The sequence below is a fragment of the Streptomyces lavendofoliae genome (assembly GCF_014649735.1).
Lineage (GTDB): Bacteria > Actinomycetota > Actinomycetes > Streptomycetales > Streptomycetaceae > Streptomyces > Streptomyces lavendofoliae.
Genome location: NZ_BMTP01000021.1, coordinates 1 through 57,671, shown reverse-complemented (window position 1 = coordinate 57,671; position 57,671 = coordinate 1). Strand labels below are relative to the sequence as shown.

45 protein-coding genes and 8 pseudogenes (1 of these 53 running past the window's edge) are annotated in these 57,671 nt (G+C 69.3%); 32 read left to right on the top strand and 21 right to left on the bottom strand.

Annotation, left to right across the window (positions count from 1 at the left end; translation table 11 throughout):
* From IE109_RS29600 to IE109_RS29590, 3 genes are all read right to left on the bottom strand, one after another.
* A protein-coding gene (locus IE109_RS29600) for an ALF repeat-containing protein (protein WP_229891715.1) crosses the window boundary here: on the bottom strand, positions 1–606 show its 5' portion. It extends 318 nt beyond the left edge of the window; only the first 606 of its 924 coding nucleotides appear in the window; its start codon is at positions 604–606; its stop codon lies beyond the left edge, outside the window.
* A 193-nt stretch (positions 607–799) separates the two neighbouring features.
* Positions 800–1,474, bottom strand: a complete 675-nt coding sequence (locus IE109_RS29595) for a hypothetical protein (protein WP_189554438.1) — start codon at positions 1,472–1,474, stop codon at positions 800–802.
* Between the two features lie 11 nt (positions 1,475–1,485).
* Entirely contained in the window at positions 1,486–3,540 is a 2,055-nt protein-coding gene (locus tag IE109_RS29590; protein WP_189554437.1) for a pre-toxin TG domain-containing protein, read from the bottom strand.
* A 477-nt stretch (positions 3,541–4,017) separates the two neighbouring features.
* Here IE109_RS29590 and IE109_RS33455 point away from each other — a divergent pair.
* A pseudogene (locus IE109_RS33455) lies at positions 4,018–4,517 on the top strand (GNAT family N-acetyltransferase); the annotation flags it as partial.
* A 552-nt stretch (positions 4,518–5,069) separates the two neighbouring features.
* On the opposite strand, the gene IE109_RS29585 reads toward IE109_RS33455, so the two are convergent.
* On the bottom strand, positions 5,070–5,474 hold the full coding sequence (locus tag IE109_RS29585) for a peptidase inhibitor (protein WP_189554436.1): 405 nt from the start codon (positions 5,472–5,474) through the stop codon (positions 5,070–5,072).
* Positions 5,475–5,727: 253 nt separating this feature from the next.
* Between IE109_RS29585 and IE109_RS29580 the strand changes: the two are divergent.
* Positions 5,728–6,188: pseudogene (locus IE109_RS29580) on the top strand (IS5 family transposase); the annotation flags it as partial.
* Between the two features lie 33 nt (positions 6,189–6,221).
* On the opposite strand, the gene IE109_RS29575 reads toward IE109_RS29580, so the two are convergent.
* Positions 6,222–7,043 carry an alpha/beta fold hydrolase gene (locus tag IE109_RS29575; RefSeq protein ID WP_189554435.1) on the bottom strand — a complete coding sequence of 274 codons (822 nt, stop codon included), beginning with the start codon at positions 7,041–7,043 and terminating at the stop codon, positions 6,222–6,224.
* Positions 7,044–7,240: 197 nt separating this feature from the next.
* Here IE109_RS29575 and IE109_RS29570 point away from each other — a divergent pair, with 197 nt between their 5' ends.
* From IE109_RS29570 to IE109_RS29560, 3 genes are read left to right on the top strand one after another with little or no spacing between them, the layout of a single operon-like run.
* Positions 7,241–8,293 carry a type III polyketide synthase gene (locus IE109_RS29570; RefSeq protein ID WP_189554434.1) on the top strand — a complete coding sequence of 351 codons (1,053 nt, stop codon included), beginning with the start codon at positions 7,241–7,243 and terminating at the stop codon, positions 8,291–8,293.
* 20 nt (positions 8,294–8,313) lie between these two features.
* On the top strand, positions 8,314–8,877 hold the full coding sequence (locus tag IE109_RS29565; RefSeq protein ID WP_189554433.1) for a cupin domain-containing protein: 564 nt from the start codon (positions 8,314–8,316) through the stop codon (positions 8,875–8,877).
* A complete protein-coding gene (locus IE109_RS29560) occupies positions 8,877–10,082 on the top strand; it encodes a cytochrome P450 (protein ID WP_189554432.1) in 1,206 nt (401 codons plus the stop codon). Before IE109_RS29565 ends, IE109_RS29560 begins: the two co-directional genes overlap by 1 nt.
* Before the next feature lie 630 nt (positions 10,083–10,712).
* On the opposite strand, the pseudogene IE109_RS29555 reads toward IE109_RS29560, so the two are convergent.
* A pseudogene (locus tag IE109_RS29555) lies at positions 10,713–11,017 on the bottom strand (transposase); the annotation flags it as partial.
* Between the two features lie 20 nt (positions 11,018–11,037).
* On the opposite strand from IE109_RS29555, the gene IE109_RS33800 reads away from it, so the two are divergent.
* Entirely contained in the window at positions 11,038–11,169 is a 132-nt protein-coding gene (locus IE109_RS33800; protein ID WP_268251494.1) for a hypothetical protein, read from the top strand.
* A 27-nt stretch (positions 11,170–11,196) separates the two neighbouring features.
* Here the strand turns inward: IE109_RS33800 and IE109_RS29550 are convergent, their stop codons facing one another.
* Positions 11,197–12,492, bottom strand: coding sequence for an SAM-dependent methyltransferase (locus IE109_RS29550; protein WP_229891704.1), 1,296 nt, complete (start codon positions 12,490–12,492; stop codon positions 11,197–11,199).
* Between the two features lie 991 nt (positions 12,493–13,483).
* On the opposite strand from IE109_RS29550, the gene IE109_RS29545 reads away from it, so the two are divergent.
* The 4 genes from IE109_RS29545 (at position 13,484) to IE109_RS29530 (ending at position 18,007) form a co-directional block, all read left to right on the top strand.
* Positions 13,484–14,245, top strand: a complete 762-nt coding sequence (locus IE109_RS29545; protein WP_189554431.1) for an HAD family hydrolase — start codon at positions 13,484–13,486, stop codon at positions 14,243–14,245.
* A 119-nt stretch (positions 14,246–14,364) separates the two neighbouring features.
* Positions 14,365–15,051 (top strand): lysophospholipid acyltransferase family protein, encoded by a 687-nt coding sequence (locus tag IE109_RS29540; RefSeq protein WP_308431411.1) that lies wholly within the window; start codon positions 14,365–14,367, stop codon positions 15,049–15,051.
* Positions 15,052–15,508: 457 nt separating this feature from the next.
* Complete coding sequence (locus IE109_RS29535) at positions 15,509–16,810, top strand: beta-ketoacyl-[acyl-carrier-protein] synthase family protein (RefSeq protein WP_189554429.1); 1,302 nt, start codon at positions 15,509–15,511, stop codon at positions 16,808–16,810.
* A 123-nt stretch (positions 16,811–16,933) separates the two neighbouring features.
* Positions 16,934–18,007 (top strand): fatty acid desaturase, encoded by a 1,074-nt coding sequence (locus tag IE109_RS29530; protein WP_189554428.1) that lies wholly within the window; start codon positions 16,934–16,936, stop codon positions 18,005–18,007.
* Positions 18,008–18,154: 147 nt separating this feature from the next.
* Here the strand turns inward: IE109_RS29530 and IE109_RS29525 are convergent, their stop codons facing one another.
* From IE109_RS29525 to IE109_RS29515, 3 genes are read right to left on the bottom strand one after another with little or no spacing between them, the layout of a single operon-like run.
* Positions 18,155–20,263 carry an MMPL family transporter gene (locus IE109_RS29525; protein WP_189554427.1) on the bottom strand — a complete coding sequence of 703 codons (2,109 nt, stop codon included), beginning with the start codon at positions 20,261–20,263 and terminating at the stop codon, positions 18,155–18,157.
* Positions 20,253–21,458 (bottom strand): glycosyltransferase family 4 protein, encoded by a 1,206-nt coding sequence (locus IE109_RS29520; RefSeq protein ID WP_189554426.1) that lies wholly within the window; start codon positions 21,456–21,458, stop codon positions 20,253–20,255. Before IE109_RS29520 ends, IE109_RS29525 begins: the two co-directional genes overlap by 11 nt.
* Positions 21,455–22,717: an NAD-dependent epimerase/dehydratase family protein gene (locus IE109_RS29515; RefSeq protein ID WP_189554425.1), complete on the bottom strand. Its 1,263-nt coding sequence runs from the start codon at positions 22,715–22,717 to the stop codon at positions 21,455–21,457. Before IE109_RS29515 ends, IE109_RS29520 begins: the two co-directional genes overlap by 4 nt.
* A gap of 316 nt (positions 22,718–23,033) precedes the next feature.
* Here IE109_RS29515 and IE109_RS29505 point away from each other — a divergent pair, with 316 nt between their 5' ends.
* The 5 genes from IE109_RS29505 to IE109_RS29485 all read left to right on the top strand — a co-directional run bounded on the left by IE109_RS29505 (position 23,034) and on the right by IE109_RS29485 (position 30,129).
* Positions 23,034–24,728, top strand: coding sequence for a class I SAM-dependent methyltransferase (locus tag IE109_RS29505; protein WP_229891701.1), 1,695 nt, complete (start codon positions 23,034–23,036; stop codon positions 24,726–24,728).
* Between the two features lie 1,152 nt (positions 24,729–25,880).
* Positions 25,881–26,273: a DUF2267 domain-containing protein gene (locus IE109_RS29500; protein WP_189554422.1), complete on the top strand. Its 393-nt coding sequence runs from the start codon at positions 25,881–25,883 to the stop codon at positions 26,271–26,273.
* A gap of 1,106 nt (positions 26,274–27,379) precedes the next feature.
* Complete coding sequence (locus IE109_RS29495; RefSeq protein WP_189554421.1) at positions 27,380–28,009, top strand: hypothetical protein; 630 nt, start codon at positions 27,380–27,382, stop codon at positions 28,007–28,009.
* 136 nt (positions 28,010–28,145) lie between these two features.
* Positions 28,146–28,430 (top strand): hypothetical protein, encoded by a 285-nt coding sequence (locus IE109_RS29490; RefSeq protein ID WP_189554420.1) that lies wholly within the window; start codon positions 28,146–28,148, stop codon positions 28,428–28,430.
* 709 nt (positions 28,431–29,139) lie between these two features.
* The gene (locus IE109_RS29485) at positions 29,140–30,129 is read left to right on the top strand and encodes a magnesium and cobalt transport protein CorA (protein WP_189554419.1); all 990 of its coding nucleotides are present in this window, start codon (positions 29,140–29,142) and stop codon (positions 30,127–30,129) included.
* Positions 30,130–30,142: 13 nt separating this feature from the next.
* On the opposite strand, the gene IE109_RS29480 is transcribed toward IE109_RS29485, so the two are convergent.
* Positions 30,143–30,490, bottom strand: coding sequence for a hypothetical protein (locus tag IE109_RS29480; RefSeq protein ID WP_189554418.1), 348 nt, complete (start codon positions 30,488–30,490; stop codon positions 30,143–30,145).
* A gap of 205 nt (positions 30,491–30,695) precedes the next feature.
* Between IE109_RS29480 and IE109_RS34150 the strand changes: the two genes are divergently transcribed.
* Positions 30,696–31,100: a four-helix bundle copper-binding protein gene (locus IE109_RS34150; protein ID WP_506417189.1), complete on the top strand. Its 405-nt coding sequence runs from the start codon at positions 30,696–30,698 to the stop codon at positions 31,098–31,100.
* A 23-nt stretch (positions 31,101–31,123) separates the two neighbouring features.
* Entirely contained in the window at positions 31,124–31,489 is a 366-nt protein-coding gene (locus IE109_RS29470; protein WP_229891699.1) for an STAS domain-containing protein, read from the top strand.
* A 393-nt stretch (positions 31,490–31,882) separates the two neighbouring features.
* On the opposite strand, the pseudogene IE109_RS29465 reads toward IE109_RS29470, so the two are convergent.
* Together IE109_RS29465 and IE109_RS29460 are read right to left on the bottom strand one after the other, a co-directional pair.
* A pseudogene (locus IE109_RS29465) lies at positions 31,883–32,984 on the bottom strand (cobalamin B12-binding domain-containing protein).
* A 75-nt stretch (positions 32,985–33,059) separates the two neighbouring features.
* Positions 33,060–34,550 carry a PP2C family protein-serine/threonine phosphatase gene (locus tag IE109_RS29460; protein ID WP_189554462.1) on the bottom strand — a complete coding sequence of 497 codons (1,491 nt, stop codon included), beginning with the start codon at positions 34,548–34,550 and terminating at the stop codon, positions 33,060–33,062.
* Positions 34,551–35,169: 619 nt separating this feature from the next.
* Between IE109_RS29460 and IE109_RS29455 the strand changes: the two genes are divergently transcribed.
* Both IE109_RS29455 and IE109_RS29450 read left to right on the top strand, forming a co-directional pair.
* Complete coding sequence (locus tag IE109_RS29455) at positions 35,170–35,556, top strand: STAS domain-containing protein (protein ID WP_189554417.1); 387 nt, start codon at positions 35,170–35,172, stop codon at positions 35,554–35,556.
* A 355-nt stretch (positions 35,557–35,911) separates the two neighbouring features.
* Positions 35,912–36,451, top strand: a complete 540-nt coding sequence (locus IE109_RS29450; protein WP_189554416.1) for a MarR family winged helix-turn-helix transcriptional regulator — start codon at positions 35,912–35,914, stop codon at positions 36,449–36,451.
* A gap of 473 nt (positions 36,452–36,924) precedes the next feature.
* Here the strand turns inward: IE109_RS29450 and IE109_RS33940 are convergent, their stop codons facing one another.
* On the bottom strand, positions 36,925–37,125 hold the full coding sequence (locus tag IE109_RS33940; RefSeq protein ID WP_308431409.1) for a PP2C family serine/threonine-protein phosphatase: 201 nt from the start codon (positions 37,123–37,125) through the stop codon (positions 36,925–36,927).
* A gap of 149 nt (positions 37,126–37,274) precedes the next feature.
* Here IE109_RS33940 and IE109_RS29440 point away from each other — a divergent pair, with 149 nt between their 5' ends.
* Positions 37,275–37,826 (top strand): hypothetical protein, encoded by a 552-nt coding sequence (locus IE109_RS29440; protein ID WP_189554415.1) that lies wholly within the window; start codon positions 37,275–37,277, stop codon positions 37,824–37,826.
* Between the two features lie 447 nt (positions 37,827–38,273).
* Here the strand turns inward: IE109_RS29440 and IE109_RS29435 are convergent.
* Positions 38,274–38,900, bottom strand: a pseudogene (locus IE109_RS29435) (hypothetical protein).
* Positions 38,901–39,076: 176 nt separating this feature from the next.
* On the opposite strand from IE109_RS29435, the gene IE109_RS33440 reads away from it, so the two are divergent.
* Entirely contained in the window at positions 39,077–39,517 is a 441-nt protein-coding gene (locus IE109_RS33440) for a hypothetical protein (protein WP_229891697.1), read from the top strand.
* Between the two features lie 239 nt (positions 39,518–39,756).
* Here IE109_RS33440 and IE109_RS29425 read toward each other — a convergent pair whose 3' ends face one another.
* Positions 39,757–40,983 carry a cytochrome P450 gene (locus IE109_RS29425; protein ID WP_189554414.1) on the bottom strand — a complete coding sequence of 409 codons (1,227 nt, stop codon included), beginning with the start codon at positions 40,981–40,983 and terminating at the stop codon, positions 39,757–39,759.
* Between the two features lie 271 nt (positions 40,984–41,254).
* Here IE109_RS29425 and IE109_RS29420 point away from each other — a divergent pair, with 271 nt between their 5' ends.
* Entirely contained in the window at positions 41,255–42,061 is an 807-nt protein-coding gene (locus IE109_RS29420) for a hypothetical protein (protein WP_189554413.1), read from the top strand.
* A gap of 1,842 nt (positions 42,062–43,903) precedes the next feature.
* Here the strand turns inward: IE109_RS29420 and IE109_RS29415 are convergent.
* Entirely contained in the window at positions 43,904–44,308 is a 405-nt protein-coding gene (locus IE109_RS29415; RefSeq protein ID WP_189554412.1) for a type II toxin-antitoxin system PemK/MazF family toxin, read from the bottom strand.
* A 168-nt stretch (positions 44,309–44,476) separates the two neighbouring features.
* On the opposite strand from IE109_RS29415, the pseudogene IE109_RS34145 reads away from it, so the two are divergent.
* Positions 44,477–44,695 (top strand): annotated as a pseudogene (locus tag IE109_RS34145) (IS701 family transposase); the annotation flags it as partial.
* A pseudogene (locus IE109_RS34210) lies at positions 44,695–44,978 on the top strand (IS701 family transposase); the annotation flags it as partial. The pseudogenes IE109_RS34145 and IE109_RS34210, both read left to right, overlap by 1 nt.
* A 797-nt stretch (positions 44,979–45,775) precedes the next feature.
* Here the strand turns inward: IE109_RS34210 and IE109_RS29410 are convergent.
* Positions 45,776–46,075, bottom strand: a complete 300-nt coding sequence (locus tag IE109_RS29410) for an EamA family transporter (protein ID WP_373297798.1) — start codon at positions 46,073–46,075, stop codon at positions 45,776–45,778.
* A gap of 110 nt (positions 46,076–46,185) precedes the next feature.
* On the opposite strand from IE109_RS29410, the gene IE109_RS29405 reads away from it, so the two are divergent.
* The 3 genes from IE109_RS29405 (at position 46,186) to IE109_RS29395 (ending at position 49,062) form a co-directional block, all read left to right on the top strand.
* Positions 46,186–46,731 carry an MOSC domain-containing protein gene (locus tag IE109_RS29405; protein ID WP_189554461.1) on the top strand — a complete coding sequence of 182 codons (546 nt, stop codon included), beginning with the start codon at positions 46,186–46,188 and terminating at the stop codon, positions 46,729–46,731.
* A 634-nt stretch (positions 46,732–47,365) separates the two neighbouring features.
* Positions 47,366–47,893, top strand: coding sequence for a hypothetical protein (locus tag IE109_RS29400; RefSeq protein WP_189554411.1), 528 nt, complete (start codon positions 47,366–47,368; stop codon positions 47,891–47,893).
* A gap of 728 nt (positions 47,894–48,621) precedes the next feature.
* Positions 48,622–49,062 carry a VOC family protein gene (locus IE109_RS29395; RefSeq protein WP_189554410.1) on the top strand — a complete coding sequence of 147 codons (441 nt, stop codon included), beginning with the start codon at positions 48,622–48,624 and terminating at the stop codon, positions 49,060–49,062.
* 257 nt (positions 49,063–49,319) lie between these two features.
* Here IE109_RS29395 and IE109_RS29390 read toward each other — a convergent pair whose 3' ends face one another.
* From IE109_RS29390 to IE109_RS29380, 3 genes and pseudogenes are all read right to left on the bottom strand, one after another.
* A complete protein-coding gene (locus IE109_RS29390) occupies positions 49,320–50,057 on the bottom strand; it encodes an alpha/beta fold hydrolase (protein WP_229891695.1) in 738 nt (245 codons plus the stop codon).
* A 96-nt stretch (positions 50,058–50,153) separates the two neighbouring features.
* Positions 50,154–51,476 (bottom strand): aldehyde dehydrogenase family protein, encoded by a 1,323-nt coding sequence (locus IE109_RS29385; protein ID WP_189554408.1) that lies wholly within the window; start codon positions 51,474–51,476, stop codon positions 50,154–50,156.
* A 430-nt stretch (positions 51,477–51,906) separates the two neighbouring features.
* Positions 51,907–52,466 (bottom strand): annotated as a pseudogene (locus tag IE109_RS29380) (cysteine hydrolase family protein).
* A 525-nt stretch (positions 52,467–52,991) separates the two neighbouring features.
* Between IE109_RS29380 and IE109_RS29375 the strand changes: the two are divergent.
* The 5 genes from IE109_RS29375 to IE109_RS29355 form a co-directional block, all read left to right on the top strand.
* A complete protein-coding gene (locus tag IE109_RS29375; protein WP_189554407.1) occupies positions 52,992–54,569 on the top strand; it encodes an AbfB domain-containing protein in 1,578 nt (525 codons plus the stop codon).
* Between the two features lie 87 nt (positions 54,570–54,656).
* Complete coding sequence (locus tag IE109_RS29370) at positions 54,657–55,289, top strand: RICIN domain-containing protein (RefSeq protein ID WP_189554406.1); 633 nt, start codon at positions 54,657–54,659, stop codon at positions 55,287–55,289.
* A gap of 33 nt (positions 55,290–55,322) precedes the next feature.
* Positions 55,323–55,952: an RICIN domain-containing protein gene (locus tag IE109_RS29365; protein ID WP_189554405.1), complete on the top strand. Its 630-nt coding sequence runs from the start codon at positions 55,323–55,325 to the stop codon at positions 55,950–55,952.
* Positions 55,953–56,100: 148 nt separating this feature from the next.
* Positions 56,101–57,219, top strand: coding sequence for a hypothetical protein (locus IE109_RS29360; RefSeq protein ID WP_189554404.1), 1,119 nt, complete (start codon positions 56,101–56,103; stop codon positions 57,217–57,219).
* A 148-nt stretch (positions 57,220–57,367) separates the two neighbouring features.
* A partial coding sequence (locus tag IE109_RS29355) for a hypothetical protein (protein ID WP_189554403.1) occupies positions 57,368–57,671 on the top strand: 304 nt, incomplete at its 3' end.

Here is a 57,671-nt window from a genome sequence, read left to right as displayed (position 1 = left end):
GCCCAGGCCGATGATCTGCGCGACGCGCACCCGGTCGTCCTGGAGACGCGCCGCGTACTGCCCGGTGTTCAGGAAGTACCGCACATCGGCCGCCGTGCCGTCCAGCGCCTTGCTGCCCGCCTCCTTCACGCCGCGGCCGCCCCGGTGCATGATCTGGGCGACGAGCACCCTGTCGTCCTCGTACTGCGCCCGGTACTGGCCGGACTCCAGGAAGTCGACGATGTCCTGCGGGGTGCCCTTCAGCGCCTTCTTGGCGGCTTCCTTCACCGCGGGGCCGCCCCTGCTGAAGATCTGCGACACCCTCACCTCGTCGTCGACGAGGCGCTCCTCGTACTGTCCGGACTCCAGGAACGTCCGCATCTCCTCGGGTGTGCCGTTCAGCGCCTTCTGCGCCGCCTCGCGCACACCCGGCCCGGTGTAGGGGTTGGCCAGCATCTTGAGGATCGCGGCGCGGTCCTTCTCGGCGGGGGTCGGCTCCGAGGGCGAGGAGGACGGCGCCGGAGCGGCCGGCGTCCCACCGTCGGCGGCGATCGCCGGGACGGCGAACAGGAGCGCGGGGGTGATGGCCACCGCCGCGACCATGGCCGGCACGCGGGTCAGCTTCATGTGCACCTACCAAATCTTGGAAATGATCTTCACATCATCTTCGAGTACGCGTTGATCTTGTGCGAATTCCGGTGCCGGGTCAAACGGGTTGTCAGGCCAGCGGCACCCGAGCATGCGCCGTACCGGCCGGAAGGCACCCGGCCGGGTACGGCCCGCATGGTCACCGACGGACGCCGACGGGGGCGACGGCCCGTCAGTCCACGAGGTGCCGCACGGCACCGACCACGTGCGGGCCGTGCCCGAACGCCGCGCTGAGGCGCTCCAGCCACTCGTACGCCGCCGGAGACAGGCGCGAGCAGAACGGACCGGTGGCGCAGAGCAGGAAGCGGAACGCCAGTTCCGGACACACCGTCTCGGCGCAGCGCACGAGCGCCTGCCGTGTCGGGACCAGCGGGGCGAAGCTCCACGGCTGCCGCTGGTCGAGCACGCCTACCATGTCGACGACCTCCGCCGTCATCCGCCGGTGCTCGACCGCAGCCGCGCTCGTTCCGTCCGGCACGCACGCGGGGTACGTCGCACAGGAGTCCGGTGAGGCGCCGCGGGACCGCGCGAGGGGGACGACGAAGGACAGCACCTCCTGGAGCCACTCCCGCTCCTTGCCCGGGGTCCCCGGAGCGCCGAGCGATATGTCCGTGGCGTACCACAGCAGGCCGATCTCCTCGCCGCTGAGGCCGGAATCCCTCAGTCGCAGGAGGTCCTCGATGAGCAGGAGGAGGGACGTCGGGTCGCCCTGCGTGCCGTACCGCTGGGCGATGTGGTCCAGCGCGCTGTCGGCGTAGTTGCTCCAGTCGCGGTGGAAGGACGTGCCCAGGTCGGTCGCTCCGAAGTCCGATGCCAGGTGGTCCCGTACGGCCAAGGGGTCGTGCATGGGTCGCTCCCTTACAGCGGGTAGGCGGTCAGGACGTAGAAGCCGCCGGGCTTGTGGCCCTTCTTGATGGCCAGCGTCACCTTGAAGCGGTTGCTGGTGGTGGAGCTGTAGTTGCCCAGGTGGTCCATGCTGTCACCCAGCGACCCGGTGCCGTACGTACCGGTGAGGGTGAGCTGCTGCTTCCCGTTGGGCTTGCCGGCTTCCGCGACCCACTTCCTGATCTCCTCCCCCTTGTCGGCGACGAGCTGGTTGACCGCCTTCTGCGCGAGGTCGGCGCTGGCCCAGCGGGAGTTCGGTGTGGGCCGGCCGACCTTCCGGGTCTTCTTGACGGCCAGGGCCTTCATCTGGTCCCGGGTGACGTTGACGTGCTCGTCCAGGGTGTGCGCGACGCCCGGGAACAGGCGCTCGGCGCGGGCCAGGTCGGTGCAGTTGTGGACGAGGACGTCCTCGCCGCCGACCCGGACGTAATAGCTGTCGATGCCGCTGACGTCGAGGTCGTACGTGTCGTGCCGCTCGCCGGAGCGGTCGATGGCGGTGACCGTCACGGACGTGCCCTCGGGGGTGCGCAGGCGGTCGCCGGGCCGCAGCTCGCCGGCCGGCACCCAGCTCGCGCGCTCGGGCAGCCAGTACCGGTGGTTCTCGGTGGAGGTGACGGTGCCCTGCCGGCGGGCGTCCCCCTCCCCTGCGGCCACGGTCAGGCGGACGAACACCTTGTCCGTGTACGAGGAGGTGAAGGGCACCGACTGCACCGGTCGCGGCAGGGTCAGCTCGGCGTCACCGCCCGGGTCGGTGGCCAGGACGAGGTCACCGGCGCGAACGTCCTCGATCGGCGTGTGCGAGCCGTCGGCCATCAGCACCGGCGTACCAGCCGGGAAGCTGTTGCACTCGAAGACCGCGTCACCCTTGCGTGCGCCCTTGATGTCGTCCGGGACGAGCTTGCCGCCGAGCTTGAGCCAGCGCAGCACGGCCAGGGAGCCGAGGCCCCGGTCGAACCCGCTCACGTGCTCGCCGGTCACCAGGTCCTTGCCGGTGACGGCCTCCACGATGCCCTTGCCGTCCCCGATGCCGGGCAGCAGGCCGAGCAGGATCGACATCCGGCGCTGCCGCTCCTCGTCGTCCAGGCCGGAGGAGCCGTCGCTCCAGGTCTTGCCCAGGTCGGAGAAGTCGAACTCGAAGGCGGGCACTTCGCGCAGGCCCTCGGCGGCCTTCTTGATGGCGGGGACGACCTTGTTCATGTCGTCGACGGCCGTGTTGGCCTCGCCGATGCCCTGGTTGAGCTGGTCCATGCCCTTGTTGGCCTTGGCGATGGACTTGTTCATGTCGTCGAGCGAGCGGTTGATGTCGTCAACGGCGTCATTCATCGTGTTCAGGCCGCGGTTCATCTGCGCGAAGCCGGCGTTGATGTCGTCGAGGGCCTTGTTGATGCCGTCGAGGCTGCCCTTGACGCTGTTGACGGCGGCCTGGAACTTCGGGTCGCCGACGATCTTCGCCAGCATCAGGACCAGCTGGATCAGCATCATCGTCAGCTGGATCATGACCAGGATGGTCTCGATCGTCTCCAACACGTCCCGGATCAGCTTGTCGATGTCGGCCTGCGCGCCCGCAGCGACCTCGCGGATCTGGTCCTCGACCTTCTTGCGGTACTCGGGGTCCGCGATGGTGGTCGGATCCTGCTTGAAGGCGTCCTTGAGCTTCTGGAGCCCGGCGACCTCCTTCTTCACCGTGCCGAAGTGGTCGACGGTGTCCTTGTGGAGGTAGTGGATGCCGTACGCGAACATGCCGATGCCCGCGCCGACCTTGACGGCCTTCCCGGCGAAGTCCCGGTAGCAGGCGGGCTTCTCCAGGAGCGGCAGCTTGCCGCAGCCGGAGACGGCGGCGGTGCCCTTGACGATGGAGGCGAGCCGGTCGCCGTCGAGCTCCGCCTCCGCGCGGGCGAGCTTCTGCTCGGCGGCGGCGACCTGGATGCTCTGTGCGGCGACCGCGCTCTCCTTGCCCATGCCGAGCGTCACGAAGAGGCTGAGCAGGAGCAGGAAGGAGACGGCCCTGATTCTCGAATGGTGGTACATGTACGTCCCGTGCCGGAGGGCGCGGCACCACCGGATGGTCGGTCCGGCGCGCCCGGCGCCCTGTGTTCCCCCAGGGGGACGGGACGCGTCGTGGACGCGGTGACCCCCCGATTACCGACGAGTAGCTTAATGCCTCGGCGACACCGCGTGATCACCCGGGGCGGACGTCCGGGCTCCACGCGAAAATGCCGCCGCGTCCGGGTGAGTGCGGCGGCGGTGCTCTCGGAAGCGCTGCGCGCGGTGCCCCTCGCTTTCGAGCCCTGGGAACAGCCAGGCCTCCCGACCGATGCCGGGGCCGAGTCTTCGACGGCCCCCACCGCGACGTGAGCGAAACGCTCGCCGAGCAGACCGAGAACGGGAGCCGGAGCGCCCCCCTGTGGGCATGGCGCCACAGCGCCCGAGTGCAACACGCTTTAGACGGCCGCGTCGCCGTACGCCCGGCGTTTCAGTGGCGTCGTCGACTGAAGACGACAAGCGGAGCCGGTGGAGGAGGCAGGTGTGAGGATGGAGGTGGTCGGTCGGGAGCAGACGCACGTGCGCGCCGCCGTGCATCGGGCGGCGTTCGACGGGTCGACGTTCGCGGACGAGCGCTGGCACGCGATGGCCGCCGGGTCGCCGTACGCCGAGCCCCGGAGTCTGGTCGCCCACGACCGCCGGGGCAGCGCGGAGGCGGCCGGTGACGGTGTGGTCAGCCGGCCCGGGGAAGCCGGGGTTGCTCGAACCGATGGGCGTGCACCGGGAACATCGGCGTCGCGGCTACGGCAGGGCGATCACCGTCAGCCGCTGCGACCGCGCTCCGGGAGCTGGGCTCGTCCTCTGCGATCGCCTGCACCCCGGGCTCGAATGCCGGTGCTGTCGCCGCCCACAGGTCGGCCGGCTTCGAGCAGCAGCCTGAGGCCCGGGACGTGTACCGGGACGCCCGAGGGGTGTCCCGCCGGCCGTCGTCACGAGCAGGGTCCACAGGCCCGAGGTCGTAGTCGACGACCCTCTACGGAGTGCCTCTCGAAGAACACCCGGACATGTGACTCCACAGCCTCCGCGGCCAGCCCCCCCCCCCCCGTCACTCACCGCGGATCATCCCCGACCGCGATCGGCAGCCCCCGACAGCTCACTCAGCGTCATGAGGCTGCCTGGCTGCGTCAGGTCCGCATACGCGGCACCCGCCCCGGCCCCCCTCGCTGCACCACGACGTCGCGCACCGGACACCCCAGACAGCTCACGCGGATTCCGCACCATCTACGCAAACGCGGGATCGCACTCACCATCCCCGAGAGACGACCAGCACGGCTGACCACCGGGCTTCGACCGCGACACCTACCGCCGCCGCGACACCGTCGACCATTGCGCGGCACCGCGACCAGGTATGAGAAGACCGCCACTTCCTACGAAGCAGCGGTCACTCTGGCGTCGCTCCTGCTCTGGGCAAGGTCGCTTTGCAGCGGGCCCTAAGGCAAGGAGCGCACCGGGCTCAGGGCCGGCTCGGCGTCGGTCAGCTGTACCGGACACTGTCCGGTGGTGACACCGCCGCCTCAGTGATTCGGCGACGCCGACCCAGTGCATACATAGTCCACCATGCTGAACGCGGAGGACGAACCGGTGGAGGTGCTGAAGCCGCCAGGACGGATGGTGGCGACGGCGTCGTAGTAGACCCGGTTCACCGGATTAGGCTTCCAGAGGCTGGCATTGACCGGCAGGTCGTTGACGTACGAGACGATCTGCCGGTTGTGAGCCGTCGAGTAGTTGGGCCAGTACCAGCATCCAGATACGGTGCCGGTGCGGAAGTCCATGTAGTTGAAGTTCACGCCCGCGTAGAGGCAGAGCTGGTTCACGGGGCATCCACCGAGCGCGGCGGCGGGTGCGGCGTTGACCAGGGCGCTGCTGGACACGAGGGCAAGGGCTGCTGCGAGGGTCGCACCCACGCGCTTGAGAGTCACGATGTGGTTCCTGAACAGTCGTCGTATGGAGTGACTTCTCAGCTAGTTGGCCTCCGTGGCTGCACCCGACTGTGGTGACACGCCACTCGTGCGACATCCCACTGTGAAGCTACTGCACCCCAGGGTTGGTCGTCATATTATCCGGACGCAGTCACGGCGGAGATCTGACCCTCCCCCACCCCACCACCACCACCACCACCAGCATTAGCGAGCCAAAGCGTCAGCGACCTCTTGCAGGAGGCCGGCCAGTGACGGCCTGACCTGCAAAATCCACCTTGCCGGTGAGGGCGGACGCCGCCCACTGGCGCTGCTGATCACCCCGGGCCAGTGGGGCGACGCCCCGCAGTTCATCCCGCTAATGGAACGCATCCGTGTCGCCCGCATGGACGGTGGGCGGCCCGGACTCGTCCCGACCATCTCGGCGGGGACCAAGCGTATTCCTCCCGCCGAAGCCGCCGCTACCTGCGACGACGCCAGATCAAGCACACCATCCCCGAACCGGAGAACCAACGGGCCAACCGCCAAGCCCGCGGCGGCAAGGGCGGCCGGCCCGCCAGCTTCGACAAGACAATCTACAAGCGCAGGAACGAAGTTGAGCGAACAATCAACGCGCTGAAGACCTCCCGGGCCGTGGCCACGAGATTCGACAAGCGCGCCTACATCTTTCACGGCACCGTCACCGTCGCCGCGGTCCGCCTGTGGCTCAGGTCGTGACGTGACCAGCTTGGCCCGCAGTCCTGAACGGTTTCAGGACCGAGGCAAGAAGCGAGCGATCTCCGCCGCCACGGCTTCCGGGACAACCGAGGGCGCGAAGTGCGTCTGGCCGGGGAACGTCGTGTAGGTGACGTGGGACAGTGCGGTCGCGAGCCGGTCGAGCGTCGCTGGCATCGGCTGCCAGGTGTCGGCGCCCCGCATCAGCAGTGTCGGGACGCTGACCGTGGACCAGCGCTCCACGTCCACCGAGTCGGCGGCCATCGACTCGAGGTCACGGCGCCAGCCGGGCGCGTCGTCGGGTTCGTTATCGGGGGGCTCGCCCGCATCCATGAGGTCCAGAAGCGCGGCCGGGATGCGGGCCACCTTCTCCGCCAGCAACCGATCGGCCTGCCGTCGGTCACCGTTCGCGGTCAGCGCCGAGAACTCGCCCAGGACGGGTGCCAGTTCTTCCCCGGCCGCGTACAGAGGTGGCTCCCACAGCACCAGCGAGCGAACCGGCAGTCCATTTGCCGTGGCGTGCAGGGCGACGGAGGCTCCATAGGACATACCGACCAGGTGCACGGGACTGCCGATCTTAGCAATCAGTGCCTCGAGATCCCCCACCTCGTCGGCAAAGCGCTTCGGCGACCGGCCCAGCCCGCTCGGGGCATACCCGCGCCGGGCGGGTATCCAAAGCTCGAACTGGTCGGCGAGGTGCTCGGCCACCGGCTGCCAGGAGTGCAACCCACCGCCGGAGCCGTGGACCATGACGACCGGTGGCCCCGAGCCGAGCTGTCGATAGCTGATGGCGGTGCCGTCGAAGGACTCCAGCGACGCGGCTCCGAAGGACTCTGGCAGGGTTATCTCGCTCGGCATGCCAGGAACGTTGCACACTACATCCAGGCCAGTCCACCGAATTGCCGCAGCTGAAGCAGCCGCTCTCAGCTCGGCTCCATGATCCGCCCGACAGGCCCTAGCCACGGCTACGGAGGGTGACCGGGGTGGGTGCTGATCGTTAACGATGCGTCCAGGTCAGCGAAGGCACTCTCGTGCCGGTGGGGTAAGGGTGTCCTATGGCGACCTTGTGTCGGCCAGCCGTCTCGGTTCCGCAATACGTCATCACCATGGAGGAGACACTCGCGCTCGCGCGGTCGCGGCATGCAGGCCATCCCCAGCTGGGCCTCGCGTTGCGCCTGATCGAGAACACCGGGGTGCGCACGCGCCGCCTCGTGCAGCCGATCGCCGCGACACTCGCGCACCCGGGCTTCGAGGAGCGCAACCGGTTGTACGCGACCGAGGCGAAGGCCCGTGTCCCGCTGGTCGTACGGCGTGCGCTGGAGGACAGCGAGCTGCGGGCCGCGGATATCGACATGATCGTTTATGTGTCCTGTACCGGGTTCATGATGCCCTCGCTCACCGCGTGGCTTATCAACACGATGGGATTCCGGGCCGATACGCGGCAGTTGCCGATCGCTCAGCTGGGCTGCGCGGCGGGCGGTGCGGCGATCAACCGGGCGCATGACTTCTGCACGGCGCACCCGGGGGCGAACGCGCTGATCGTGGCATGCGAATTTTGCTCGCTGTGCTATCAGCCCACCGACCTCGGCATCGGATCGCTGCTGTCCAACGGCCTGTTCGGCGACGGTGTGGCCGCCGCTGTCGTCCGCGGGACGGGGGGCCACGGGATCCGCCTGGAGCGCAACGGCTCGTACCTCATCCCGGGGACGGAGGACTGGATCGCGTACGACGTAAGCGCGACCGGCTTCCACTTCCTGCTGGACAAGCGTGTGCCGGGCACCATGGAGCCCTTGGCCCCCGCGCTGCGCGGCCTCGCCGACCATCACGGCTGGGATGCCGCGGACCTCGACTTCTACATCGTGCATGCCGGCGGGCCGCGGATCCTCGACGACCTGAGCACTTTCCTCCACGTCAAGCCGGAGGCGTTCCGTCACAGCCGCGCCACGCTGACCGAGTACGGGAACATCGCGAGCGCCGTCGTACTGGACGCGCTGCGCCGGCTGTTCGACGAAGGCGGTGCCGCCGATCAGGCACGCGGCCTGCTGGCCGGGTTCGGCCCCGGCATCACGGCCGAGATGGCGCTGGGCCACTGGAGCCGTACGCCGTGACTCTTCCAGCAGGAAACCCGATGACTGCCCACCCCGTGACCACGATGGCCCCGGGCAGCGGCCTGATCGTGCCACCCGGTGAGGGCCGTACCCTTCGTGCGGCCGCCCAGCATGTGACCTTCAAAGTGACCGGCGCACAGTCGCGCATCGCATCGAGCTTCGAGGTGCTCGTACCGCCGGGCTTCGACGTCGGCGCGCACGTCCACGCGCGCAGCGAGGAACTGTTCTACGTCCTCGAGGGCGAACTCGACGTTCTCGCCTTCGAGCCGCGGGTGCGTACCGCGGACGGCTGGCGGGGGTGGCGGTCGCCGAAGGGTGAGCGTGTGGTCCGTGCCACGCCCGGCACGGTCATCCTGGTCCCGCCCGGCTGCCCGCACGCCTTCGCCAACCCCACCGGCGTTCCGGCCCGGATGTTCTTCCAGTCATCCCCACCCCCGGACCATGAGCGCTATTTCGAGGAGCTCCTGGAGATCCTGTCCGCCGACGGCCCCGCGGACCACGACGCCATCGCCGCGCTGCGCCGCCGCTACGACATCGAGCAGCTCACACCGCTGCGCCATGACCAGCCAGCCAGGAGCCAGTAATGAAGGACGTAACCGCGCCCTTGTACGAGGTGTCGGACCTGGCTGCCCTCGACTTCGACCCCTTTCTCCGCGAGGCGCTGCGGGCCGAACCGGTCGTCCGGATCCGGCTGCCGCACGGAGCTCCCGGCGAGTGCTGGTTGGCGACACGGCACGACGCCGTCCGGTTCGTCACCTCTGATCCCCGGTTCAGCCGCGACATCGTCGGCCGGCCACTGCCCAGCATGAACAAATACCTCATCCCATTGGACCGTGCGGTCAGCTTCGTCGACCCGCCCGACCACACCCGCGTCCGCTCCGTGGTCTCCTCGACGTTCAACCGCTCCGGCATGGCAGCCCTGCACCCCCGCGCCCAAGCCGTACTCGACCGACTCGTCGACTCCATGGTCGCAGCCGGACCTCCCGCTGACCTCGTCGAGCACGTGACCTCCCCCTTCCCCATGCATGTCATCGGGGCTGTGCTGGGTGTGCCGGAAGCGCACCGGCCGCGCCTGCGCACATGGGCGGATGCCGTGCTGACCCGGGCGAAGGACGAAACGGAGGTCGAACGAGCACGGCAGGCCAAGGAAGAAGCCCGCGCCTTCTTCCTCGAACTGGTCCGCGAACGCCGGCTCCAGCCGCAGGCCGACCTCATCAGCGAACTCGGAGACGCTGTCGACAGCGGCAAGATCGAGGAAGAGGAACTCCTCGCCCTGGCCACGCTGATGGCCCTCAACGGCTGGCACGCGGTACGCAACCACACCTCCAACATGGTCTACCTCCTGCTCACCGACGACAGCCTGAAGAACCGACTGCGCTCCGACCCGCACGCCGTACCGGCGGCCGTGGAAGAACTGCTGCGCTGGATCCCCCACAAGCACGGCGTGGGACAAGCACGCATCGCCACCGAGGACGTCGAGGTGGGAGGCGTCCTGATCCGGCGTGGCGAAGCCGTCTACGTCTCCTACGTGGCCGCGAACTGGGACCAGCGGTGCTACCCCGAACCGCACCGGATCGACATCGACCGCAAAGGCCCGCCCCACCTGGCCTTCGGCTACGGCCCCCACCATTGCCTGGCACCACTGCTGGCCCGCATGGAAGCCGAACTGCTGTTGACCACCCTCCTCACACGCCTCCCCGACCTGCGGCTGGCCACCGACCCCGCAAACGTTCCCTGGCAGAAAGACGTACTCATCCGAGGACCGGAGGCACTACCGGTCACCTGGTAGACCCGACCCCGGCGGCACGATGACGCCGACGGAACCCACCACGCGAGCGACCCCGCGCCATCAGGCGGGGCCACGGCGTGCTGTCAGTGAAGATGACGTAGCCGACCTGGGGCAGGGCGCCGTTCTGCCGGACGCCGCCGACGAACGCGCCGTCCGGGACGAGGACACTGCCCGGCTCTCCCCGCAGGTGGGGCAGCAGCGTAGTGAGATCCCTGCGGACGCGTGCGGGCAGGACGGCCGGGTCGTTCGCGGTCCACTGGCGGGCCCCGTCGATCGCGTCGGCTGCCTTGGTCGGCGAGGAGTTCTTGCGGCGGCGGTTTATCGGAGTGCGTCGCGCAGGGTGGCGGGGTTCATGGGTTGGCTCGCGAGCGCTATCTGGAGTCGGACGGTGTCGTCGTACCTCCGGTGCCGCGCATCGTGGCCTACGTGGAAGCCCTCGTCGCGCGATACCCGGATGACGACCGCAGTGTCGTATGGCCGTAACCGCCGGTCTCGAGGAGGCGTCGGGGCCGATGGTGTACCTGCTCATGTCCTATGGCGAAGCTGAGGAAGTGTCCAAACACACCGCTGCCCTGGCTCGCGAGCACGGACTCTTCTGCTTCGACCCGCAGAAGGGATGCCTCCGGCCGTGAGCTGCCTGATACAGCGTTCGACGGTGTTGCGTCGCTTGTAGGCCTCGCGGTCGGATCCGGGCGGTCGACCGCCACCGCGGCCTCTGCGCTGCGGTGGGCCACGTGGTCGGCAGGTTGTGGGATCACGGCCCGTACTCCGCCTCGTCGCAGGTGGTCCCGGATAACCCTTGATGAGTACGCCTTGTCCGCCAACGCCACGAAGGGCCTGGTCCTGGGCCGGCCGACTCGACGCGGGATCCGGATGGCGGCCATGGCAGCCATCACCTGATCGAACGCCGGTACGTCTCCGGCCTGGCCGGGCGTGAACACCGTCAGGAGATGGCGTGACCGTGGTCCTGGCCATCCTGGTCCTGGGTGCTGCAGCTGACCGACCGTGCGAACTGGTGGTCATTCCTCTCCGTTGGGGTGACCACCAGTTCGCACGGCTTGCCGCCGAGACCGAGGGGGCGGCGTGAGGCGGGCGGTCGAGTCCCGCTTCGCCGTCAGACGGCCGGAACAGCGCCCGGCTCTGGCCGACGATACTCAATCGGCTGAGGTGCGAAGATGTGTCTGCCGACCGGGCGGGGGCGGGTGCAGACCAGGTGTTGCACGCTGGCCAGGCCTGCCTCGAAGGCCAGCAGGCCGACGGCGAAGAAGAGCCGCCAGATGGCCACCGTCTCCTCCCCGACCAGGGCCGTGGCGCGCTCGCGGTGCCGTTCCAGGTTGCCCAACCAAGCCTGGCATGTCGGCACGAAGTGATCGCGGAGATTCTCCACGTCGAGTAGTTCCAGGCCGGAGCGTTCGGCGAGCAGTGCGCTGCGGCCAACCGTACCGGGTTGGAGATCCGGATGGGGGTAGCGGAGCAGGAACGGACTGCGCATCAGTTTTCGCCCGCTCCTCAGTACACACAATTCGTGGCTGAGCACCCGGCCGCCGGGCGCCACCAGCCGGGCCAGAGCGGCCGCATGCTCGCGCTGTCCGGAGCGAGACAGGTGGTGGGTCATCTCGATGCTTGACACGGCGTCGAACGGGCCGTCCTGCACCGACCGGTAGTCCTGCAACCGGACCTGCAGCCGATCCGTCAGGCCCGCCTTCTCGATCCGCTGGGCGGCGAACCGGGCCTGGTTCCGGGCGAGAGTGACGCCCACCCCTTCGACCCCGTAGTGCTGAGCGGCGTGCAGCAGCAGGCTGCCCCAGCCGCAGCCGATGTCCAGCAGCCGCATGCCGGGCTGCAGGTCGAGTTTGCGGCAGATCAGGTCGAGCTTGGCCCGTTGCGCCTCCTCCAGGCTGTAGCCGGGTTGCTCACCGCGCTCCGGCCAGTAGGCGCAGGAGTAGACCATGGAGGGGCCCAGTACCAGCTGGTAGAACTCGTCACCCACGTCGTAATGGTGTCGGACGGCACGTGCTCCGCGGGAACGCCGGACCTCGGCCGAGGGTGCCGGGACGGGCAGGCCGAAGATCTTCCAGCTCAGTGCGGGCCGGAGGGCCGCCAGTCCGGCGCTCGCAAGCTCGGGCCACGGCACTCCCAACACGGAGCCCAACTGCCGTACCACGCCGACAAGATCACCTTCGATGTCGCAGTCGCCGGCCACGAACGCACGAGCGGCGCCGAGCTGCCCGGGGCGCCAAAGCATCCGGCTCACCGCGCGAGCGTCTCGCAGTACGAGCACCGACTCGGATCCGCCCTCAACAGCACTGCCGTCCCAGGCGCGCACGCCGAAATCGAGCGGTCCGCCCACCATCCGTTCGAGAAAGGCCGCGATCTCCTGGGCAGCCCCTGGCAGTTCTGGCTCGGTCACGGGTCCTCCGGTATCGCCAACTCGAATTCAACTGGTGCTCAGTAAACGGGCTTTGACTGAGAGAGTTATCGCAGCGCCATGCCTGAACGCCGGTCTCACCCAAACGGGCTATCTCATCGCCGTCGGCTGGGGCCTGTCTGTCGGCTCCACCATCGTCCGCGTCGACCGGCACGCTGCTGCAGCCGTGCGCCGGCCCGAGGTTGACGCAAGACGCCGGCATCGGCTGACGGACCCAGGCGCGGCACACCCATGGAGAGCCGCTGATGGCTGTACCGAAGGTCCTCAACGCCAGAAAACGAGCGGGAGCGCGTCACGCCAGCCTCACCCTCCAGGACCACGCGGCTCCCTTGCCCTCCTTCCGATCAGGACGGAAAGGGGGGCGGCTGCCGGAAGATCTTCGCCGACAGGACATACAGGACATCTGGCGAGAACGTGCTCCGCCCGGGGCTCAAGGCTTGCTCGACACAGGTGACACCCGTGTGGACCCTTCCACGCCGCCGCTACGCGACCCCACCCAAGATCATTTGAAGACACCACCTGGATCCGGATGCCGCGCGTGGTGCCGCACTGTCCGATCCGCATCAGCGGCCCGTCATTCTCGGCGGCTCCTACTCTGCATCGGCTGAAGCGGTCGGTGACATGGCCAGCGGTCGGCCCCAAACCGAAACACCCCGACCGCCGCCAAATTCATCCCTCAACTAACCCACAACACCTCCGAGCGACTTGTCTGCGGAAATGAATCCGGCAGACCTATATGATGGTCAGCTGGTTGACGATCTTTCGCATACTGCTGGTTCCGGCCAAACCATTCGCCGCCCCATGCCATGCGGGGATGACCTAAGAAAGGCTGCGTTCTACGCAAGTTTTGTTATGGTGCCCACATGCAGGCCCGATGACCCTGGCGCAGCAACGACAGCATGTTTTCGTGCGCGCGAGCGAAAAATATTAAGTTCTGACGAGTCGTCGGAAATTTGAATGATCGAGGTTTTCAGTGATCAACTCGCCGCAGCAAGCAGCACCACGGGACGCGCAGCCTCCGTCCACAGGAGCCGCCTTTTTCGACCTGGACCGTACAGTTATCGCGAGGTCCAGCACACTGGCCTTGGCGCCCGTCTTCTATCGAGAAGGCCTGATCCACCGGTCCGTCTTCATCCGAGCAGTAGTCGGGCAGATTCGCTTCCATGCGGCGGGGGGAGGTCAAAGGGAGGCGCAAAGTCTGCTTCTTGAGCTTCAAAAGCTCGGAAGCGGTTGGACAGTGGGGCAAGTGACGGAGATCGTAAGGGCCAGTCTGCCAACGGTGCTCCTCCCTCTTGTTTACCGCCAAGCTCAAAACCTCGTGGAACGCCATCGCGAAGCCGGACGTCCGCTAGTGCTTGTCACCGCAAGTAGTCACGTGGTCGCAGAACCCATCGCCGCAAGTCTCGGAATTGAGCACGTCATCGCCACCCGTCCTGAAGTCCGCGAGGGGCGCTTCACAGGTGGAGTCGAAAGCTACCCGTACGCCGAGGGCAAGGCGACCGCCATGCGCTCACTGGCTGAGAACAACGGGTGGAGCCTCGAAAGCAGCTACGCCTACAGCGATTCGTACACCGATATGCCGATGCTTATGGCGGTGGGAAACCCGTGTGTCGTCAATCCCGACCGGCGGTTGCGGAGGCATGCGACTTCGTCGGGATGGCCGATTCTGATCGCCAAGGAGAAGATGGGGAGGCCGGCTACCGGCCGGGACCCCGAGTTCGGCAGCAGCCGGTAGGCGAGGAGGCCGCCGAAAGGTCCTGCGGAAAATCCTACCGAGACTTTCTACTTGTTCGAAACATGCACCTCGCTGCGCACGTCCTGTAAGGCATCGCTCAACGCATGACGGAGGCTCCGTTGTCCCGGTATGGGCTCATCAAAGCTACGCTCGGGCCTGTTCTTTCGCTGGTATGCCGCCCCAAGATGCGCGGGAAGGAGCATATTCCCCCCACTGGACCAGTAATTCTGGCGGGAAACCATGTCGCCTTTCTTGACTCGCTGATCCTGCAATTGGTGTGTCAGAGAAGGGTCATTTTCATCGGAAAGGGCGAGTACATGACCGGGAAAGGCTTCAAAGGCAAGCTGCAGTCCTGGTTCTTCTCCAGCGGCGGCATGATTCCCGTGGACCGGGGCCACGTAGGTGCTGCTTCTGCTGCTCTGATGACCGGATGCAGACTGCTCAATGAAGGGCATGCGTTCGGTGTCTTTCCAGAGGGTACGCGGTCTCCTGACGGACGTCTCTACCGCGGCCGGACAGGAATTGCCCGGCTTGCCTTGATGACGGGTGCACCCATTGTTCCTTTCGCCGTGACCGGGACGGAAAAGGTGCAGCCGAGCGGAGCGGGCCTGCCCCGTCCAGCCCGCGTGAAGGTCAGCTTCGGCGCTCCGCTGGAGTTCTCTCGCTATGACGGTTTGGAGCGCGACCGCTACGTCCTTCGCGCCATCACGGATACGGTGATGAATGAAGTCAGGCAGCTGTCGGGCCAAGAGTACGTCGACGTCTACGCAACCAAGATCAAGACCTCCCAGGCAGTCAGAGGTTGAGTCTTGGGCGCAGAGGCCGGCACTGGTCTGCAACGGCTCTGACGGGGCACGACAATCGCAGGCGAGTCGTGAACCCCTGCCTGTAATGCATTTCGTCGGCCGGTCCATCGTCTAGGCCATACGGCTCACGGACCGACTCACCACTCCACTTGCGTCCATTTTTTCAGTAGGCTTGGCGAACCCAGGAACGACTCGCCTTGACGCAGCTGTTCCCGGGTGCCGGCCACGCCGCTGGCGAACAGACATAATGGCCAATAGCTTTGCCTGCCATCTTCAGCGCACTCGCTCCCACGCTGGCTGACCCTCGGTGCGATAAGTGCCAGCACAGCCATTCGGAGTCTGAGCGCGCCCGGTCCGCTGACCTCGCGCGAGCAGGGACCCGTCCTCCACCTCGAAAACCCTTGTTGACCTGCTGCCTTTCGCGCACGACCTCATCTCGTCGGGCTGCGACCCCCACATGCCCCCGCTCGCCCAGGTTGACGGTGAAGCAGCCGATCCCAGCGCGCGCTACAGAAAGGTTCGTCCATTGGGCAACAGAGACATCGCAGTGACGGGAATCGGCATGCTGTCGCCGGCGGGCATCGGGCTCGAAGAGAACTGGCACCGGCTGTGCCGGGGCCTCTCGCTGGCGGATCGTGATCCTCTTCTCGACGGCCTACGTGCAGACTTCTCGTGCGCGGTTCGTGGGTTCAACGCCGCCTCAGTGCTGGGACACAAGGTGGCCAGGCGGCTCGATACCTTCGCCCAGTTCGCGGTGGTGGCCGCCCGGCAAGCCGTCGCTGACGCCGGCCTCGACCCCGCGCAGTGGCAGTCGGAACGAGTGGGTGTCGTTCTCGGAGTCGGCAGCAACAGCCTGCACTCCTACGAGAAACCCTTCTCCCTGCTCGAGCAGGACAGGGCTGACTTCATGTCACCCTTCAACATCCCCCGCAGCCTGCCCAACATGGCGGCCGGAGAGATCGCCCTCGACCTTGGTGCACGGGGTGTCTGCTTCACCACCAGCAGCGCATGCGCCTCGGGCACCACAGCCCTGGGAACCGCCATGGACCTGCTTCGTTCGGGCCGGTGCGACATCGTGCTGGCCGGAGGAAGCGAATCAGGTCGTAGCCGAATGACCGCAGCCTCCTTCTGGCGCATGGGCGCACTGTCCTCCCGCAGAGACGACCCGGAAGCGGCTTCACGGCCCTTCGACACCGAACGCGATGGATTCGTGCTCGGTGAAGGCGCAGCCGTTCTGGTGCTGGAACGCGCCGGCGAAGCCCACCGTCGGCGGGCGCGGCTGCGCGGGTATCTAGCCGGCTACGGCGCTACCGCGGACGGGTACCACCCCACCGCTCCTGCCCCGACGGGCGAGTCGGCAGAGGCTGCCATCCGGGCGGCCCTGCTCGATGCCGGTTGCGGTGCGGACAGCATCGACCACATCAACGCCCATGGCACATCCACCCGGCTCAATGACGAAACCGAGGCGCTCGTACTGCGGAAGGTGTTTCCGGCTGGTCCGCCGATCACCGCGAACAAGAGCGTGCTGGGACACGCCCTGGGGGCGGCAGGGGCGCTCGAGGCCGCAGTCACGCTGCTCAGCCTGATGCACGCGAAGATTCCCCCGACCGCCAACCTCCAGTGCCAGGACGCCGCTCTGGAGCTGAACATCGTCACCAAGACGCCGCGAGAACGACGCATGAGGACCGCGGTCAGTACCTCATTCGGCTTCGGCGGGCACAACGCCGTCCTTGTCATGCGTGGCAGCCGACCCGACTGAACCGCCGACGCCACTCACTCCTCCCGCACGCCTCCGATACGAGGATTCGGCACCGGAACCGGCCGGCGCACTCCTCGAGCACTCCCGCACGCAATTCTTCACGCCGTCCAAGCAGGAGCCAGCATGACATCCGATGCCAGCACCGGAAACGCTCCCGGCCAAAGGGAGCCATGGCGCGACATCGTCGCTCGGTATCGAACGACCCACACACTCAAGAGCCTGGCTCAGGTGGCGAACACCTTCCCTCTGTACTTCGCCCTGCTCTACCTCATGTGCCTCGTGCTCTCCCACTCCTACTGGTGGACACTCGCCTTGTCCCCGATGGCAGCCGCGCTTCTCGTGCGCATCGCGGTGATCCTCCACGACTGTGGTCACGGCTCGTTCTTCCGCTCGAGGAGGGCCAATGACGCGTTGGGGACCTTCTGTGGGTTCCTCGCCTTCGTTCCGTACCACCAGTGGCGAAAGGCGCATGCGCTCCACCATGCCACTTCGGGCGATCTGGATCGCCGGGGGGTCGGCGACGTCCCCACTCTCACGGTGCGCGAATATCTCGGACGGTCCCGGTGGGGCCGTCTCCGGTACCGGATGTTCCGTAGCCCGGCCTTCTACTTGGGTGCCGGACCGACTCTGCTGCTCTTGGTGGGGCAACGGCTGGTGAACCCGTCCAGCGGGTCGACCGAACGTCGCTCGGTCCATTGCACGAACGCGGTGTTCGCCGGCGTCATCGCGCTCACGTGGTGGACGGGCACGCTGACGGCATTCCTCCTGGTGTATGGCCCGGTACTGCTGTTGAGCAGCACCGCCCTGGTGTACCTCTTCTATGTGCAACACCAGTTCGAGAACACCTATTGGGAGCGGCGAGAACGCTGGGACTACTTCACGGCTGCCGTACGAGGCAGTTCGTTTTTGCAGCTCCCTTCGCTGCTACGGTGGTGCACGGCCAACCTGGGCTACCACCATGTCCACCACCTGAGCTCGCGCATTCCGAACTATGCGCTGCGCAGGTGTCATGATGAGAACCCGATCTTTCATCAGGCGACCGTCATCACCTTGAGGTCAAGCCTGCGGTCGCTACGCCTGCGACTGTGGGACGAGGACCAGCAGCGGCTTGTCGACGTCAGCGCCGCGGGACCGGCGATGCGAGCCGCCCCGCACGGCAGTTCACCGCTGAAGGCCGGCGTGGACGGGCTGCCGTAGGCGCCCGGCGTACCGCACGGGGTCGCCTACCCCGGGGGCGGGGAAACGGCGGCCGAGCAGGGGCGCGGGCCGAGCGCTTGTGGGAGCCAGTCCCCCGTGAACCTTCTCGTGGTGTGGCGCGTATGGGGCTTTTGGCGCGACGGTCGGTCATCCGGTCACAGCGACCTCAGAGCGCGGTCTTTCCGGGTAAGCGGGTGGCCCGGTCGGCGGCCGGCCGGGCCACCAGAGGGCACCTTGGATCTCGTGGCTGACGGCCGGCAGCAGCAGCGAGCGCACGACCAGGGTGTCGAGGAGCACGCCGATGGCCACGGCGACTCCCAGCTGCATGAGGGACGTGAGGGGAAAGACGAGCAGGGCTGAGAAGGTGGCCGCAAGAATCATGCCGGCGGAGGTGATGACCCCGCCGGTCGCGGCATGTGCTCGCCGGATGGCGTGGCGGGTGCCGACCAGGCGTGCTTCCTCGCGGATGCGCGACATGAGAAAGATGTTGTAGTCGGCGCCCAGGGCCACGAGTAGTACGAAGGTCACGAGTGGGAAATCAGTTTCGGAGTGCGGCGCCTTCAGCAGGAAACGGAAAATCAGCCCGCAGGCCCCCAATGTCGCGACATAGGAAAGCACGACCGTGCTGATCACCAGCAGCGGGGCCGTGAGGGATCGCAGGAGGAAGACGAGGACTGCTGAGACCGCCGCAAGCACTGCGGGCAGGAGCACTTCGCGGTCGGCCTCCGCCGTGGTGCGGGTGTCCAGCTCCATGGCGGTGTTGCCGCCCACCAGCGCGTCGGCTCCGGGGACCTTATGGACCGCCGCGCGGAGCCGCTCGACGTCTCTTTGGGCCTGGGGGGAATCTGGCCTTGAGGCGAGCACCGCCTTGGCCATCCGCCAGCTACCGGTGGTCCCGTCACGTGCCGTGGCCGCCGCCGGCGCCTCCTCCACCGCGACCACCCCTGGAACGCCACGCGCTTGTCGCGCGACGTCGCCGAGCCGGGAACTCTTCGCGACGATGACGACTGGCGCGGTGGAGCCGGCCGCATAGTGCCGCTCAATGGTCTTCTGGCCGACAGCCGCGGCGGAAACCGTGGTGAAGGCATCGAACTTGGGGATGCCATCGGGTCGGAGTGCGGGGAGGGCCATCGCGGCGATCAGGAGCACGATGCCCGGAATCAGCCAGGAGAGCCGAGGTCGCCGGGCCACCAGTTCCGCGATGGCGGTCCATGACCTGTGAGGATCCCTCGGGTCGTCCGGTCCGGGGACGTAGGGCCAGAAGACCGTGCGTCCTGCCAGCACGAGCAGGGCAGGGAGCAGGGTCGTCATCACCACCAGGGCGATGATGACGCCGATCGCCGCCACCGGCCCTACTGCCCTGACCGACGGTGTACCTGCGAGCAGCAGGCACAACAGTCCCAGCACGACCGTGGCCGCCGAGGCCACCAACGTGGGAGCCGTACGCCGCAGCGCCTGGGTGACGGCTTGCGTGTCGCTGCCTGTTCGGCGCAGTTCCTCTCGGCAACGGGAGACGAGCAGGAGTGCGTAATCGGTGGCTGCTCCGAAGATCAGAACGGTGAAGACGGCTTGGCCGGGACCGGTGAGGTCGAGCGATCCCGCGCCGGCGAGGTGGTAGACCACACCGGCCGCGACCAGGTAGGCGACCGCGACCGAGACGGCCGGCAGCACCCACAGGCACGGGCTGCGGTAGACCAGAAGCAGGGTGAGGAGCACTACCGCCGCCGTCACGGCAAGAAGCCGGGCTTCGAATTCGTCATGCGCCTGGAGGTGGTCGGCCAGGAGACCCGCCGGCCCGGTGACATGTGCCGAAGGGCCTGCGACGGTGTCGATCTCGGCACGTACCCGTTCCACCAGGCGTCGCACGTCCTGATAGTGGTCGGCCGATGTGGGGAGGACTGTCTGGATCGCTTCCCCGTCGGTGCTGGGGACGGGAGCGGTCACCGGCCTGCCGACGGTGGGAAGCGAGGCGAAGGTCCTCAGGTGTTTGGCCGCTGTTGCGTGATCCGCTGTGGTCAGGCCTCCGTCGCGTTCGTACACGATGACCAATGGCAGGGTGGCGCCGCCCGTCATGCGGTCGACGAGGCGTTGCGCGCGCTTGGCCTCGCTCCGGTCGGCCAGGAAGACTTCTTCGCTGTTTACTTGTGCCGTCCCGAGTTGCGAAGCGGCCGGTGCGCTCAAGACGCCGAGCACCATCCAGGTCAGCAAGACGGCGAGGGCGGGCAGGAGCTGCCGTGGTGTCACTCTAGATCTCATGCGGGCATCCGCCGGTCCGGCAGTCGTACAGTCCGGGTGCGGTGTCGAGCAGCGGTTGCGTGTCACGCGCCGGTCCCCGGCCCCCGGTGCGGCAGGTCGCTGTCCACAGCGCGTGGGAGTAGTACTGCAGAAGGCGATCGACAGTGGCCGGCCAGCCCCATGGCTCGGCTGCCTGCCGTGCGGTTTTGACCAGCACGTCGGGGGCCATGCTGGTGAGGACTTCTCTGGACAGCTGGGGAATGCGGTGCGCCTGTTGGGCCGGGAAGAGTCGGCTCGCAGAGTTATCACCCAGGATTTCCCGGGTGGCCGGCGCATCGGCGGCCACCACCGGCAGACCCGAAGCCATGGCCTCAAGGAGCACGAGACCCAGTGTGTCGGTTGCGGACGGGAAGACGAAGACGTCCGCCTCCGCGTACGCGGTGGCAAGCCGCTCACCGTGCAGCGTGCCGGTGAAGTGGACGGGCAGCCCGGCGAAGCGCCGCTCAAGCTGCGCGCGGACCGGTCCGTCTCCCACGATCACCACCGATCCTGTCCCGTCGGCTCGGAGCCGCTCCCCCAGGGCGCCCAGGACGTCCAGCCCTTTCTCGGCGGCCACCCGCCCGACGTAGAGGTAGGTGAGATCGTCGCTGTCCGGACGGCTGCGCGTCTGCGGCCGGAAGAGGTCCAAATCCACGCCTCGTTCCCAGAGGTGCAGGCGAGGAATGCCACGCTCTTTCAGTTCCGCCGCTGCGGCCCTCGATGTCACCAGGTTGATGTCCGCCTGCCGGTGTACCAGCCGCACCAGCGATCGAATGGCCGGCTGGAGGGCTGCGTAGTGGTAGTGCCGGGCGTACTTGTCCATGTGTGTGTGGTACGAGGCCACCAGGGGCAGTTTCAGCAGGCGGGCGGCGGCGACAGCGGCCACACCCATGCAGAACGGATTGACCACGTGCACGACGTCGGGTGAGAACCGGTGCAGTTCACGTCCGACACGGGGGACGGGCAACCCCCATGGCCTGCCACCGTAGAGCAGGCGTGTGCGGAATGTGGCGATGCCGGCCGTTGCGGCCCCGTGGTAGGACCGGGGCCCGCCACGGGGTGCGACCACCAGTACTTCGTGTCCGCGGCGGCGCAGTTCACGAATGGTGGCTGAGAGCCGGGTGACGATGCCGTCGGTGTGGGGGTGCCAGGTCTCCGTGACGAATGCGATTCTCACGGGGCACCTGACCCGGCCGCCGTGGATGTGTCGTCCGCGGAGCTCCGTTGCCTCACCGTGCGTGCCTGCGGGAGCATCTCCCCTACCTGCGGGGGTGTCGTCCGGGCAGTCGCCGAGGGTGTCCGCCAGTCGGTTTGCGGCAGGATCGTCTGCGGGAGGGCTCGCTCGGCGTGTTCCCGCGCGATGTCGAAAAGACTGGTCAGCAGGGTTTCGGACAATAGATGAGGAATCAGGCCCAGTTCGGTGAGGCGACTGTGCTGCACGCGGTAATAGTGCTGGTCGGCCTCCACGCGCGGATTGGCCAGACGCTCGACTTCGACGTCCCCCGGGTATGCTTCCGCCACCGTCCGGGCGATATCCAGCACCGACATGCTCTGGGTCATCTGGTTGAACACCCGGAACTCGCCGGCACGAGCCGGGTTCTCCACGCTCAGCCGAATGCACTCGACCGTGTCCCTGATGTCGATAAGACCGCGTGTCTGGCCTCCGCTGCCGTACACCGTCAGAGGCAGTCCGAGAACGGCCTGAACGACGAACCGGTTGACGACGGTCCCGAAGAGGCTGTCGTAGTCGAACCTGGTTGCGAGCCGAGGGTCCAGTGCGGTGTCCGGCGTCTGCTGACCGTAGACGATTCCCTGATTGAGGTCGGTCGCCCGCAGTCCCCAGGCACGGCAGGCGAACTCGATGTTGTGGCTGTCGTGGACCTTCGACAGGTGGTAAAAGGAGCCCGGACGTTTGGGGTAAAGGACCCGTTCCGTACGTCCCTTGTGCTCGACTTCCAGCCACCCCTCTTCGATGTCGATGTTGGGTGTCCCGTACTCTCCCATGGTCCCCAACTTGACCAGGTGGATGTCGCGGTCCAATTCACCGATGGCGTAGAGCAGATTGAGCGTGCCGACGACGTTGTTTACCTGCGTGTACACCGCGTGGTCGCGATCGATCATGGAGTATGGCGCGGCACGCTGTTCAGCGAAGTGCACTACCGCTTCGGGGCGGAACGCCCGGATGACACGGTGGATGAATCCGGCTTCGGTCAGGTCCCCCTCGTACACCTCGAGGCGCAGTCCGCTGACTTCCCGCCAAGCCGTCACCCGTGTTCGCAGGGAGGCGAGGGGTACGAGGCTGGCGATGCCCAGCTCTTGGTCGTAGCCGCGTCGAGCGAAGTTGTCGACAATGCCGATCTGATGTCCGCATCTGGACAAATGCAGGGCACTGGGCCAGCCAAGGTATCCGTCGCCGCCCAGGACGAGAATTTTCACGGACCGCCTCCTTTTCTCCGGTCTGATCCGCCTGCCACGGCGCCCGACCACGACGGGCTACGCTAAGCGACGAGAACTGTACACCGAGTAGCGATGAATGAGGGTGGCTCGGGGTGTGGCCCGCCCATTTCGTCGCTGCGGGCCATGTCAGGAGTGCGTCGTGCAGACAGAGAGCTGGTCGTGGGGGGTCGCCGTGGCAGGAGTAGGTACCCTCCTCTGTCTCGTCATCGACGGCGTGCGGCTGCGGCGCAGGGCGCGGCGCCTGGCGACACTGGCGTGCCCCGATAAAAGGCCTGATCCCTCATACCGGTTCATCATGGCTGACGGCGTCCATCTGGACGACTCCACACGTCGTGCGGCGAGGCTCCACGCCGAGCACAGCGGCTTGCGTGTCGTCGATCTCATCCCTGGTGATCTTCCCGCCCACAACGCCATGGAGCTCGTTCGGCGCTTGGACACCGCGGTGTTCCGAGCCGATCCTCTCCATCCCGGACGCGGTGCACTGCACGCCCTGCTCGTACACGAGTCCGTACTCGACCGTATGGACATCGACGTTCCGGACACAGTCAGTTGTCGGCAGATGATCGACCTCGTCGGGGAGCTCAAAAAACACGCGCCGACGACGACGGACGCGGTGGTGGTACCCGCGTTGCGCAGCAGACCACAGACTCTGCCGGACCGGCGTCTCCTCGTTCAAGAGGTCGCCCCCATGGCAATCACGGCTGTTGCCATGGCACCCCCACTGCTTCTCTGGCTCACCCTGACCGCCCTGATGGTCACCGCTCCGGTCATCGGCTTCCTCGCCACCGTCTCCTGGTGTCTGCAGCCCTACCTCGTTTTCACCGGAACGTCATTGCGGCCCGCCGACCTGCACGGCACCTGCGCGCTCCGCTGGATCCAGCCCCCCTGGCGATGGGTGCGCACGGCTCTGGGGCCCTGGCAGCCACGTGTCCCATGCGACGTCCTGGAACTGGCACGCAAGGACTACGCGCAGGCACTCGCCGAGGGAACTACCCCGTTCTTCGAAGGCCGAAGGCCCGACTGCCCCTGGTGCGGGTCCAGCGACTTGGCGACATTCCTTCGCAGTCCGGACCTGGCTCAGCACAAGCCCGGACACTTCACTCTCGAGCAGTGCCGGCAGTGCCGCCACATCTTCCAAAACCCGCGGCTGTCACCAGCCGGGCTGGAGTTCTACTACCGAGACTGCTACGACGGCCTCGGAGCGAAGCGGATGGACTCGCTGTTCCGCCGGAAGCGTGATGCCTACATGAGTCGGGCAGCAACCCTTGATCCGGAAGCGGCACCGCGCCGCTGGCTGGACGTCGGCGCGGGCCAGGGGCACTTCTGCCTCCTAGCTCAACAACAGTGGCCGACAACCCGGTTCGACGGCCTCGATATGAGTGCCGGTATCACGGAAGCCGAGCGACGCGGCTGGGTCACCACGGGCATCGCAGGCTCCTTCCCGGGCGTCGCTCCAGGACTGGCTGGCTCGTACGACGTCGTCAGCATGCACCACTACCTTGAACACACCCGTGACCCGCTTCGGGAACTGAAGGCGGCCGCCACGGTCCTCCGGCCCGGCGGTCACCTGCTCATCGAACTGCCCAACGGTCACTCCCTGCTGGGCCGCCTGCTTCGCAGCCGCTGGCTCCCCTGGCTCCAGCCCCAACACCAGCACTTCATCCCCGCCGAGAATCTGAGGAAGGCCCTTCACCAACACGGCTTCACCGTGGTGAAGGAGATGTACGGTGAGACCCACTCACCGGTGGACCTCGTCGCTGCAATCTGGCTCACACTTGAACAGGCGTTTCCCGAGCCGCATGTGCCCTGGCGGACGCCAGAACCCGCCCGGTGGAGAAGTATGCTGCGCGGCCCGGCGATTGTGGCCGCGCTCCCGGTAATGGTCATCGCCACCGCCGCCGATCGCGTCCTGGCCCGCCTCCTGCGCAGGACCAGGGGTGGCAACACCTACCGTCTACTCGCGCAGAAGCACTCAGATGGTGGCCCATGACCGCGGCACATCTCCAGCCCATGAGCCCAGCAGTACGGCCCGGTCGTACGCGCGTGCCGCCTGCCGGCGCTACTACCGTCCGTCTTCAGACGAATCTTGCCCAGAGCAAAAATGACGCGAGACTGACCGCTGCCTGAGGGCTCCGTGATTCTCCTCGCCGGCCTCAGCCCCCGCCGCCCGTGTTCTTACGGGTAGAGGGGCACGCGTCGGGGTGGATACGGTCGGTTTCCACGAGCCATTGGTGGACGGCGGCGGTGATGTCTCCTGCGGCCTGGTCGGTGCGGCGGGCGAAGTCTGTCGCGTCGAATCCTCCAGTGACGGAGGAGCCGTAGGAGGGTTCTTCGGTGTGGTCGGCTCGCTGGATGTCGTAGCGACGGATGCCCGTCCGGCGAGTCGGTCCGGCTGCCGTAGGAACGGGCGTGGCGGCTCGCCGCCCAGGCAGGCCCGTCGCCCAGGCCCGCCCGTCCGCCGGCCGCCGCCTGCCGCCTGCCGCCTGCGCCCAGGCTCCCTCCGCCCTCTCGCAAGGAAGATGCGACCGGGGATGGCGACGGTGGCTGTCGGCGCCACGACGAGCAGCGTCGCCAGTGATGACACCGCCCAGGCCGCGAGCGCGGCCCCCTGGGGCATACGCCCGGCTGGAAAGGTGGTCCACCCCGGTCAGGCGCATCGCCTTCCACCAAGCATTCGACTCGACGCGCGCCTCTTTGGCACGGGGGCCCGACCGGCGGTTGCACGCGGTGACGCACCCGCCACCGCGCCACGCTGCCAGCCGGCTGAGCCCGAACTAGCGGGGCTGTCCCCCTCATGCGGCACTACCAGTTCGTCCACGTCCCCTCATGCCCCCATCACCCTTCTTTCCCGCAGCCTTCATCAGGAGGAGCACACACGGGCAGTCGTATAGGTCTGTGCCCGCTAAGTCACCAGCACGATGCCGGGCTTCAGGTGCCCCGCGGTGGCCGACAACGGTGCCCCTCTCCTGTCAGGAGTCGCCCTTACCGGCAGTGCCCGGTGAGGCACACATCCCCGAGAGCATCATTCTGGGTAATCGATCGATTGCATAGAGTAATTTCGGGTAGCTGGTCGTACACACGGCTGCGTGTGGACGCTGAAGCCCATGCAGCCCCCAACGAGGACACGCGCAGGGAGCAGCTTATGGACAGGACTTTGGAAGCGCTGCTTGATGAGGTCCAGCAACGCGGAGGCTACGCCGTCCGGCAGGAGGCAGCCGGAGCTTTGCAGCGGGTGCTTGAGGTACTGGGGGCGCACCTCGTGGGCACTGACCGGACCGATCTCGCCCGTCTGCTGCCGCCGGAGTGCGCACCGCTGCTCATCGGCGCGCCACCGGCCAGTGAACCGCTGACCCCCGATGCCTTCGTCGCAGCGGTGGACGACTGCGACCAAGGTGGATCGCTCTACGCACGCCGGGCAGTCACGGCGGTGCTGGCCACGATCGCGGAAGCAGCTGACGATGCCCTTCTGCGTCGCATCCTTACGCAGTTGCCGCCGGGGCACGCCGGCCTGTTCGGGCGGATGGAGCCTGTATAGGGAGAGTTCAGCGTGCCGATCTCTCTTCGGGAGAACGGGACTCTCCGGCACATCGACCCTGACGGGGGCTTGTGGCTGTACGGCCCTGCGCCACAGGGCTGTACGGTCATCAAGCCAAGCTGGCTCCCCAACGCACCCGGTCTTTCCCCCGCGGGGTCGCGCAGCGCCATGCTGCGGGCCTTCACAGGAAGGGTGGCTTTCACGGTACTGCTAGCCCGCCTGGCGCTCCATCCTGCGATCGCCTCCGAATCCACCCTGGGCTCCATCAGTTCGCCAGAAGAGCTCCGTCATGCCGGCTTGCAGCTCGGGCGTGTACCTGAGGACATGGGCCAGGTGGGCCGGAACAGGTCACGGCAGGGAAGTTGAGGCGCCGCCAATCCCACCGCGCCCTGCTGGGTCTCATTCTCGGTCACCGAGCCTGCTCGTTCCGCCTCTGAGGGGTTGGAGGGCCCGGCCGGCCGGGGTGGCGAGCTAGCAGAGCGCCGGCCGGACAGCCGCAGGCGCGAGGCGTACGCCTGCGGCGCCCCAGCGGCGTCACGGCGTCGGCGGCGGCGCTGGGGAGCGGGACGCCAGACCGACCGCGCCGCGCCGGCCAGCGGCCAAGATGCGCGGCGGCCGTCACCGCCCGCCGTCCCGGGGAGCGGGCGGCACGGCTGCCCCCGGATCGTCGCCCGGGGCTTCGCCCAAGCTGCCGAAGCGGCTGATGGACGAGGGGCCGCACACCGAGGAGGCCGAGATGGGCTTGGTCCGTCCGGGGAAGCGGCGGGCCTGTCTCGCAGCAGAGGCAGAGATTCAGGAAGACCTGCCCGCACTCCACGACGGGTTCCGTAGCACGGTCCCGCCCCGTATCCCCGCCGTCGACGGCGGCGGGGATACGGGGGCAGCGGACACGGTCAGTGAGAGCACGGCGCTCCCACTTGTCCGGCCACCGGCTTCGCTACGGCGCGGCATGCCGCAGCGGCTGCCGCGTAGCGATCGGCCTCACCGGATTTGCTGAGTGCGATTCGTCCAAGTGCGCGCCTCGTCTGGCAGGCATTGCCGATCACCTGGAGTCTGACCTCGGTGCCCTGCGCCCGCAGGGGATCCGTTTGTCTGGAAGGACTCAGATGTCTGAACGCAACACGGTTCTGCGCAGTCTGCATGACATCGGCCTGGCGGCTTGGTTCGGAGGCTCTCTCATGGGGGCCGTCGGGTTGAACGGGGCGGCGCGCGACACGGTGAACGAGCCGGTTGTCGCCTCTCGGATCGCCAGCGCCGGCTGGGCGGCCTGGACTCCGGTGAACGCGGCCGCGATCGGCATCCACCTGGTGGGCGGCGCCGGCCTGCTGGGGGCCAACAGCGCCCGAGTGGCGTACCAGAGCGGCGTGGGCGCCTCCACTTTCGCCAAGACGGTCCTCACCGGAGCCGCACTCGCCGCCACCGCCTACAGCCGGGTCCTGGGCAAGAAGATCGAGCTCGCCTCGTCTTCCGACTCCGAGGACCAAGCGGCGGCCGCCGAGCACCCTGTGGAGTTGGAGAAGGCAGAGCGCCAGCTCGCGATGCTGCAGTGGGCCGTCCCGGCTCTCACGGCCGGGCTGCTGGTGCTCAACGCGCTGCACGGAGAGCAGCAGCGCCCTGAGCAGCAGAGGCAGGGGATGCTACGCCGGGCCGCCTCGCCTTTGGCCATGGCCGGGGGCACGGGTCTGGCCGCCGTACGGCGCGCCTGCCACAACGGTCCCATGACGAGTCACTGCTGACCCCCGCCCAGCAAGGCCCGGGAAACGGCCAGTCTGCCCCTCCAGCCCGTCCCGCACGGCTTCCCATCAGCTGTCCGCCGGCGTGGAAGCCCAGCCCACGGTTCGCACCCGCCACATCCAGCCGAGGAGAGACGCCATGCCCAGAGCTGCCACGACCAAGGTGACGCAGCCCGTCACGGACGACAGCATCAAGGTACGCCAACTCAGCCACTACCAGTTCACCTGGGTTGCCGGTGAGCCCGCTGCCCGAGGCACCCTCACCCTGCAACTCGTACTCGACGAAGGTGCCTGGGAAGAAGTGCTGACCGTTGATACGGACGACGCCGACGTGCTCCAGGACCTCTTGCGCAGCACGCCGACCGTGCACTACGACGTCAGTCGCCGAACCCTCATGTTCGGCGTCACCGCTGTCGGCACCTGACGGACGAGCCCGCCACGCCTGCGTCTGTCCGTCGCTTCGTGGGCCGAGCTGCTTGCGTCGAGAACCTGCCAACGTGCGCCGCTCTGGCGCGGCGTCACGTTGCGTGCTGGCCGGCAGCTTCTCCTACACCGGCGGCGGCCGGGGCGGTTGTGCGACTGCCGTGCGCGTCAGCGCACTCAGCAGGCGTGGCGTGCGGTGTGGGCGCGGTGTCCGTGCGGCGATGACGGCGAGCCGGGCAGGGAGCGAGGAGCTGATCCTCACGCCGGCCCGGGCCAGGACTCCTGCCGACTCAGAGCGGACAGCGCCCGGAAGATCACGGCGGCGGGCGGGCGGGCGGGCGGGCGGGCATCAGTACGGTGCCGCCGCAGGCGCGAGGCCCGCGGCATCGAGAACCCTGGAAAGGGCAAGGCAAGGGCGACGGCGAGTTTGTGGGACCGGATACGGGGGTGCGGGTACCGGTCTTGTGGGCCAGTCTTTCACGGTGTGAGGGGACTCGTCGGCCCCCGAAGCAACGCCCTCACCCGCCGCCATCTAGGTCGCTGTCGGCGGGGGTGCCGCGGGACCGGTACAGGACGCGCACGCTCGTCGCAGTCGCAGTCGCAGCCGTGGCCCCGGCATCCGATGCCCCCACCTCAGCCTCCATCGCGGCGGAGAGGCCACCATTCTGTCCGCGTGCATGAATCGGGCCGTATGAAGCATGCGAGGAGGCATGGAATGTGTGATCTACCAGGAGGTCTCCGGTGCAGCGCGGCGTGTGGACTGCTCGCAGGCCGACGAGGCGTGCCGCGTGGTGCTCAAGAATGTGGCGAACCTGGGCGAGGGGGAGTTCGGGTGGGTTCACCTGAGTGATCCCGCCGAGCACGAGGTGGTGGCCCTGGCCGACGAACTGGGTCTGCACCCGTTGGCGGTGGAGGACGCGGTGCAGGCGCATGAGCGTCCCAAGCGTGAACGCTATGACGATGTGCTGGCCGTGGCGCTGAAGACGCTCTGGTACGTCGAGGAGACCTCGCAGGTGGAGACCGGCGAGATGATGGTCTTCCTCGGGCCGCGCTTTGTCCTGACCGTCCGGCACGGCCCCAGCGATCCAGCCGTCGAGGCGGCCCGCCGACTCGCGGTCGATCCGGCGACGGTCTCCTGCGGTCCGGCGTCGGTGCTGCACGCCATCCTGGACGTGGCAGTGGACACCTACACCAAGGCAGCGGTCGGCGTGCGCGACGATCTCACCGAGCTGGAGCGGTCCGTCTTCTCCCCCGAGCGCGGCGATGTCACCGACCAGGTCTACTTCCTCAAACGGGAGGTGCTGGAGTTCCGTGACGCGATCCAGCCCCTGGTCCCCGTCCTGGAGGAGTTCACCGGCCCGCGCGCCCCGTGGCCCGAGGACCTGCTGCCCTACTTCCGTGATGTGGCCGACCATCTGCACCGCGCGGACACCGAGGTCCGGTCCCTGGATGATCTGCTGGGCTCCGTCCTCGACGCCCACCTCGCCCGGGTCGGGACCTGGCAGAACGACGACATGCGCAAGATCTCCGCCTGGGCGGCCATCCTCGCCATCCCCACCATGGTGGCCGGCGTGTACGGGATGAACTTCGAGCACATGCCCGAACTTGGCTGGAGCTTCGGCTACCCCCTGGCGCTGGGAGTGATGGCCGCAGCGGCAGGGATGCTGTATCGAGCCTTCCGCCGCAACGACTGGCTCTGAACCCGTATGGGCGTCAGGGGCGGGGGCGCGTTTCGCTCTGCCCGCACACCCACGCAAGCGCGTCACGCACACCGTGGATGTAGTCGCGGGGCACCGTGCGCTGGGTGGAGTCCGCCATCTGCACCGTAGCCGCAGCCACTTCCGCGGTCAGCGCCTGAAGGTTCGGGGGACCGTCTGTCGCCTGCCCGGTGATCGGCGCCGGCGCACCGCGACCCAGCGCCCAGAGGTACCCGGTCAAGGCGCCGCGGGTGTACTGCGTCTGCTGATCGGGTCCGGCGGCCTCAGCCTCCAGATGCCGGTGGGCCTCCTCGGCATCATCGAGGCTGCGCACCCCCACCATCACTTCCGCGTTAGTCGTCATACAGGTATGACTATCCCTCGGCGACGACGCTCATGTTCGCCACGGCCCGGCGCTCACCCGTCGGGCGGTAACCGTCCCGGCGTACCGGCCCGCTCTGCGTAGGACAGAACTGCGCGGCAGGGGATCCGGCTCACTGCCGCCCAGGCGCGGCCGGGCGCGATGGCTGGTGTGGTCCGCGCCTATCACGGTCCGGCACCGTCAGGACATGCTCGCCGCGTACCCCGCCGACCTCGGCGACATCGACCGGGCCAAGCCGACCCGCTGTATCGAGGAGTGCGTCGCCTGCGCGTATGCGTGTAGCGCGTGCGCGGACGCCTGCCTCTCCGAGGGCATGGTCGGCGACCTGGCCAAGTGCATCCGCACCGACATGGACCGCGCCACTTGTGCACCGCCACCGATGCGGTCCTCTTCCGACATACCGGCCACGACGCCCACATCAGCAGCTGCCATCCTCACCGCCTGTGCCGTCGCCCCCGTCGCGACCGCCGGCTTCTGCCGGGTACGGCCAAGCGGACTGCCCCGGCACTGGTCGACGGCGGGACCGGCGGTGCGGCAAGATGCGGGGGAACTCATGGCCGGACGTGCCATCGCAGGAGGCAAGTGGTGTTGACGGTGAGGATGCAGCGTGGTCCTGTGACGGTGGCAGGGCTACCGGAAGAGATCGATCACCACAATGCCCGCCAGGTCGGGGACCAGTGCGGCCAGTTGGTCGGTGAGGGCTGCCGGTTGCTCGTCCTGGACGCTTCCCTCACCCACTACCTTGACTCGTCGGCCATCACCATGCTGCTCATCCTTCGGCGCACGGTGGAGGAACACGCCGGGAGTCTGCGGATCGCGGCGCTGAACACGCACTACCGATCCATCTTCGCGAGACTGGGGGTCGATTCCCTGTTCAGCGTCTACCCGACGCTGACGACGGCCCTGGAACAGAGCCAGCCGACCGGTATGCCGTCCATCGCGGGGTACGGCGGCCTCGACGGCGCGCCGGTTCGTGTCTGATCCGTGTCATTCCCGCCCCTCTGCGGTGGACGTGGGTGTCCGGCACGGACTGGTCATCGGTGGCCTTCCGCACCAGGTGGTCGTAGGTCCCGGTGAGGGCGAGCAGCCGGTCAAGCGCCGGGGACCGGTTGTCCAGGTGCAGCCGGGCGCCCGTGCTGGTGAAGCGCTCGATCCGGAGCAGGGCCGAGAGGCCCAGCGAGTCGCAGATGGAGAGTTCCGCGAGGCCGGGGTGGAGGTGGAGGTGCCGCAGGTGAGGGTGGCGCTTGATGACACCGGTGGCTTCGGCGAGAGGCCGCGCACGTGTCGAAGGCCAGGTCCCCGGCCGCGGTTGTCCGCACGTGTCGGATGCGGTGGGCGTTGCGCGCAGTTCGAGCGCACCATCGACGGGGCTGGTCATCCGGGGCTTCCGTTGCGTGTGGTCGCGGCGGTCTCAGCAGGCGGGGCGGATCGCCGCGCAGGTGGGGCGGTGCGGCCGTGGGCGAGGAAGGCTTGCGCGCGAGGGAAGTCGCGCAGTTGCTCATGCAGGAGATCCAGGCCGGGCAGGAGTGCGGCAGCGGACACCCTTCGGGCGGTGAGGATGCCGGCGGTCCAGGTCACGAAGCCGGTGAACAGCCCGGTGTCGTCGACGTAGAGGGCGGCGGCGAGGAAGTCGACGATGTGCGCCAGGTCCTCCGCGGTGCGTCCACGCTGCTCGTCGCTGTACGCCCATCGCCGGATGGCGGTCTGCCAGGCCCGTGAAGGTCCCTCGCACCAATTGGCGGGCATTGCGCTTTACCAGGGTGTACTCCTGGTCGAGCAGGTGGGGAAGCGTGGCGGTGGCCCGGCGGGCGCCGTCCGGCAGCGGCAGGCCCTGCGCGAGCCGGTCGGCGGCGGCCCGGGCGTCCGGGGCCCACCCCCGGGCGCCCAGACGCCGGGCGTAGCGCCCGCCGGGGCCGAAGGCGGCGCCGCCGACGATGACGGGGGTACCGGCAGACTGACAGGCGGTGATGACGGCGTGTGCGGTGGGCAGCCGGGTGGGCAGGGAGCCGGACAACGCGACGACGTCGGCCCCGGTCCGGTGCAGGTGGGCGATCAGGTGGGCCGACGGCACCTGGGCTCCGAGGCAGTCGACGTGCCAGCCGCGCAGGCGGAGGACCTCGGCCAGCAGGCGGGCGGGCATGGCGTGCCACTCGCGGTCCACGCACGCGACGGTGATACGGCCGCGGACCGTCTCCGCACGGTGCTGAGGGAGGGAGGCGACGGCGCGGTCGTTGATGGCGGTCGCCCCATGCTCCTCCGCGACCGACGTGCGGTTCGCGGCCCACTCGACACCGACCCGGTGCTGCACGGTGCCGATCACGTCCAGCAGTATCGCCTCGCTGTCCAGGCCCGCGTCCAGGGCGTTGCGGACCGTGTCCAGAGCGGAATACTCGTCCCCTGCGGCCACGGCGCTCCACAGTTTCCCGACCCGCACACTGGCCGGCTCCGCCCGCTCCGGCGCCTGGGGGGCCGACAGGGGTGCCCGGTGCGAACAGGGGCGGCGAACTGTCCGCCGGATCGTCCGGCAACCAGTGAACGGACGTCGGAGCGGTCATCCTGTGTACCTGCCTGGCGTGGTTCCGTCCACTGCTGTCAGGTGAGTGCCGCCGGGGGCGGTGATCGCCACCAGGGCCATGTCGTCGTGCTTGCCGTCGCCGACCCACTCGGAGGCGAGCATCTGGACACGCTCGACGACTGCCGCAGCGGGCATGCCCGCGCACTGTGCCAGGGCTCGTTCGAGGCGGGCTTCACCGAACAGCTCGTCCCCCATGGGGCCTCCCTTCGCCTCAGGGATGCCATCGGTGAACAGCAGGCAGGTCTCCCCCGGCGCCAAGGTGACCTCGGTGGTCCTGGAGGTGAGCGTGGGCAGGACACCGATGAGCGAGCCGCGAGTGTCGGTCTCCTCCACGGTGCCGTCGTGACGGACGATCAGCGGAGCCGGATGGCCGGCGCTGGTCAACCGCAACCGTGCTCCGCCTCCGGATCGGGTGACCGAAGCCAGGACCATGGTGGCGAACCGGGTGTGGTGGGAGGTGAGCAGCGCTCGGTTGAGCAGCGTCAGCATCCGGTGATGATCGTCCGCCATCGGCAGCAGCGCGTGCAGGGTGTTGCGGATCTTGCCGGTGAGGACCGCGGCTTCCAGGCCCTTGCCGCACACATCGCCAAGCACCACCAGCGCACCGGGCCCGGAGCCCACTTCGCCGTCGGTGTGGTGAATGTCGTAGAAGTCCCCTCCCACCCGTTCACCGTCCCCCGAGGTTCGATAGCCCGCAGCCATCTCCACGCCCTCGAGCTTCGGCAACTGCGGAGGAAGAAGATCGCGCATGAGGACGTCGGTGATCGCCGCCTGCTCGGCGTAGAGTCGCGCTGCGGACAGCGCCGCGCCGGCCCGGGTGGCGAACAGCACGGCACACTCCTCCTCGCTGTCGCTGAAGGTTGTACCCCCGCTCGAGCGCAAGAGCAGCAGAGCGCCGGCCGGTACTCCCGGACCGGGCAGCGGCATGACGACCAGTGAACCGACAGCGCCGAAGCCCTCGGGGACGACCCACTCCGGCGCCGAGGCGGGGTCTATCCAGCGGGACGGGAGGGGTGGAAAACCGCGCAGCGCCTCTGCCAGTCCGGGCACCGTCGCGGGATCGCGCGGCATGGACCGATGCTCCACGCGCTCACCGTCGGTGCACAGGACCATCGGTAGCCGGCGGCCTGCCACCGGAGCGACAACGACGGCGGCATCGGCGAGATGCTTCGCCGCCAGGCGGGCCGTGACCTCCATGCACCGCTCCGGATTCAGGGTGGACAGCAGGGAGGTGGACGCCTCTATGAGGAACCGCGTATGTTCCCGTTCTGCGGTCAGCTGCCGGAGTGCGAGGCCGTGGTCGGTGTCGTCCACCAGCCACCAGCGGGTGAACCCGCCCTGGAGCGCAAGGCGGTGCGCGACGAAGGACCGGTCGCCGATCCACCCCCGCACGTCACCGGGTGCAGAGGCGGTCAGCCATGCGGGCAGACCTCCCGTCGCCGTCTCACCGACGACGATTTCGGGCATCAGGGCTGCCGCCGCCGCGTTACGCTCGACGACCAGGCCGTCAGCGCTGATGATCAACGCGGCGCCGGCCGCCACCTGGTCCCGCGCACCGATGGTGGAGTCCTCTACGGGACTTGACGGACCTCGCTGATCATTTCGCACGGTGCGGATTCCCTCGCGGGGCCCTCAATCTTCACTCAGGACAACTATTGCTTTCTGGTAAGAGTGTTCCCGAAGTCGGAGGGATGATGCAAGGCGGGCATGTCGCACGAGGCAGCGCGTTCTCGACACGCTGACGGCCCGCCGTAACGGCGATTCGGAAGCCCTCGCGTCCTCGTAACCGGGATTCAGGAGTCTCTGCATCCGCGACTCGGCCCAATCGCCGCCACACCGTCCCCGACCCCACAGGCGGTGAGTGGGCCGATAGTTGACGGGGGGCAAGCGTTCTGTGCCATGCTGGGAGGACGCCAGCCTGGTCTGGTGGGAGATCCCGAGCCGTCCTTGCTGGGCCACTTCAGTGGCCGGGGCGCGGTACGGGCGCCTTACTCGGCTGTGTGCGGCCGTATGCCGCACGCTTGACGGCGCCGGCCCTCCGGAATCCGCCGTTTTGGGCTCGACCCCTTGGCTTAGGGGGCGGACCGTGCACGCTTTCACCGTAACCGTCGAACATCATCCCGATCTGACGCTGATCGAAGTCGTCGGGGAAGTGGACATGGTGACCGCACCGGCGGTCGATGAGGCCGCCCTCGTCGCCCCCTTCGGCGGCACCCTGCGCCTGGACCTGTCAGGGGTGAGCTTCATGGACTCCAGCGGTCTGAATCTGCTGCTGCGTCTACGCCGCCGCATGCAGTCGGAGGCCGGTCGCCTGGAGGTGGTCGGGCTTCAGGAGCAGCCGTCCGACCTGCTGCACATCACCGGAGCCTACGAACTGCTCGCCGCGGCCGACGATGCCGGCGAGGTGCCGCCCGGTCGGCGGGTCACCGGTCGAACCGTAGGGCACGGGTCCTGCGCCGCCCCGGCGACGTAGTCGGCAGCCATGGCGGGAGGTCCGCACCGACGCGACCCCGCCCCCTCCGGGCGTCCTGGGCTCCAGCTCGCCCGGCGTCCTCCCTCGGCGAGAGATTCTCCTGTGCCCAGCGGCGTCGTTCCGCCGGCGGCACGTTGACGGACGGACGCGTCCAGGGCGGGCCTGAGATGAGCCGCCCGACGAGGAGAGCTTCCGGGCGTCGTCCGCCAGGCCGCTGACCCGCGCTGACCCGCTCCGTCGGCTGAATGCGGAGAGTTCCCCGACCCGCTCGGGGAGCCAAGTCCACCGCTGCCGGAAAGAGTGCGCCGAAGACGCTTTCCTCACCGCTTCTGGCGCGTACATTTGTGAGGAAGACATGCATACGTGCGAAAGCGGCGGCTCAGTGAGATATCCGGCGTCGTCCGATGAACCTCTGTACGACGTGGCCCGCATGGTGGCGGAAGCTACGGAAGCCCTGGTAACCACGTGGTCGGGCGCCACGCGCGCCACAGCGCCACCGAGGTTGTCCGCTCTCCAGTGGCAGGCGCTGGTGAGCGCGCAACGCTCCCCCGGTGTCAACCTCACACACCTCGCCGAACAGGTCGGCACGACCATGCCCGCGACAAGCAGACTGTGCGACCGGCTGGAAGCAGCGGGACTACTGCGCCGGGAGGTGCAGCCCGCCAGCCGGCGGGAGATCTGTCTGTTCCTGACCCGACGAGGTCACGAGGCCGTGGACGCACTGCTGGACCAGCGCACGCGGGCGATCCACGACATTCTCGTCGGCATGGCCGCCGATCGGCGCGGGGAGCTTCTCAGCGGGCTCACCGCCTTCGCACGCGCCGTGTCGGCCACCCCCGAAGGCCGGAAATTCTCTGATCCCCCAGTGGACGGTGCGCTGCGCCAGGCACGATGACGGTCGCATCGGGCGGCTGCCGCGCCCAGCCGCCCCATGAGGTGGACGAGGCGGGCGCAGCCCCCTGAACGCTATCCCTCCGGGTGCCTCTGCCTTCCCCACCGGTCCAGGCACACGACCGCCGCGTCAGCAGGCAGTTCCCCGGAGTGGTGCTGCGTCAGCCCGTCGACGACGGCACGCGCCGCGTCGTACGGGCGGGACCTGCCGGCCGCAGCGATGGTCTCCCTCAGGGCCCCGCTCACCGAAAGCGGCGCCGTCGTCGTGCGAGGCCGACCCGTGCACGCCGCTACTGACCAGGTCTCGGAATCCTCGAACATCCCCAGCGGCATCTGTGCATCGAAGACAACACGTTGCACCATGCCGTGCCGCAGGCGGAACAACTGCGGAGAACCGGCGTCGACGGCGTGCGCTCGGCCGGTGACCAGGTCGAAGCGCAGCAGGAGGGTCGGTGCGGAGCGCCTGCCTTCGTACTCCTAGACGGCCTGATCGGCGAGATACGCCTGCTCCTCCAGGGAAACGCCGGCACGGCGCGCGTTGCGCAGCGCGTTGACGGTGAGGTTCGTCAGAAGGGCCGCGGTGATGCCGTGATCCGTTGTCGCCACTGAAGTCGTACGCCGGCTCCAGGTGGCGCCGAGGGTGTACTCCTGCCGGGCGAGGCCGCGGCCCGGCAGCATTGCCCCTGCATCTACGCTGCCGGGGTCAGCCTCTCGCGGCGGCGGGCCTGGAGGTGGAGATCGGTGGCCCGCTCCGCGACGATCAGTGTGGCCCGGCAGTGCCCGGTCCCCCGGTCGGAGTGGGGAAAGGCTGCGCCTAGGCTTTGTCCATGCTGCTGATACACGGCGGGAAGGCCGTAGCTGACGCTCCCGAACTGCGCACGGGGGGAGTGCCCCTCGTCCCGGACGGGTTCGTCTGGCCGAGGTGCCGCGAATGCGGCGGGGCCATGCTGTTCTTCGCTCATCTGCCCCTCGATCCGGGCGTGATCGCTGTCTTCCTCTGCCAGAACAACCCGGGCCTGTGCGACGACTGGGACGCCACCGCCGGTGCCAACCGCGCGTTTGTGTTCGAAGGTCGGCTGTCGGCGGCCACCGTCCCCGCCGACGGAGAGACGCTGCTCGGTGCGGTGACCGCCCTGCGCCCCCACCCCGCCGACACCCCGACCGCGGAGCCGGTGCTGGGCCGACTGGGTGGCGAACCCGACTGGCTCCAAGGTGACGAGACTCCCGGCTGTCCCTCCTGCGGCGCCCCCATGTCCTTCACGGCCGAATTCGAAGAGGGAGCCGACTTCGCCACCTCCGCCAACTTCGGCGGAGGCGGCCTCGGCTACGTCTTCCACTGCCGCCCCTGTAGCGAGGCCGCCTTCCTTTGGCAGCGATAGGGGCCGCCCGCCGGCTCATGCCCGGAGCAGTATTCGGATCGCCGCGAGGTGAGCCGGTCAGAGCAGGCCCCGCGCACGTTGGTCCACCCCGCCGTTGTCCTGCTGCCGTGCGGATGCTGTGTCGCCACCGCGCTGCTGGGCGGGGCAGGTCACCGCTCCGTATGGGCCGGCCCTTGGCCGCCGGTCAACATCCTGCCGTTCGCCACGGAAACGCAGGCGGGGCTGAACCTGGCGGCCGGAGACGGCCGGAGATCGGACGATGTGCCGGTGGCCGGCTGCGAATCCCCGTACGCGGCGGCGAAGGGCCGAGGGCGGCGGTCCCCCAGGAGTGGTGCCCGGGGGAACGTGGCCGAAGTACGACGGTCCCGCCCGGGGCCTGATCGATCAGTGGGGCCTTCCGCCCCTGTGGCGGGAGGACGGCCCCGGCCTCTTCCGGTGGCCGCCCGGTCAGCACAGCTTGGCGACTGCCGCGCTCGTGGTCTGCTTGAAGGCGGCCACGGCGCGTTCCCGAAGTCGCCCATCTGTCCCCACTCCGCGACGGTGACGGTCCTGCCGTCCCACCCGACCCACAGCAGGGCGATGTCGGTGGGGCCCCAGGACGTCTCGGTGTGCAGGCCGCGGACGCGGGCGCCCTCCTCGACCGGCAGCCTGCCGTAGTCCCGGCCCCCGGCCTCGACGTCGGGCGAGGACTCCTCTATGCGGTCGGCGCAGATGCGGATCAGGTCGTCGTAGTGCTTCGCCAAGGCCTCGGCCTGGGCGGCCGTGCCCGCCACGACGGTCAGCTGTACGGCGCTGGTTTCCAGGTCGGTCCGGAACGCCCGGTGCCGGTAGTCGTAGGCGGGCACACCCTCCGTGCTCACGCGGAAGCCGAGTTGCTCCGGGATCGGTGACCGGCCCGGCGGTCCGGGACGACGTCGGGTGCGGCGGCATCTGGGACGCCGACAGGAACTCGGAGCCGGCGGCCTTCGGCGCGGCGCCGGCGGCCGGTGCCGTGAGAACCGTGCCCGCTGCGGCCTTCGGGCTCCGCCACCCCGAGGAGGAAGCCGGGCACCTCTCGCCCGCCCGGCGCGACATCCGCCCCGGCCGGCGGCGGCCAGCCCGCCCGGATTGCCGCTCACCTGGTCCGTCAACTCTCGTGCCTGGCAGCCGGTTGCGGTTACGACCACGTCATCGCCAAGCCGCCGGGGCAGGTCCCCCCTCCCCCGGCCCCGCAGGACGCGGCGCCCCCCTGGGCGGCGACGCGGAGCGCGGTGCACGGCGGCGAGACGTTCGTGCGGCTGTCGGTGCAGGGGCGCAACGACACGGCCGTCGTGCTGGAGGTGCTGGGCGTGCGCGTGGTCGGCCGTACGGCGCCGGCCGGGGGCAGCGCCTACGCCATGGACCAGGGCTGCGGCGGCTCGCTCACTCCCCGGTACTTCGCCGCGGACCTGGACAAGGACCGCCCCATCGCCCGCGCGGCCGCCGGGAACGACTCCGGCACGCCGATCCCGGCCGTGCGCATGCCCTACCGGGTCTCGGCACAACCCCGCTCGTGCGGCTGCCGCTGGTACCGGAGCTGGACTGGTCCTCCCAGGGCCGCAAGGGCACTGTGCGCATCGACGACGACGGCCGCCCGTTCCGCACCAGCGCCATCGGGCCTGCCCCGGTACGCGTACGACCCCCGGGAATGCCGCTGGGGACCCTATGGCTGAGGAGTGACGACGAACCCTGCCGGCGTTCAGCGCGTCGTGACAGGACAGGGAGCTGATCAATGAGACGCACCCGGCGGAGCCCCGGCGGGTCGTCGTCGATGTCGCGGCCCGCCTTCGGCCGAGGATGGGGTTCGGGTGCCGTAACGAGCCGGGTAAGACGGCTGCTCTTCCGCCCTCCGCCGGCCTTCCGGTCCGAAGCTCATCGGGAGGTGCGTCCGTCGGGGCGGCCGGTGTGCGGTCTACCAGGCGACCGGGAGGGTTTGCGGGCCACGGATCAGCCCCTTGCGCTGCCAGATCATCTCCTGAGGCTCTACGGCCAGACGCAGGCCGGGGAACCGGTTCAGCAGGCTGGAGACGATCATTTCCAGTTCCATGCGGGCAAGCGAGGCGCCGATGCAGTGGTGCACGCCGTGCCCGAAGGCCATGTGGGCCATGGGCGGCCGGTCGAAGTCGATGGTGTCCGGGTGGGGAAAGACCTGCGGATCCCAGTTGGCGGCGAGATACGACGCATACACCACCTCACCGGCGCGGATCACGACGTCGCCGACCTTGGTGTCCTCTACGGCGACCCGTGGCAGGCCCACCCCGTTGCGGTGCGGGATGTAGCGCAGCAGCTCGTCAACCGCCCGGGGGATCGCTTGCGGTTCGGCGCGGAGCCGAGCGAGGTGTTCAGGGTGCGTGAGGAGGGCGTACACCATGTTGGCGCTGTTGTTGCGGACCGCGTGGGCGGCGCTGACCTGGATCGCGGTGGTGACGGAGACTGCCTCTTCCTCGCTCATCTCGCCGCTGTCCATCGCCTCGGCGAGCACCGTAGCCAGGTCCTCGCGGGGTTCGCGGCGGCGGCGCTGCAACAGCTCGAGGATGTAGGCGGTCAGCTGAGCCTTGGCCTGTCGGCTGGTCTCCGGGCCTGGTCCGGCCGACAGAACCAGGTCGGGCCAGGCAGCCAGCCGTGGCCTCTCCTCCTCCGGAACGCCGATCAGATCGCTGACCACGGCAAGGGGGAAGGGCCCATGGAAGAGGGCCATGAGGTCTGCCGGGGCGCCGTGCAGTTCCACCTCGTCGAGCAGACGGTCAGCGGTCGCCTGCGCCAGGGGCCGCAGCCGCTTCATGCTCTGCAAGGTGAAGACCTTGGCGACGATCTTCTTCATCCGGGTGTGATCCGGTGGATCGGCATAGTTCAGCCCGGCGTGCGAGGCGACCGTGTGTCCGGTCATCCGGGTGGCCGTCCGCCGGCGGTGAACCAGCGCGCTGCGGCTGAAGCGCGGATCGGAGGTGACCATCCTGACGTCCTCGTACCGTGTGACGAGCCAGGCCTCCCCGTCGCCGTGGGGCAGCCGGATGCGCGCCACGGGCTCATCGCGCAACAGTTCGGCCAGCAGAGGGTCGAATTCCAGGCCCCGCAGGTCGTCGAGCGCCCAGAACCGTGCGGGGGGTGTTCGGTCCGCTGCGGTGGTTGTGTCCGTCATCCTGGTGGTCCTCTTCGTTCACGGTGATCGGTCGGAGCCATGTGTTCCCGCTGAAGCGCGCGAGGTGACCACTTGTCCGGCGAACCAGCCTGATCGGAGGAGCGGGCAATTTCGTGAGGCGGCGCGTGCTCGGGCATCCCGGACCCCTGTCGGCCGGTTGAAAAACACACTTTTTTGATCGGCCGGGTGACGCCGCGCCAAGCTGGTGCGGGAGCTGCCGTGCGCGGGGGAGGAAGGGGCTCGTCGGCAGGAGCTCGAACAGGAGACCCAGATGCTCAAGACATTTCGCAAGAACCGCACGGCCGCGAGCGGCCTGGTCGCCACCTCGCTCGTCGTCACCTCACTGACCGCCATCACCGGCTCCACGGCGGCTGCCGAACGCAACGCGTTGCCCAGCCACCAGTGCACGGTCAACGGAGTGTCCGCTCCCCCCGGTGACATGGTCCGGGGAACTGCGCGAAACGACACGATCGAGTGTGAGAACGACATCAACAACGTCACGGTCTGGGGAGCGGGCGGCAACGACAACATCCGCGTGAAGGGCCTGATCATCGACTCCCAGGTCCTCGGCGGCGACGGCAGGGACACCATCCAGACCAGCCACCTCCTGCCACGCAACGGTTCCGCGACCGTCCGCGGCAACGCGGGCGACGACACCCTCATCGTCGCGACGGTGAGGGGAACGAGCGACCAGGGAGCCGCGGTGTACGGCGACATGGGCGACGACCGGATCACGGTCGGCAGTGTTCACGGCACCCCCGGCGAACACGAGCGCGGTGGCGGCCAGGTCTTCGGCAACGACGGGTACGACCGCATCACCAGCGGAACCATCGACTTCGGCGGCCGGGTGGTCGGCGGCTCGGAAGATGACCTCATCGAAGCCAAAGCGGTCGGCCCGGAGGCCGGCGGCACCATCCAGGGCGGACCTGGAGAGGACATCGTCCGAGGCACCGGCAACACCGTCCTGTCGGCCGGACCGGGCTGGGGCGTCGTCGACGGCGGCCTCGGGACCGACGACTGCAAGGCCGCACACGCCGCGCCCGAACGCGCCCGCAGCACCATCGCCAATTGCCCGTGAGGAACGGGCTCCGCAGAATCCGTTGACCGGAAGCGGTCCTCCCTGGCGTGCCGCCACAGGCGGCACGCGGCGGGCAAACCGGGTTCGTTCGGGCGCCGGGCAGGCCAGTGGCGACTTTCTGCCAGGTCAGGCGGTATCGCCATGCTGTCGGGAAAGAGGTCCACGCACAGTCCGCGCAGACTCACCACGGGAAGCGGGTCGTGAACCCGGAAGGACGGCGAGACGGCCGCCACCAGCGACATGGACGACCTTGACACGTTGCCGGACGACCCGGAGACGAGGGTGACGGAGCGTGAGCTGCTGAACGCTGCCGCACATCCGCAGTCCCTCCTGACGTGCTCCGCAGTCCCGCCTTTCTCTGCCTTGCGCCGCCCTCCGGCGACTGACGGGCCTTGAGGGCGGCACCGGTTCCCTGAGCTCTTGCCCACCCGGCGGTACCAGGCAGCGGGCTCCCCCTACCTCCAGGGCCGGTCCGCGTCGGGCCGAAGGTCGGCGCCGCCGCATTGATTCAGTGCGCTGTTCGATGGGGAGTCGGGCCGGGTTGCCGCCGGCCGTTCTCGTGGCGGAGGCGATGGAGCCGGTGGTGTGGGCGTTTCCTTGGCCGACCGCGACGTATTCGACACAACACCAGGAATGGCAAGAGAGTCATGAGCGTAGACGAACGGTCATCGCGATCGCCTGAACAGCAGAGCAGGGAAGGGGAACCAGGTCAGGTGAATGAGAGCGGACGGGGGCAGAAACCTACTCGCCAAAAGGACGTGCTGAAGAGTCCTGTCGCGCTGCGGACCCCGCGGCGGAAGGAGGGAAGGACTTCCAGCGAGGTCGTCGGTGAAGAACACGGAACCTGGTGACGCCGTTGGAATTCACAGAGGCAGGTCCATGCCTCCAACGGTACTCGGAAACGGTGAGCGATGGCCTTGGACTCCGCCATAGAAACGCCGGCTCCCCAGTCAGGTTCTGGCCGGTCGGGGATCCGCCCGGCTTCGCGCCCGACCCGCTCCTCGACGACGTCCTGCACTAGAAGCCGGTCGCCCCGGATCGAGTTGACCTATGGGTCTGGGCATGCCTGGCTGGTGACACGCTATGAGGACGTTCGGTTCGCCACCTCCGATCCCCACAGCATGTTCCCACGGACAATTGCCGTTCCGTTCCGATCCGTTCCCTCCACCAACTCCGCTGCACGCGCGCATTAGTTGGCGGCCTGCGGGCGTCTAGGGTGGGCGATCACCGGCGGGTACGACCGATGGCCCAGCGCCCTGCCCCGGCCGAACGCATCCGGACATACGCGGTCGGCGGACCTGCTGGAGGGCGCGCGCCACTTGGAGTGGCCCAACTCCGCAAGGCGGCCGTCGGCTGAGCCACCCAGCGGTCCTGGCCGGGCATCACATGCCGAGGGCACGGGAGGGGTAGGCGCCGGTGGGGCCGGTGTCGGCCGGGACCAGGGCCGCCGCAGGGGCCGAAGCGGCGCCCGGAGCGGCGGGGTACGGCGGCTGGAGCCCAGCGCGCGACCTGACGCGGCCAGGCGGCCTGAGTCAGAGGCCAGTCCTTATGGGCGACGAACGGACGGTGGAAACACGGCTGGGGCGCTGCGCGCCAGTAGTCGGGCAGCGACCGTCGTTGGGCTGCCGCGCCGACTGACTCCGGAGGACACGGACGGGCCACCCGGTCGGGGGCGGGACGGCTCGCTGCGTAGACGGGTGGTCGGCTTGCTCTGGCGGGGACTTTCCTGATACTCCAGCCGTAGTTCGTGATCTCGATCGTGAGGGCGTCGAGGAGGCACCTGGCCGCGTCGATCATCTGGACGAGACCCATGCCGTCGCGGGCGTTCTATTCCTCCTCCGCCTACCCCAGTCCACCGAGACGGAGGGCGTTCCTCATCTCGCTGAGTTTCGCGGTCGCAGCCGGGGTCCACTCCTTCGCCTGCTCACCGAGACGGAGGGCGTTCTCGATCTCGCTGAGTTTCGCGGAGGACAGGGCGCCCGCCCGCTCGATCAGGTCGTCCCGGGACACGGTGGTCAGCCACGTGCACGGGGTGAAGCCCGGACGCGGCAACGCGAACCGAAGCACGCCTTCAAAGGGCAGTCCTTCCACGGCGCCTACTGCCACTTCGACGCCCAGACCGGTGATGTCGACACCCGCCCGAGCGACGACCTGCATCACCCGGATCCCGGACGCGTCGTCTCCCGACAGCAGCACGACCGGCCGCCGCTCGTCGAACTCCACCCACCAGACTTCGCCACGTTGCACATGTCCTCCTGACACACAGGCGGCGGGCGGACGCTGCGCGACCCCGACGCGCTGTGGAGACGGGTGCGGCCACCCGTTGATCATCGGCGTGTGAAGACAAACGATCACGCGGGGGCCGTAGGTCACAGCGTAGACCCTGCCCGCTGACAGGAGGTGTTCGAGGACCTGATGAGCCGGATAGCGGGACGGTTCACAGAGAACGAACCCCGGTTCCGGGCCGGGAAGTTGGTGCTCTCACCGCCGTCGGGCCTGCCGCGCGAGAACTGCTGGACCATCGCCGAATGGGCCGGGGGGAGGACCCCGGACGGCATGCGCCATCTGCTGGGGCGGCCAAGTGGGACGCCGACCGGGTCCGCGACGATGTGTGACTACGTGGTGGACCACCTCAGGGCCTGGCCGCACTCGACGAGCGCCAGATCCGCCGCTATGCCTCCTGGTCCCGCCGGGCCACCCTCGCCATGCTCGCGCACGCCTACCTCACCGTCGTACGCGCAGCCGAGCACACCCGCCCCGGATGCCCTCATTCCGCTCACCCGCAACGAGATCCAGCACACTCGTTGTCCGACCCGTCCACGACGCCGCCCACCCGGCTCGGTTGGTCCGACTGGCGGCGCCGCCACCAGCCCGATCCCAGGCCGGCCACTACCGTCCACAAGCCACTCAGGCTTGAAGAGGACGATCTACGGCTGGAGTACTAAATGCCGAAGTGGCCGCCAGAGGGGATTTCCAACCCCTCTTGCACGACCACCCGTGGATTACCGCGCAGCCCGGCCGCTGCTCACTTGCAGCCGACCTGTGCCCAGCCTCCGGCAGCGGCGCCGCCCCCACCCACGACCGCGCCCCCACCGGCCGAGGCTCCGATCTGACAGCTTCCGCCGCCGCCTCCGGCTGACGCCGGGGCAGCACCGAGTGCGGCCCCACCGAAGGCGAGTACGACACTGGCGAACAGGACAGTTATTGAACGCTTGATTTTCACGGGGATCTCCTCATGGGCCCGGATTACAGGCGTTACCCTGATTAACTTCCGCTTCCCACCGTACTCCTGGACGACGCAGCGCCCCACTGGAGAACCCGGTAGATATTTCAATAAATGTCGTCTTCAAGTTTCCCCTCCATTTCGCGGAAGCATTTCCCGCCGCATTCGCACGAGGCGGGCGGTGCTCGTGAGGCTGGATCCTGCGAGTTTTCCCGTCCGGTTGCCGGTCGCGGTCCACGAGCGCCTCGCGCAGCAGCACGGCAGCAGGTCTCCCGGGTGCGGCGCAGTGGGGCGGTAGCCCGCAGCCGGCCCCGGACGCACAAGCGCCAGCGTCAGGACAGCCATGGGGGCCCCGCAGCACCGCGCCAGGTGGCACAGCAAGGGCGGCCGGGTCTTCCGTGCCGAGGAGTGGTCCTCATGGCGCTTGCATCCCCGGCCAGGCAAGCAGCGGTCAGGGCCTCGCGGGCGGCTGCGACGGCGTTCGGGAGGCTCTACCGCCCCCGTGTGTCGACAGGTTGGGGCGTGGGCGCAACCGCTCGCGCCGAGGGGACCCGCTGGGCTCGGCCGCGATAGCGGGAGATGGCCACCCCGGTCAGGCAGAGCAGGCCGCCCAGCAGGCTCAGCCAGGCCCGGACTTGGCCGAGAAGGATCCAGCTCAGCAGAACGACGATGGCCGGGACGGCGTAAGTGGTCGCGCCGAGCTTCCCGGCCGGCGTCCGTGCGAGCGCGTACGCCTTCCGGGCCGCTCGGAGCGCTGGAGGGACAGGACCCGGGCGGCCCGGCGCCGCCAGCTGGCCGGCCGGCGGCGGCCGGGCGATAACGGTACGGCGGGGCCGGGGCGGACCGGCACCGTGCCGTTATGATCGGCGCGGCACAGAGGCGGAGCGCGGGGGGCGGAGAGATGACCGGCCGGGTGACGGCGGTGAGCAGCAATGCGACGTACTCGTTCAGTAAACCCAACCGTACGTCGGTCAACTTGATCGCGGGGCTGGGCATCGAAGGGGACGTCCACGCCGGCAAGACCATACGCCACCAGTTCCGCATGACCTACGAGCCGGACCAGCCGAACCTGCGCCAGGTGCACCTGATGCACGAGGAGCTGTTCGACGAGCTCGCGCTCAAGGGGTACGACGTGTCGGCGGGCAGGCTCGGCGAGAACATCACCACCCGGGGCGTCGACCTTCTGGGGCTCCCCACCGGGGCGTTGCTCCACCTCGGAGCAGAGGCAGTGGTCGAGGTGACGGGCCTGCGCAATCCGTGCGCCAAGATCAACGACTTCCGTCCCGGGCTGCTGGGAGAGATGTTCGCCCTGGACCCGGTCTCGGGGGACTTCACCTTCAAGTCCGGCATCATGGCGTTGGTCTGTCATGCCGGCATCGTCCATCCTCAGGATCCGATCCGGGTTGAGTTGCCACCCGGTCCTCACCGGCCGCTGGAACGGGTCTGAGGCCGGGACGCTCCGCGGAAAGCGGCTCGACGAGCACCCGCGTGGGGACCGGACGCCGATCGTCGGGGCGCGGTCGGCGCGCACCCGGTCGGACCCACCGCTCGGCGGGCAGGCCCAGCCGCTGAACGAGCACTACGGCGACCTCGTTCCCGGTCGCCCCGGCAGATACCGGACCGTCCGCACTTCAGGTCATGCGGCTGGTCGCCGCCACCCGCCGCGCGAGCAACGCCGCACCGGTACAAGGGGCCTGGGGCACGGGGTGGCGCGTGGCACCGGATCGGCCGGGGGATGCGGTGCGTGTGCCGGCGGCCCATGCCGCCCCTCGCACGGTCCGGCGCCACGAGGCGACGGGGCCGGGGGCATTGACCCGGACCAGCGCACGGCACCAGCCGGAACCTCCGCCTGAACGTGACCTGAGGACATGCCGGTCGAGCGCCGGCGGCAAGCCCCGAAATGGCGGGTGTCGCGGCCCTCCCCTGCCCGGCGCAGCTGGTAGGTCGTCGGTAGTCGATGAGGCCGGTGGCGATCGGCGGACGAAGGTGCGGTCGCCGTCGGAGACGGGTCGTCGCCGGCCTCCGGCGGCTGCCGCACCCCGGATACACTGTGCGCTTCGCCCTGACTGGAGGTCACCTGAGTGTTCCGCGTACGGATACTCGCCGGTGCCCCCCTGGCGGCGGCGCTTCTCGCCCTGTCCGGCTGCTCCTCCCACTGGGGCTGCACCGACACGACCGCTGAGCGCGGTGAGGCCGGTGTCAGGGTGCAGGTCGAGAACACGTACGGGCAGCCTCTCGGCGTCACCGCCGAGGTGGTCGGCTGGCGCCTCCAGCCCCACCCCCAGGTGCCCTCCGAAGGTGACCGCGTCCACTTCCGCTTCCGATTCGATGGCGCCGACGAGAGATCCGACCCCGCAGTGCACGCATGCGCAGTCGACAGGAAACGCGTGGCGTTGGGATGCCTGACGGTCCATTCGTCGCGGGCGTTCGGGCCGAACGGCGACCCCACAGGCGACGACTGGCTCGACGTGGAGCACCCTGAGCGGGTTGCCGGAGTGCTGCTGATCCCCAATGACCAGTCCTACGACGGGAGAACCTGCGAGCAGGACGTCAAGGACGGTGGCGGTCCACATCCCCCGAAATCACCCGACAGGGGGGACCAACTGTAAGCGGCACGCAGCTGGTCGGTGCGCGGTGACAGGTGAGGGTCGCGGCGATGGCGGAGAAGTCGAGGGGGTCGTCGGCGCCACTTGCAGCTCTGGCGGACGTGACAGACCCGGGAGCCGTGGCACGACCGGCCGCCGGGCATGACATGGCGATACTCGCCGTACGGCGCAGCAGGCCGGACTTGCGGCCTGCTCGGCAGCCGTCGGCGGGCGCACGCCGCATCCAGGCATACAGTCTCAGACCCCGGGCAACAGGAAACGTGGCAGCTCGGCTCCCCCTTCCGAGCAGGACGGCCCCGCCACCCATCCCCCCCAGTGGCGGGGCCAACCGCCTCCAGTGCTCCCGAAGAAGCACCAGCGGCCACCCCCGGCCCGCGGACGCGCGACCGGACAGCGGTCAGGAGGCGTCACGGCAAGAGGCAGGGGCGCAGCGGCCAAGACCGGTGGGCCAGCCACAGGTCTCGCCGACGGGGGGACGCCGGGCGCCCTCGGGCGCCGGTGGTACGACGGCGATTCGGCAGCGGCGGCGGCCGGGCAGCCGCAGCAGGGGCACCACGGCGGGGGCCGTCACCGATGACGGCATGGCGGGCGGGGCACCCCCAGGGCGGGCCGGAAGCGGCTCTCCGAAGCCCAGCCCGTTCACGGGTGTCGAGAACGGGTCGCCGGCTCCGTCCTCGGTATACCGGTGGCTGTGGCTGCGAAGGGCCGCACGACGCAGAGGGAGAACCGCCATGGCACTTCAGCGGATGGACAACGTCGGCATCGTCGTCGAGGACCTGGACGCCGCCGTCGCCTTCTTCACCGAGCTGGGCTTGGAGACCGAGGGCACGGCTCAGATCGAGGGCCTCTTCGCGGACCAGGCCGTCGGACTCGACGGAGTCCGCAGCGACATCGCGATGATGCGGACCCCGGACGGCCACGGCAGGCTCGAGCTCGCGCAGTATCACCACCCAGCGGCGATCGGCGGCGGATCGCAGAACACGCCGCCGAACACGCTGGGCCTGCACCGGGTCATGTTCGCCGTCGACGACATCGACGACACCATCGCCCGCCTGCGCCTCCACGGCGCGGAACTCATCGGCGAGGTGGCGCGGTACAAGGACATCTACCGGCTCTGCTACCTCCGCGGCCCCTCGGGCATCATCCTGGCCCTGGCCGAACGAACGGGCTGATCCCGCGAGTTCACCGAGGCGCGGCGCCGGGCGGGCGGCGACGACCCGGGCAGCCGGATTCCCGCCGGCGGTGCGTGAGCACACGCCGTACCCGGCCGGGCGGCACCGGGCCGGTGCGCGTCCCCGCGTCGGTCCGGAGCGGCGGTCCACTTCCCGCTGCACCCCGCGAACGTCTTCCGGTCGCGGCTGACGGCGGAGGCGTACGGCCGGCCGAGTCGTGTCGGGGCGGCACCGTCCCCGGTGCCAGGAGGAACTCGCTACGCGACGCTGCTGCGCAGGAAGGTCTCAAGCTCTTCGGCGAAGCCCGGTGCAGCGGCGACGAAGTGACCAGCCCCCGGACGCACACTGCGCCGGCCCGCGAGAGCGTCCGCGAGAGCGTCGCAGATCCGCTCGAGCGCGGCCGAGTGGTCCCCGGACGCGACCAGCACCGGGACGCCGGCGTCCCGGATCGTGTGGAGCCGTGGGCGCGCCTCGCTGGTCGGCCGACTCCCGTGTGCCCGCCGAACGCCGGCGACCACGCCCTCGGGGAGCGGCCCGTCGGCGATGGGCGCGCCCGCGAGCCGGAGGAACTCGCGCAGTTCGGCCGGGTCCGTGTCCATCCCGTGGGTGAGGACCGCATCGCCGATGCGCTCGAGCCGTGCCACCGCGGGATCGTCAGGGACGAGGTGGGTGAGCGGCGGCTCGATCAAGGTGAGCGAGCGTACGCCGCCCGGCGCGGCAGCCGTCGCGATCAACGTCCCCAGGACGCCGTATGAGTGGGCCACCACGTGTGGGCGGCCGACGAGCAGCGGTGCCAGGTCCTGGGCGTCCACCTCGAAGTCCTGACGCTTTCGCGGTGGCGGACTCGGCGGATAGCCGCGGCGATGGACGTACGCCAGCGTCCACCGGTCCGCCAGTGGAGCCAGGGCGCCCCACGTCGTCCGTGGGCCGGCACCGCCGTGCACCAGCAGAACCTCCGGCCCCGAGCCATCGCGCAGCACCACGATTTCGCCCACGGAGGCGAGCATAGCGGCGCACGGTCAGCCACGGCTGCCCGCGTCCCGTACATCGTCACCAACCGGCCACCGCGATGGTGCAACCCGTTCCCCGGGTCAGGACAGCGGCTTCTCCAGGACCGCCTTGCGGTGGCTGAACGTCTCGATCGAGTAGCGGCCGTGGTAGCTGCCCGTGCCGGACTCGCCGACGCCGCCGAACGGCAGGTCGGAAACGGTCAGGTGGGCGAGCGGGAGGCCGTGGCCGAGGGCGCCGGAAGAGGTCTCGGCGGCGAAGCGGCTCCGGGTGGCGTCGGACTCGGCGAAGACATAAAGGGCGAGCGGCTTGTCGCGGTCGTTGACGAAGTCGATCGCCTCGTCGAGGCCGGGCACGGTGACGATCGGCAGGATCGGACCGAAGATCTCCTCCCGCATCACGGGCGCCTCGGGGACGACGTCGGCGAGGACTGTCGGTGCGATGTACTTCGCCGTGCGGTCGCTGCCGCCGCCGACGACCACGCGCCCCGACCCGAGGAGGCCGGTGAGCCGGTCGAAGTGGCGCTCGTTGACGATCCGGCCGTATTCGGGCGAGGCCGCGGGGTCGGTGCCGAACAGCGCTTCGACGGCGCGGGTCAGGGCCGGCTCCAGCGCGGCGGCGGTCGCCGGGTCGGTGAGCACGTAGTCCGGGGCGACGCAGGTCTGGCCGGCGTTGAGGAACTTGCCGCGGACCAGCCGGTCGGCGACGACGTCCAGGTCGGTGCCGCGGTCGACGAACGCCGGGGACTTGCCGCCGAGTTCCAGCGTGACCGGCGTGAGGTGTTCGGCGGCGGCACGCATCACGATCCGGCCGACGGTGCCGTTGCCGGTGTAGAAGATGTGGTCGAATCGCTCGGCGAGCAGGGCCGTGGTCTCCGCGACGCCGCCCTCGACGACGGCGACCGCCTCGGTGTCCAGATAGGCGGTGAGGAGACGGGCCAGCACGGCGGAGGTGGCGGGGGCCAGCTCGCTGGGCTTGGCGACCACGGCGTTGCCCGCGGCGAGCGCGCCGATCATGGGGGTGAGCAGCAGCTGGGCCGGGTAGTTCCAGGGGGCGATGACGAGGACGACACCGAGCGGGTCGTACTGCGTCCAGGCGCCGGCGTCCGCGCCGAGGTGGGCCGGGACCGGCGCGGGCTCGGGGCGCAGCCAGTCGGCGAGATGGGCGAGGGTGTGGTCGATCTCGCGCACGGTGAAGTCGATCTCCGTGCGGTGCGCCTCGGTGCTGCTCTTGCCCAGGTCGGCGTGGAGTGCGGCGGCCAGCTCGGGCCCGTTCTCGGTGAGCAGGTCGCGCAGTCGGCGCAGCTGGGCGGTGCGCCACTCCACGGGCTTGGTACGGCCGGTACGGAAGGTCTCCCGCAGGCGGGCCACGGTGGCGGCGGGCTGCTCGGGGGCGGGGTGGTTCACGGGTGCCTCGCTGGGTGGTGCGCGGGCCGGTGGCCCGGGGCGGTGGTGACTCGCCCCGTCCTCGGTCGGGCGGGGCGGCCGAGCTCGCAGCTCGATGTATATAGCAACCTTTCAGGCACCAAAATACATTCCCGCCGGACTACAGGGGGTGGAGGGCAGCCGGGACCGTTCGGCCACAGCCGCAATCAGACGTGCGACCGGCGGCGAACCCGCGAGCGCCATCGGCGCCCCTGTGAGCATCATGAGCAGCCACGGCAGCGTCCCGACCTGCACTGATGGGAGGGCGGACAGCGAGCGCAGGACCGCCGACGCGGAGCGGCGAGTGGTTCGGGATGCGGGTGCTCGGCGACAGTCCGGGAGGTGCATCTTCTCGTCGTCGCCGGGGAGCCAGCCCGACACCGTAAGGTTTCGTCCCCTTGGTCTGCCGCTGTCAGGGGGCGATCCCCTTCAGCCAGGCGTCGACGCCGACGACATCCGCCCACTGCGGGAACAACCGCTCGACGAGGACCCGGTGAATCTCCGGGTCGGTGTCCAGACAGGCGTCGGACAGGACGGTGAGGCCGAAGTCCAGGTCGTTCGCCTGACAGAGGGTGTACAGCACCACCGCGCTCGTGGCGATGCCGGTGAGCACAAGGTGGTCGATACCGCGGGCCCTCAGCACCACGTCGAGATCGCTGCCCGAGAACGCGCTCGCCCGCCTCTTGACGACCACCACCTCACCGGGCCGGGGCGCGACCGCAGGGTGGATCTCGGTGCCGGGGTCGCCCTCGACGTATAAGCCTCCCGCGCGATGACGGCAAGAGCCCTGTTCCGGCTGCCGACTTCAGGAAACCCCGGCCGCAGCGCGATGACCACATAGATCACGGGGATGTTCGCCGCCCGGGCTCCGTCGATCGCCCTGCGCAGGCGTGGCAGGTATCCGGATCCGTCGTCGGCGACGCCGACGATGTCTCGCTGGACGTCCATCACGAGTAGCGCGCGGTTCGCCATCTTGCCGTCCCTTCTGCACGGGGGGTGACAAGAGCCCAGTCTGAGGGACCAACCGAGCCACGATGCGGGTTTCGATGATCCTCATGAGCGCCGCACGACAGTGCGGCCGATCCGGCGGCGCATTATAAGGCATCGGGAAGGGTGGCTTCGTTGATGTGTACCGGACCACATTTTCCTCACACGATCCGCACAGATACGGACCGATGCCTTCCGGTCAGACGCCGGGACCGAACGTGCCATGTGCCACCTGGGGCGGTAGCGCGCCGCAGGCTCTGCGCGTCGGCGTACTCCCCGGTCACCCCCTGGATGAAATGTTACTAGCGAGTTCCTTTCCGGTCCCCGCAAGTCGCCTTTTAGTCAAAGATTGACGCCAAGTGACATGTTCAGCCGTCATATCGGCGGGTGATCGGACAGGAGCAGTCAATTCCACTTTGACTCGCCTGTGGTGATCTTCAAGACTGCGCCCCGACCACCGGCACGCGTCGGGAACCGCGTGCGGGACCTAGCAGGGGGACCGAAACCCGAATGAAGAACAGCAACCCGAACTCCGCCCGCGTGCGGAGAGCCGTCACGCGCGGACTCGTGACCGTCACCGCGGTCGCCTCCGTCGCCGCCGTGGCCGCGCCGCAGGCCGCCATCGCCGCCCCACCGGCCGCTCCGGCCGCGGCCGCCGGCATCGGCACCACCGACACGCAGCGCGTCGACGCCGCCGCCGTCGTCCGCCTGGACCCGAGCCCGGACGTCCTGCTGCTCAGCGACCACGACTTCATCCACGCCCTGTGGCAGAAGGCCCGCGACGGCGGCGAGACCTTCGACGCGGTGCGGCAGGCCGCCGAGGCCGCCATGAGCAGCGAATCGGCCGACGACCACGTCCAGTTCATCGTCACCGGCATTCACGAGGCGTACGCCGTCGACAAGCAGCGGGAGAAGGACGAGGCCGACGCCGCCCGCGCCGCGCGGCTGGCCAAGTCCCAGGCGCTGATCGCCGTCGGCATCCCGAACAGCCCGGACCTGCTGGACCTGAGCGACGACAACTTCATCCGCGCGGTGATGCGCCACGAGGCCGCCGGGCCCGAGGTCCGCGCCGCCGCGGCGACGGCCCTGGCCGGAGAGCCCGCCGCCTGGCAGGAGTTCATCACCAACGGCGCCCGCGAGGCCCACCAGCGCGACGTCGCCAACGAACTCAAGGAGCTGGAGGAGAAGGACCGCGCGGAGGCCGAGCGCCGCCGGGAGATCGCCGCCCGCACCAACGCGGCCGCGCTCTTCCGCATCACGCCCTCCGAGGCCATGCTCGCCCTCAGCGACGACAACTTCATCCGCGAACTGCTGCGCGTCGCCCCGGCCGACGCCAAGAGCAGTGAGCTCTACGCGGCGGCGCAGCGCGCGGTCCTCAGCCCCGGCCCGGCCGTGTGGAAGCAGTTCATCCACACCGGTGCCGAGGAGGCGTACAAGAAGGACGACGAGGCGCGCCGCAAGCAGATCGCCGAGGCCAACCGCCGCCTCGCTCTCCAGATCCAGGCCGCCGCCGAGAAGACCGGCGTCCAGCCCAACCTGGTCGCCGCCGCGAAGAAGGCCCTGGCCGGCACCGACGAGGACGTCGCACGGTTCCTCATGGAAGGGCAGCACCGGGCCAAGCGCCAGTCCTTCCAGCCGGCGAGCGGCAAGCCGCCGGGCTTCTACGTCCGCCAGTCCGCGCCCGACGCCGGGGAGGCGTTCATCGCCCCGCTGTCCGCCGCGTCCAAGCAGACCGACCGGGAGGACGGCACCTGGATCGTCGTCCCCGCGCTCAACGGCCAGCCCGGCTGCTGGTCCTTCGAATCCGCCCGGAAGCTCGGCCACTACCTCACGCACAAGGACCTGCGGGTCAGGATGGCCGCGAGCGACAACAGCACGCAGTTCCGCAAGGACGCCACCTGGTGTGCCAAGAAGGGGCTGAGCGGCTCCGGCACCTCCTTCGAGTCGGCCGGCCAGCCGGGCCGCTTCCTGCGCGAGTACTACGGCGACCTCTACGTGGCGAACAAGAGCGCCAAGAACCGCTTCGACGTCGAGAAGGACTTCGCCCAGGACGCGTCCTGGAAGATCGTCACCCCGCTCGCGCGCTGACCGCGCGGGAGGTGGCCGCTCCCGTACGCGCGCCGGTCACCTCCGCCGAGTCCTCTCCCCCAGACCTGAGAAGAACGGAAGCACCCCATGTCCCGGATCCTCCGATCCGCCCTGGCCGTGACCGCCGGTGTCGCAGCGCTCGCCGGCGGCGTGACCGTGGCCGTCGCCGACGAGGCGCGCCCCCAGCCGACCCCCGCCGCCACCACCGTGTCCGCGGCCACCGTGGCCGCCCGTGACGCCAGGGCCGCCGCCACCGCGGCCTCCTCGCTCCCGGCCGTACAGCTCAGGGCCGCCCACAGCGACAAGTGCCTCACGACCCCCAACGCCAGCCTCCGCAACGGCGTCAACAGCGTCCAGTCGACCTGCGTCGCGGACGCCGAGAACCAGCGCATCGACATGGTCCCCACCGGCGCCGGCACCTTCGAGCTGCGCTTCGCGCACAGCGGCAAGTGCCTGGACGTGGAGGCCGCCGGAACCACGACCGGCACGGTAGTCCAGCAGTGGTGGTGCGTGGGGAAGCCGAACCAGCAGTGGCGCCTGGTGATGGTCGACATCGCCGACGAGCTGTACGAGCTGCGGCCCGCCCACACGCCGGTCGACGCCAGCCGCTGCCTGGACATCGAGTCCTCCAGCAAGGCGGACGGTGCGGTCGCGCGGCTGTGGGCCTGCAACGGCACGCCCGCCCAGCAGTGGCGCGTCCACCCCGTCACGGCCGCCTGAGCCCCCGTACACGCGAGAGAAACGGATCCCCACATGTCTCGGATCATCCGGGCCGTCCTGACCGCCGGCGCGGCCGTCGCCGTCCTCGCCGGTACGGCCACCGCCGTCCAGGCCGACGGTGACCCCGGCACGCCCACCGCCGCCGGCACCGCGGCCGAGGCGGCGCGCGAGGCGGCGACCGTCGCCGCCGCGGCGCGGGCTGAGGCCGCCGCCCGCTTCAAGGCGGCCCAGCAGGTGGTCACCTTCACCGCCGCCCACAGTGGCAAGTGCCTCGAGATCGAGGGCGGCAAGACCACGGACGGCATCAACGTCCAGCAGTACGCCTGCAACAGCACCGACTCCCAGAAGTGGACCGCCGTCGCCGCGCGCGGCGGAACCTTCGAGATGCGCAACGTCAAGAGCGGCAAGTGCCTCGAGATCCAGGGCAAGAGCGTCAAGCCCGGCGCGGCCGTCCAGCAGTTCACCTGCGGCCAGGGCGATCACCAGCGCTGGCGGATGATGCTGGTCGACCCGGTGCGCAAGCTGTACGAGCTCCAGCCCGCGCACGCCGATGAGATGTGCGTCGACGTGCCCAGCCAGAAGCAGGACAACGGCATCGACGTCCAGCTCTACACCTGCAACCGCACCGTCGCCCAGCTGTGGCAGGTCCGGCCGGCCGCGTGAGCCGGCCGGACGGCGGGCCCACGTGCGCCCGTTGAGCGCCGCGAAGGGGCGGAGCCGCACCCGCGGCCCCGCCCCGGCGGCCGAGAACCGTACTTCACTTCCCGAGGGGGGCCTTGAGTTGAGACGTCAGTGGAGATGCGCGCGGGCGGTGACCGTCGGCACGCTGGCCGGTGCGATCGCCCTGGCGGGCGGCGTCCCGGCATGGGCCGGTGCCGGCGCCCCGGCCGCCGCACCGCAGCGGGTGGCGTCCGCGGCCGGCGCCGTACCGGCCGGCCTGTCGGCGGAGGCACCGGCGCAGCAGCTGTCGCCCGAGCTGGCCGCCGCCGTCGAGGAGGCCCGCAAGCGGGTGACGTCGATGGCGAAGACCCACCCGGCCGCCGAGGTCCGCACCTCGGCGTGGAACGCCCTGCGCAGCACCCGGGGGGACCAGGCACTCCTGGAGTGGCTCGCCCCCGGTGGCGGCTTCGACGCCGCCAAGCAGCGAGCGCGGGACACCCGTGCCCGGAACAAGGCCTTCTGCGAGCGGGTGATCGCCACCCACACGGTGGAGTTCTCCCCGCAGGTGCGGGCCGCCGCGACGCGGGCGCTCAAGGGCGGTGTCGCCGAGCAGGCCGCCTTCGCGGCCACCGGGTACGCCGAGGCCCAGCGCCGCGACCGCGCCGCGCGCGAGGCCGGCGAGCAGCAGCGGCTGGACGTCGCCGCCGCCGACCGCGAGTTCGTCCGCACCCTCGGTGTGCGGGACCCGGGCGAGCAGGTGCGGGTCGCGGCCCAGTGGGCGCTGCGGCCGGGGGCCACCGACGACGACGTGGCGGAGTTCTTCGGCTACGGCTGGGCCACCGGCGCCACGCTGGACCTGACGGCCTACCGCACCCGGGTGGCCGACGCGGAGGCGGTACGCCACCACACGCTGACCCGCCTGATAGCCGAGGCGACGGCGGCCGAGGCGGCCGTGGCCGGCGCGGCGGACGCGGCCGGCGCACGCGCCGAGGCCGAGCGCGCCTGGCAGGCCGTGTCCGAGCACGCCGGTGCCGCGCGGCGCGCCTGGCAGGCCGAACAGGCCGCCGCCGCCGCTCAGGCGGAGAACTGGCGGGCCGTCGCCCAGCTGTCCCGCGAGTCCGCCGAACGCCTCTGGCAGGCGGTCTCCGGCACCGCCGACGATCACGAGGCCGCCTGGTCCGGGGAGCGGCAGGCGGCGGACGAGGCGGCGGCGTTCTGGAAGTCCATGTTCGACCGCGCCCAGGACGGCGAGAGCCGCACCCGGGGCTGAGCCCGGGGCCGAACCCGGGAGACTCCCGGGCGGCCCGTGACCGGGGCCGGCCGGCCCGGGAAACCCCGGGCCGGCCGGCGCACCGGCCGACGACCACCCGCCCATGACCAGGGCGGGATTTTTCGATCATTCGTCTAGGGGGATTCCCGTGAGGGGAAGAATCCGGCCCAGGGCCGGAGGGCTGCGCGCAGGCGTGGCCGCGCACGTACGGAAGGCGGTGTCCGCGGCGATCGCCGTGGCGGTGCTCGGCACCGTCACCGGCGAGGCCGCCGCCGCGACCTCCGTACGCGACGAGCAGGTGTCGCTGACGCGGACGCTGCAGTCGCTGGACCAACTCGCGGAGGCGGTGAAGCCGCGCAGCGGCACCGCGCCGGCCCCCGCCGCCACGTCCGAGCTGGATCGGATCAGCGACGAGCGGGACCGGCAGCTGGTGGAGGACTTCGCGGAGTTCG

Excerpts from the sequence above, each read along its gene's own strand:
- IE109_RS29595 (WP_189554438.1), bottom strand. The coding sequence starts at position 1,474 with ATGCACGACCCCTTGGCCGTACGGGACCACCTGGCATCGGACTTCGGA.
- IE109_RS29590 (WP_189554437.1), bottom strand. The coding sequence starts at position 3,540 with ATGTACCACCATTCGAGAATCAGGGCCGTCTCCTTCCTGCTCCTGCTC.
- IE109_RS29575 (WP_189554435.1), bottom strand. The coding sequence starts at position 7,043 with ATGCCGAGCGAGATAACCCTGCCAGAGTCCTTCGGAGCCGCGTCGCTG.
- IE109_RS29570 (WP_189554434.1), top strand. The coding sequence starts at position 7,241 with ATGGCGACCTTGTGTCGGCCAGCCGTCTCGGTTCCGCAATACGTCATC.
- IE109_RS29565 (WP_189554433.1), top strand. The coding sequence starts at position 8,314 with ATGACTGCCCACCCCGTGACCACGATGGCCCCGGGCAGCGGCCTGATC.
- IE109_RS29560 (WP_189554432.1), top strand. The coding sequence starts at position 8,877 with ATGAAGGACGTAACCGCGCCCTTGTACGAGGTGTCGGACCTGGCTGCC.
- IE109_RS29535 (WP_189554429.1), top strand. The coding sequence starts at position 15,509 with ATGCCCCCGCTCGCCCAGGTTGACGGTGAAGCAGCCGATCCCAGCGCG.
- IE109_RS29530 (WP_189554428.1), top strand. The coding sequence starts at position 16,934 with ATGACATCCGATGCCAGCACCGGAAACGCTCCCGGCCAAAGGGAGCCA.
- IE109_RS29525 (WP_189554427.1), bottom strand. The coding sequence starts at position 20,263 with ATGAGATCTAGAGTGACACCACGGCAGCTCCTGCCCGCCCTCGCCGTC.
- IE109_RS29505 (WP_229891701.1), top strand. The coding sequence starts at position 23,034 with ATGGCTGACGGCGTCCATCTGGACGACTCCACACGTCGTGCGGCGAGG.
- IE109_RS29500 (WP_189554422.1), top strand. The coding sequence starts at position 25,881 with ATGGACAGGACTTTGGAAGCGCTGCTTGATGAGGTCCAGCAACGCGGA.
- IE109_RS29495 (WP_189554421.1), top strand. The coding sequence starts at position 27,380 with ATGTCTGAACGCAACACGGTTCTGCGCAGTCTGCATGACATCGGCCTG.
- IE109_RS29490 (WP_189554420.1), top strand. The coding sequence starts at position 28,146 with ATGCCCAGAGCTGCCACGACCAAGGTGACGCAGCCCGTCACGGACGAC.
- IE109_RS29485 (WP_189554419.1), top strand. The coding sequence starts at position 29,140 with ATGGAATGTGTGATCTACCAGGAGGTCTCCGGTGCAGCGCGGCGTGTG.
- IE109_RS29480 (WP_189554418.1), bottom strand. The coding sequence starts at position 30,490 with ATGACGACTAACGCGGAAGTGATGGTGGGGGTGCGCAGCCTCGATGAT.
- IE109_RS34150 (WP_506417189.1), top strand. The coding sequence starts at position 30,696 with ATGCTCGCCGCGTACCCCGCCGACCTCGGCGACATCGACCGGGCCAAG.
- IE109_RS29460 (WP_189554462.1), bottom strand. The coding sequence starts at position 34,550 with ATGCCCGAAATCGTCGTCGGTGAGACGGCGACGGGAGGTCTGCCCGCA.
- IE109_RS29450 (WP_189554416.1), top strand. The coding sequence starts at position 35,912 with ATGCATACGTGCGAAAGCGGCGGCTCAGTGAGATATCCGGCGTCGTCC.
- IE109_RS33940 (WP_308431409.1), bottom strand. The coding sequence starts at position 37,125 with ATGCTGCCGGGCCGCGGCCTCGCCCGGCAGGAGTACACCCTCGGCGCC.
- IE109_RS29440 (WP_189554415.1), top strand. The coding sequence starts at position 37,275 with ATGCTGCTGATACACGGCGGGAAGGCCGTAGCTGACGCTCCCGAACTG.
- IE109_RS29425 (WP_189554414.1), bottom strand. The coding sequence starts at position 40,983 with ATGACGGACACAACCACCGCAGCGGACCGAACACCCCCCGCACGGTTC.
- IE109_RS29420 (WP_189554413.1), top strand. The coding sequence starts at position 41,255 with ATGCTCAAGACATTTCGCAAGAACCGCACGGCCGCGAGCGGCCTGGTC.
- IE109_RS29405 (WP_189554461.1), top strand. The coding sequence starts at position 46,186 with ATGACCGGCCGGGTGACGGCGGTGAGCAGCAATGCGACGTACTCGTTC.
- IE109_RS29395 (WP_189554410.1), top strand. The coding sequence starts at position 48,622 with ATGGCACTTCAGCGGATGGACAACGTCGGCATCGTCGTCGAGGACCTG.
- IE109_RS29375 (WP_189554407.1), top strand. The coding sequence starts at position 52,992 with ATGAAGAACAGCAACCCGAACTCCGCCCGCGTGCGGAGAGCCGTCACG.
- IE109_RS29370 (WP_189554406.1), top strand. The coding sequence starts at position 54,657 with ATGTCCCGGATCCTCCGATCCGCCCTGGCCGTGACCGCCGGTGTCGCA.
- IE109_RS29365 (WP_189554405.1), top strand. The coding sequence starts at position 55,323 with ATGTCTCGGATCATCCGGGCCGTCCTGACCGCCGGCGCGGCCGTCGCC.